This window comes from Agrobacterium sp. P15N1-A (genome assembly GCF_044626815.1).
Lineage (GTDB): Bacteria > Pseudomonadota > Alphaproteobacteria > Rhizobiales > Rhizobiaceae > Agrobacterium > Agrobacterium leguminum.
Genome location: NZ_JBIUPF010000001.1, coordinates 226,058 through 281,952, shown reverse-complemented (window position 1 = coordinate 281,952; position 55,895 = coordinate 226,058). Strand labels below are relative to the sequence as shown.

The 55,895-nt window shown below is 60.4% G+C and carries 52 protein-coding genes (2 of these 52 running past the window's edge); 30 read left to right on the top strand and 22 right to left on the bottom strand.

What is annotated here, in order from left to right; all coding sequences use genetic code 11:
* From ACIK7D_RS01355 to ACIK7D_RS01330, 6 genes are all read right to left on the bottom strand, one after another.
* On the bottom strand, nucleotides 1-242 hold the 5' portion of the coding sequence (locus ACIK7D_RS01355; protein WP_223215620.1) for a hypothetical protein. The gene continues 202 nt to the left of window position 1, outside the view; the window shows 242 of its 444 coding nt (coding positions 1-242); it begins with the start codon at nucleotides 240-242; the stop codon falls past the left edge of the window.
* A gap of 79 nt (nucleotides 243-321) precedes the next feature.
* A complete protein-coding gene (aat, locus tag ACIK7D_RS01350) occupies nucleotides 322-966 on the bottom strand; it encodes a leucyl/phenylalanyl-tRNA--protein transferase (protein ID WP_400155457.1) in 645 nt (214 codons plus the stop codon).
* Between the two features lie 6 nt (nucleotides 967-972).
* A complete protein-coding gene (accC, locus tag ACIK7D_RS01345; RefSeq protein ID WP_080817145.1) occupies nucleotides 973-2,319 on the bottom strand; it encodes an acetyl-CoA carboxylase biotin carboxylase subunit in 1,347 nt (448 codons plus the stop codon).
* A gap of 12 nt (nucleotides 2,320-2,331) precedes the next feature.
* The gene (gene accB, locus ACIK7D_RS01340) at nucleotides 2,332-2,823 is read right to left on the bottom strand and encodes an acetyl-CoA carboxylase biotin carboxyl carrier protein (RefSeq protein ID WP_137003401.1); all 492 of its coding nucleotides are present in this window, start codon (nucleotides 2,821-2,823) and stop codon (nucleotides 2,332-2,334) included.
* Nucleotides 2,824-2,848: 25 nt separating this feature from the next.
* Nucleotides 2,849-3,286, bottom strand: coding sequence for a type II 3-dehydroquinate dehydratase (gene aroQ / locus ACIK7D_RS01335; protein WP_077982408.1), 438 nt, complete (start codon nucleotides 3,284-3,286; stop codon nucleotides 2,849-2,851).
* Between the two features lie 125 nt (nucleotides 3,287-3,411).
* Complete coding sequence (locus ACIK7D_RS01330) at nucleotides 3,412-4,179, bottom strand: DsbA family protein (protein ID WP_003521455.1); 768 nt, start codon at nucleotides 4,177-4,179, stop codon at nucleotides 3,412-3,414.
* A gap of 173 nt (nucleotides 4,180-4,352) precedes the next feature.
* On the opposite strand from ACIK7D_RS01330, the gene ACIK7D_RS01325 reads away from it, so the two are divergent.
* Nucleotides 4,353-5,510: a pyridoxal phosphate-dependent aminotransferase gene (locus tag ACIK7D_RS01325; protein ID WP_003521454.1), complete on the top strand. Its 1,158-nt coding sequence runs from the start codon at nucleotides 4,353-4,355 to the stop codon at nucleotides 5,508-5,510.
* A gap of 24 nt (nucleotides 5,511-5,534) precedes the next feature.
* On the opposite strand, the gene ACIK7D_RS01320 is transcribed toward ACIK7D_RS01325, so the two are convergent.
* Nucleotides 5,535-6,218: an ArsR/SmtB family transcription factor gene (locus ACIK7D_RS01320; RefSeq protein ID WP_400155456.1), complete on the bottom strand. Its 684-nt coding sequence runs from the start codon at nucleotides 6,216-6,218 to the stop codon at nucleotides 5,535-5,537.
* Between the two features lie 74 nt (nucleotides 6,219-6,292).
* On the opposite strand from ACIK7D_RS01320, the gene ACIK7D_RS01315 reads away from it, so the two are divergent.
* The 3 genes from ACIK7D_RS01315 to ACIK7D_RS01305 all read left to right on the top strand — a co-directional run bounded on the left by ACIK7D_RS01315 (nucleotide 6,293) and on the right by ACIK7D_RS01305 (nucleotide 7,807).
* The gene (locus ACIK7D_RS01315; protein ID WP_400155455.1) at nucleotides 6,293-6,616 is read left to right on the top strand and encodes an NIPSNAP family protein; all 324 of its coding nucleotides are present in this window, start codon (nucleotides 6,293-6,295) and stop codon (nucleotides 6,614-6,616) included.
* Nucleotides 6,616-6,975 (top strand): antibiotic biosynthesis monooxygenase family protein, encoded by a 360-nt coding sequence (locus ACIK7D_RS01310; protein ID WP_400155454.1) that lies wholly within the window; start codon nucleotides 6,616-6,618, stop codon nucleotides 6,973-6,975. Before ACIK7D_RS01315 ends, ACIK7D_RS01310 begins: the two co-directional genes overlap by 1 nt.
* Nucleotides 6,976-7,102: 127 nt before the next feature.
* The gene (locus ACIK7D_RS01305) at nucleotides 7,103-7,807 is read left to right on the top strand and encodes an SDR family oxidoreductase (protein WP_003521448.1); all 705 of its coding nucleotides are present in this window, start codon (nucleotides 7,103-7,105) and stop codon (nucleotides 7,805-7,807) included.
* Between the two features lie 150 nt (nucleotides 7,808-7,957).
* Here ACIK7D_RS01305 and ACIK7D_RS01300 read toward each other — a convergent pair whose 3' ends face one another.
* Complete coding sequence (locus tag ACIK7D_RS01300) at nucleotides 7,958-10,852, bottom strand: Rne/Rng family ribonuclease (RefSeq protein ID WP_400155453.1); 2,895 nt, start codon at nucleotides 10,850-10,852, stop codon at nucleotides 7,958-7,960.
* A gap of 645 nt (nucleotides 10,853-11,497) precedes the next feature.
* Between ACIK7D_RS01300 and ACIK7D_RS01295 the strand changes: the two genes are divergently transcribed.
* The 4 genes from ACIK7D_RS01295 to ACIK7D_RS01280 all read left to right on the top strand — a co-directional run bounded on the left by ACIK7D_RS01295 (nucleotide 11,498) and on the right by ACIK7D_RS01280 (nucleotide 17,309).
* The gene (locus ACIK7D_RS01295) at nucleotides 11,498-12,757 is read left to right on the top strand and encodes an N-acetylmuramoyl-L-alanine amidase (RefSeq protein ID WP_174024935.1); all 1,260 of its coding nucleotides are present in this window, start codon (nucleotides 11,498-11,500) and stop codon (nucleotides 12,755-12,757) included.
* Nucleotides 12,758-13,085: 328 nt separating this feature from the next.
* Nucleotides 13,086-15,533 (top strand): penicillin-binding protein 1A, encoded by a 2,448-nt coding sequence (locus tag ACIK7D_RS01290; protein WP_080817138.1) that lies wholly within the window; start codon nucleotides 13,086-13,088, stop codon nucleotides 15,531-15,533.
* 98 nt (nucleotides 15,534-15,631) lie between these two features.
* A protein-coding gene (prfB, locus tag ACIK7D_RS01285; protein ID WP_161987956.1) for a peptide chain release factor 2 occupies nucleotides 15,632-16,763 on the top strand; the annotation gives its coding sequence in 2 pieces (ribosomal slippage) (nucleotides 15,632-15,700 and nucleotides 15,702-16,763; 1,131 coding nt in all).
* A gap of 75 nt (nucleotides 16,764-16,838) precedes the next feature.
* Nucleotides 16,839-17,309, top strand: coding sequence for a hydrolase (locus ACIK7D_RS01280; RefSeq protein WP_400155452.1), 471 nt, complete (start codon nucleotides 16,839-16,841; stop codon nucleotides 17,307-17,309).
* A 27-nt stretch (nucleotides 17,310-17,336) separates the two neighbouring features.
* Here the strand turns inward: ACIK7D_RS01280 and ACIK7D_RS01275 are convergent, their stop codons facing one another.
* Both ACIK7D_RS01275 and ACIK7D_RS01270 read right to left on the bottom strand, forming a co-directional pair.
* A complete protein-coding gene (locus tag ACIK7D_RS01275) occupies nucleotides 17,337-17,837 on the bottom strand; it encodes a hypothetical protein (RefSeq protein ID WP_400155451.1) in 501 nt (166 codons plus the stop codon).
* 21 nt (nucleotides 17,838-17,858) lie between these two features.
* Complete coding sequence (locus tag ACIK7D_RS01270; protein ID WP_020810264.1) at nucleotides 17,859-18,632, bottom strand: NAD kinase; 774 nt, start codon at nucleotides 18,630-18,632, stop codon at nucleotides 17,859-17,861.
* A 303-nt stretch (nucleotides 18,633-18,935) separates the two neighbouring features.
* Here ACIK7D_RS01270 and ACIK7D_RS01265 point away from each other — a divergent pair, with 303 nt between their 5' ends.
* Entirely contained in the window at nucleotides 18,936-19,853 is a 918-nt protein-coding gene (locus ACIK7D_RS01265; protein ID WP_080817136.1) for a PhzF family phenazine biosynthesis protein, read from the top strand.
* Between the two features lie 92 nt (nucleotides 19,854-19,945).
* Here ACIK7D_RS01265 and ACIK7D_RS01260 read toward each other — a convergent pair whose 3' ends face one another.
* Entirely contained in the window at nucleotides 19,946-26,299 is a 6,354-nt protein-coding gene (locus ACIK7D_RS01260; protein ID WP_400155450.1) for a hypothetical protein, read from the bottom strand.
* A gap of 479 nt (nucleotides 26,300-26,778) precedes the next feature.
* Here ACIK7D_RS01260 and ACIK7D_RS01255 point away from each other — a divergent pair, with 479 nt between their 5' ends.
* Nucleotides 26,779-27,147 carry an Hpt domain-containing protein gene (locus ACIK7D_RS01255; RefSeq protein ID WP_137452025.1) on the top strand — a complete coding sequence of 123 codons (369 nt, stop codon included), beginning with the start codon at nucleotides 26,779-26,781 and terminating at the stop codon, nucleotides 27,145-27,147.
* A 130-nt stretch (nucleotides 27,148-27,277) separates the two neighbouring features.
* The gene (locus tag ACIK7D_RS01250; protein ID WP_003502527.1) at nucleotides 27,278-27,598 is read left to right on the top strand and encodes a 2Fe-2S iron-sulfur cluster-binding protein; all 321 of its coding nucleotides are present in this window, start codon (nucleotides 27,278-27,280) and stop codon (nucleotides 27,596-27,598) included.
* 302 nt (nucleotides 27,599-27,900) lie between these two features.
* On the opposite strand, the gene ACIK7D_RS01245 is transcribed toward ACIK7D_RS01250, so the two are convergent.
* Nucleotides 27,901-28,527 (bottom strand): DUF922 domain-containing Zn-dependent protease, encoded by a 627-nt coding sequence (locus tag ACIK7D_RS01245; RefSeq protein ID WP_080817134.1) that lies wholly within the window; start codon nucleotides 28,525-28,527, stop codon nucleotides 27,901-27,903.
* Between the two features lie 179 nt (nucleotides 28,528-28,706).
* Between ACIK7D_RS01245 and folP the strand changes: the two genes are divergently transcribed.
* The 3 genes from folP to folK all read left to right on the top strand — a co-directional run bounded on the left by folP (nucleotide 28,707) and on the right by folK (nucleotide 30,456).
* Entirely contained in the window at nucleotides 28,707-29,492 is a 786-nt protein-coding gene (gene folP, locus ACIK7D_RS01240; RefSeq protein ID WP_127756103.1) for a dihydropteroate synthase, read from the top strand.
* Nucleotides 29,493-29,570: 78 nt separating this feature from the next.
* A complete protein-coding gene (folB, locus tag ACIK7D_RS01235; RefSeq protein WP_003502532.1) occupies nucleotides 29,571-29,936 on the top strand; it encodes a dihydroneopterin aldolase in 366 nt (121 codons plus the stop codon).
* Nucleotides 29,937-29,940: 4 nt separating this feature from the next.
* Complete coding sequence (gene folK, locus ACIK7D_RS01230; RefSeq protein WP_400155997.1) at nucleotides 29,941-30,456, top strand: 2-amino-4-hydroxy-6-hydroxymethyldihydropteridine diphosphokinase; 516 nt, start codon at nucleotides 29,941-29,943, stop codon at nucleotides 30,454-30,456.
* Nucleotides 30,457-30,470: 14 nt separating this feature from the next.
* Here folK and ACIK7D_RS01225 read toward each other — a convergent pair whose 3' ends face one another.
* The 4 genes from ACIK7D_RS01225 to ACIK7D_RS01210 all read right to left on the bottom strand — a co-directional run bounded on the left by ACIK7D_RS01225 (nucleotide 30,471) and on the right by ACIK7D_RS01210 (nucleotide 34,320).
* Nucleotides 30,471-31,031: a hypothetical protein gene (locus ACIK7D_RS01225; RefSeq protein ID WP_003521427.1), complete on the bottom strand. Its 561-nt coding sequence runs from the start codon at nucleotides 31,029-31,031 to the stop codon at nucleotides 30,471-30,473.
* Nucleotides 31,032-31,160: 129 nt separating this feature from the next.
* Nucleotides 31,161-32,240 carry a YcjF family protein gene (locus tag ACIK7D_RS01220; RefSeq protein WP_020810822.1) on the bottom strand — a complete coding sequence of 360 codons (1,080 nt, stop codon included), beginning with the start codon at nucleotides 32,238-32,240 and terminating at the stop codon, nucleotides 31,161-31,163.
* Nucleotides 32,237-33,715, bottom strand: coding sequence for a YcjX family protein (locus tag ACIK7D_RS01215; RefSeq protein ID WP_059752773.1), 1,479 nt, complete (start codon nucleotides 33,713-33,715; stop codon nucleotides 32,237-32,239). The genes ACIK7D_RS01220 and ACIK7D_RS01215 overlap by 4 nt, the downstream gene beginning before the upstream one ends.
* A gap of 128 nt (nucleotides 33,716-33,843) precedes the next feature.
* Complete coding sequence (locus ACIK7D_RS01210; protein WP_052025757.1) at nucleotides 33,844-34,320, bottom strand: histidine phosphatase family protein; 477 nt, start codon at nucleotides 34,318-34,320, stop codon at nucleotides 33,844-33,846.
* A gap of 302 nt (nucleotides 34,321-34,622) precedes the next feature.
* Between ACIK7D_RS01210 and dksA the strand changes: the two genes are divergently transcribed.
* A complete protein-coding gene (gene dksA, locus ACIK7D_RS01205) occupies nucleotides 34,623-35,042 on the top strand; it encodes an RNA polymerase-binding protein DksA (RefSeq protein WP_003496274.1) in 420 nt (139 codons plus the stop codon).
* Between the two features lie 109 nt (nucleotides 35,043-35,151).
* Here the strand turns inward: dksA and ACIK7D_RS01200 are convergent, their stop codons facing one another.
* Complete coding sequence (locus ACIK7D_RS01200) at nucleotides 35,152-36,408, bottom strand: flagellar biosynthetic protein FliO (RefSeq protein ID WP_400155449.1); 1,257 nt, start codon at nucleotides 36,406-36,408, stop codon at nucleotides 35,152-35,154.
* A 235-nt stretch (nucleotides 36,409-36,643) separates the two neighbouring features.
* Here ACIK7D_RS01200 and ACIK7D_RS01195 point away from each other — a divergent pair, with 235 nt between their 5' ends.
* The 7 genes from ACIK7D_RS01195 to ACIK7D_RS01165 all read left to right on the top strand — a co-directional run bounded on the left by ACIK7D_RS01195 (nucleotide 36,644) and on the right by ACIK7D_RS01165 (nucleotide 45,133).
* A complete protein-coding gene (locus tag ACIK7D_RS01195) occupies nucleotides 36,644-36,922 on the top strand; it encodes a hypothetical protein (protein ID WP_080818739.1) in 279 nt (92 codons plus the stop codon).
* Between the two features lie 174 nt (nucleotides 36,923-37,096).
* Nucleotides 37,097-39,682, top strand: coding sequence for a cell cycle histidine kinase CckA (gene cckA, locus ACIK7D_RS01190; RefSeq protein WP_400155448.1), 2,586 nt, complete (start codon nucleotides 37,097-37,099; stop codon nucleotides 39,680-39,682).
* Between the two features lie 283 nt (nucleotides 39,683-39,965).
* Nucleotides 39,966-40,322, top strand: a complete 357-nt coding sequence (gene clpS / locus ACIK7D_RS01185; protein WP_003502541.1) for an ATP-dependent Clp protease adapter ClpS — start codon at nucleotides 39,966-39,968, stop codon at nucleotides 40,320-40,322.
* A gap of 10 nt (nucleotides 40,323-40,332) precedes the next feature.
* Nucleotides 40,333-42,846, top strand: a complete 2,514-nt coding sequence (gene clpA / locus ACIK7D_RS01180) for an ATP-dependent Clp protease ATP-binding subunit ClpA (protein ID WP_080817129.1) — start codon at nucleotides 40,333-40,335, stop codon at nucleotides 42,844-42,846.
* A 169-nt stretch (nucleotides 42,847-43,015) separates the two neighbouring features.
* Nucleotides 43,016-43,774: an AzlC family ABC transporter permease gene (locus ACIK7D_RS01175; RefSeq protein ID WP_400155447.1), complete on the top strand. Its 759-nt coding sequence runs from the start codon at nucleotides 43,016-43,018 to the stop codon at nucleotides 43,772-43,774.
* Nucleotides 43,771-44,115, top strand: coding sequence for an AzlD domain-containing protein (locus ACIK7D_RS01170; RefSeq protein WP_162936664.1), 345 nt, complete (start codon nucleotides 43,771-43,773; stop codon nucleotides 44,113-44,115). Before ACIK7D_RS01175 ends, ACIK7D_RS01170 begins: the two co-directional genes overlap by 4 nt.
* A 67-nt stretch (nucleotides 44,116-44,182) precedes the next feature.
* Entirely contained in the window at nucleotides 44,183-45,133 is a 951-nt protein-coding gene (locus ACIK7D_RS01165) for a phosphatase PAP2 family protein (protein ID WP_400155446.1), read from the top strand.
* Here the strand turns inward: ACIK7D_RS01165 and ACIK7D_RS01160 are convergent.
* On the bottom strand, nucleotides 45,112-46,002 hold the full coding sequence (locus ACIK7D_RS01160) for a LysR substrate-binding domain-containing protein (protein WP_400155445.1): 891 nt from the start codon (nucleotides 46,000-46,002) through the stop codon (nucleotides 45,112-45,114). The genes ACIK7D_RS01165 and ACIK7D_RS01160 overlap by 22 nt on opposite strands.
* A 110-nt stretch (nucleotides 46,003-46,112) precedes the next feature.
* On the opposite strand from ACIK7D_RS01160, the gene ACIK7D_RS01155 reads away from it, so the two are divergent.
* A complete protein-coding gene (locus ACIK7D_RS01155; protein WP_400155444.1) occupies nucleotides 46,113-46,964 on the top strand; it encodes an urea carboxylase-associated family protein in 852 nt (283 codons plus the stop codon).
* 170 nt (nucleotides 46,965-47,134) lie between these two features.
* On the opposite strand, the gene ACIK7D_RS01150 is transcribed toward ACIK7D_RS01155, so the two are convergent.
* The 4 genes from ACIK7D_RS01150 to ACIK7D_RS01135 are packed head-to-tail and all read right to left on the bottom strand — an operon-like array spanning nucleotide 47,135 to nucleotide 49,986.
* Nucleotides 47,135-47,566 carry an HIT family protein gene (locus tag ACIK7D_RS01150; protein WP_400155443.1) on the bottom strand — a complete coding sequence of 144 codons (432 nt, stop codon included), beginning with the start codon at nucleotides 47,564-47,566 and terminating at the stop codon, nucleotides 47,135-47,137.
* A gap of 22 nt (nucleotides 47,567-47,588) precedes the next feature.
* A complete protein-coding gene (locus tag ACIK7D_RS01145; protein ID WP_400155442.1) occupies nucleotides 47,589-48,782 on the bottom strand; it encodes a GNAT family N-acetyltransferase in 1,194 nt (397 codons plus the stop codon).
* Nucleotides 48,779-49,519 (bottom strand): glycerophosphodiester phosphodiesterase, encoded by a 741-nt coding sequence (locus tag ACIK7D_RS01140; RefSeq protein ID WP_400155441.1) that lies wholly within the window; start codon nucleotides 49,517-49,519, stop codon nucleotides 48,779-48,781. The genes ACIK7D_RS01145 and ACIK7D_RS01140 overlap by 4 nt, the downstream gene beginning before the upstream one ends.
* Nucleotides 49,516-49,986, bottom strand: a complete 471-nt coding sequence (locus ACIK7D_RS01135; protein ID WP_269314633.1) for a RidA family protein — start codon at nucleotides 49,984-49,986, stop codon at nucleotides 49,516-49,518. The genes ACIK7D_RS01140 and ACIK7D_RS01135 overlap by 4 nt, the downstream gene beginning before the upstream one ends.
* Before the next feature lie 116 nt (nucleotides 49,987-50,102).
* Here ACIK7D_RS01135 and ACIK7D_RS01130 point away from each other — a divergent pair, with 116 nt between their 5' ends.
* From ACIK7D_RS01130 to ACIK7D_RS01100, 7 genes are all read left to right on the top strand, one after another.
* Nucleotides 50,103-50,945, top strand: a complete 843-nt coding sequence (locus tag ACIK7D_RS01130; protein WP_080817122.1) for a cell envelope integrity EipB family protein — start codon at nucleotides 50,103-50,105, stop codon at nucleotides 50,943-50,945.
* Nucleotides 50,946-51,137: 192 nt separating this feature from the next.
* On the top strand, nucleotides 51,138-51,905 hold the full coding sequence (rpsB, locus tag ACIK7D_RS01125; protein ID WP_003496241.1) for a 30S ribosomal protein S2: 768 nt from the start codon (nucleotides 51,138-51,140) through the stop codon (nucleotides 51,903-51,905).
* 359 nt (nucleotides 51,906-52,264) lie between these two features.
* Nucleotides 52,265-53,191 carry a translation elongation factor Ts gene (gene tsf, locus ACIK7D_RS01120; RefSeq protein ID WP_003521408.1) on the top strand — a complete coding sequence of 309 codons (927 nt, stop codon included), beginning with the start codon at nucleotides 52,265-52,267 and terminating at the stop codon, nucleotides 53,189-53,191.
* A gap of 97 nt (nucleotides 53,192-53,288) precedes the next feature.
* Nucleotides 53,289-54,011 carry a UMP kinase gene (gene pyrH / locus ACIK7D_RS01115; protein WP_003502561.1) on the top strand — a complete coding sequence of 241 codons (723 nt, stop codon included), beginning with the start codon at nucleotides 53,289-53,291 and terminating at the stop codon, nucleotides 54,009-54,011.
* A gap of 63 nt (nucleotides 54,012-54,074) precedes the next feature.
* A complete protein-coding gene (gene frr / locus ACIK7D_RS01110) occupies nucleotides 54,075-54,632 on the top strand; it encodes a ribosome recycling factor (RefSeq protein WP_003521407.1) in 558 nt (185 codons plus the stop codon).
* A gap of 65 nt (nucleotides 54,633-54,697) precedes the next feature.
* On the top strand, nucleotides 54,698-55,441 hold the full coding sequence (locus tag ACIK7D_RS01105) for an isoprenyl transferase (protein ID WP_127756093.1): 744 nt from the start codon (nucleotides 54,698-54,700) through the stop codon (nucleotides 55,439-55,441).
* On the top strand, nucleotides 55,441-55,895 hold the 5' portion of the coding sequence (locus ACIK7D_RS01100; protein WP_003521405.1) for a phosphatidate cytidylyltransferase. 379 nt of this gene lie beyond the right edge of the window; the window shows 455 of its 834 coding nt (coding positions 1-455); it begins with the start codon at nucleotides 55,441-55,443; its stop codon lies beyond the right edge, outside the window. Before ACIK7D_RS01105 ends, ACIK7D_RS01100 begins: the two co-directional genes overlap by 1 nt.

Here is a 55,895-nt window from a genome sequence, read left to right as displayed (position 1 = left end):
CTATCCCTTATGTTTTTGACCTGAACGGCCTGCATCTTTCCCGCCGGGTCAACGCGGAAAGTAACAAGGAGCACCTGCTTCTTGTTCGTCCGCACGACCTTGAATTCCGGGCGGCCGGTTACGCCCGTCAAGGCTCGGGAAATTTCGCTTCGCCAGGCGGCCTGCGGGTTCGGGCGCTGTTCGGCAGCGGTGACATTCGCCGCCGGCGTCAACATCAGTAACAAGGCCGCAATCCAGCGCATGACAATCCCCCGGTGAACCATATATCATGATCGGATAAGTCATGTTTTTGAGGGTTGCAAGCAAAATCTCAGGTTGTTTTCAGTGTGGATTTTCTTGCGCCGACAATTTTTCGAAGGGCACATCCGGCCTGTCGACAGCCGCTTCAAGTATCGTGGCATATTCCGACTTTGGAATATCGATTGCCCCGAATGTCTTCAGATGTTCGGTCGTAAACTGCGTGTCGAGCAGCGTAAATCCCTGCTGCCGTAAACGCTCGACAAGATGCACGAGGCAAATCTTCGATGCATTGGTGCGGCGGGAAAACATGCTCTCGCCGAAGAAGGCAGCGCCCAACGAGACGCCGTAGAGCCCACCGACAAGCTCCTCGCCCTCCCACGCCTCGACGCTATGGGCGTGGCCGATCTGGTGCAACTCGGTATAGAGCCTGCGGATGGTGGCGTTGATCCAGGTGCTCGGCCTGTCCGGCGCTTCCGCCGCGCATCCGGCCATCACCGCTTCGAAGGCGGTGTTGAAGTGAATCTCGAAGGGCTTCCTGCGCATCGCCTTGGCGAGGCTTTTAGAAACGTGAAAACCATTGAGTGGGATGATTCCCCGAATTTCCGGCTCGACCCAGAAAAGCTCGGGATCGTCAGCTGAATCGGCCATTGGGAACAGGCCAGCGGAATAGGCGCGCAGCAGGATATCGACCGTTATGCCGTTATTTCTGCTGCGCCGCCCAACCATATCGTCTTAGTGAGACGCGTCACCGGCCAGATATTTTTCCAGCCAGTGAATGTCGTAATCGCCGTTCAGAATATCCTCGTTTTCGAGGAGGTCCTGGAAAAGCGGCAGCGTGGTCTTGATGCCGTCGACGACGAACTCGTCCAGCGCACGACGCAGGCGGCGAATGCACTCGTCACGGTCGCGGCCGTGAACGATCAGCTTGCCGATCATGCTGTCGTAATAGGGCGGGATCTTGTAGCCCTGATAGGCGCCCGAATCGACGCGCACGCCAAGGCCGCCCGGCGTATGGAAATAGGTCAGCGTGCCAGGCGAGGGAACGAAGGTGCGCGGGTCCTCGGCATTGATACGGCATTCGATGGCATGGCCATGGAATTCGATATCCGCCTGCGTGACCGACAGGCCCTGGCCGGAGGCAACCCTGATCTGTTCCTGCACGAGATCCATGCCGGTGATGGCTTCCGTGACCGGATGCTCCACCTGCAGACGGGTGTTCATTTCGATGAAATAGAACTCGCCGTTTTCATAGAGGAACTCGATGGTGCCGGCGCCGCGATATTTCAGCTTGCGCATGGCGCTCGCGCAGATTTCGCCGATCTTCATGCGCTGTTCGACGGTCAGAGCCGGCGAATTGGCTTCTTCCAGCACCTTCTGGTGACGGCGCTGCAACGAGCAATCGCGTTCGCCGAGGTGAACGGCATTGCCTTCGCCATCGCCGAAAACCTGCACTTCGATATGGCGCGGCTTGCCGAGGTATTTTTCCATGTAGACCGCGTCGTTGCCGAAGGCTGCCGCCGCTTCGGAGCGGGCCGTCGCAACGGCCTCTTCCAGATCGGCTTCGGTCTTCGCCACCTTCATGCCGCGGCCGCCGCCGCCCGCCGTCGCCTTGATGAGGACCGGGAAGCCGATCGTCCGGGCGATTTCAAGCGCGTTTTCAGGCTTCACTTCGCCATCGGAACCGGGAACCACGGGAATGCCGAGTTCCTGCGCCGTCTGCTTGGCGGTGATCTTGTCGCCCATGATGCGGATATGTTCGGCGGTCGGTCCAATGAAGGTGATGCCGTGCGCGTCGAGAATATCGGCGAACTTGGCGTTTTCCGACAGGAAGCCGTAACCGGGATGAACGGCGTCCGCACCGGTGATTTCGCAGGCCGCAACGATCTGGTGGATGTTGAGGTAGCTGTCACGCGAAGGCGGCGGGCCGATGCAGACGCTCTCGTCGGCAAGGCGCACATGCATGGCGTCCGCGTCGGCCGTGGAATGCACGGCCACCGTCGGAATGCCAAGCTCCTTGGCGGCACGCAGGACGCGTAGCGCGATCTCGCCGCGGTTGGCTATGAGGATCTTCGAAACCATGCTGAACCGCCTTTATTCGATGACCACGAGGGCTTCGCCATACTCCACGGGCTGAGCGTCGTTGACGACGATTTCCACGACCTTGCCGGACTTGGGAGCCGGGATCTGGTTCATGGTCTTCATGGCTTCGACGATGAGGATGGTCTGGCCTTCCTTGACGGTCGCGCCCACTTCGATGAAGGGACGTGCGCCCGGGGCAGGCGAAAGATAGACCGTGCCGACCATCGGCGAGGACACGGTGTTGGCCGGGTTACGGGCGGGTGCTGCGGCGGCTGCAGGGGCGGCCGGTGCTGCGATTGCCGGAGCGGCAGCGGGAGCTGCCGGCGCGGGCGCATAAGCGGCGGGCGCCGCAGCATAGACCGTGGCGGGAGCGGGAGCGGCGCGGGAGACGCGGATGCGCAGGTCTTCCTGCTCCACTTCGATTTCCGAAAGGTCGGTATCGTTGAGGATATTCGCGAGTTCGCGGATCAGTTCCTTGTCGATACCCTGTTTCTTTTCAGACATGACAAACCCTATTCTTTGTTTCTTTTTATGCCGTGATGTTTTTCAGCGCGTGAAGCGCCATGATGTATCCATATGGTCCGAAACCGCAGACCATGCCCTTTGCCGCGGGTGATACCATCGATTTGTGACGGAACTCTTCGCGGGCGTGGATGTTGGAAATGTGCACTTCCACGACGGGCGTGGAAATCGCGCGAATGGCGTCATGCAACGCGATGGATGTGTGGCTGTAGGCGCCGGGATTGATGACGACGCCTGCCGCCCGCTCGCCCGCCTCCTGCAACCAGTCCACCAGCACGCCTTCGTGGTTGGACTGGCGGAATTCCACTGCGAAACCGAGATCGGCACCGGCTTGAAGGCAATCATTCTCGATGTCCTTCAGCGTCTTGCCACCATAGATACCCGGTTCCCTTTTTCCCAGCATGTTGAGATTGGGGCCGTTGATGACGATGATGATGTTGCTCATTCACGTTTCCATAAGAAAATCAGCGACACCTATAGACTGCGCAGCGGTCAAGGAAAAGCCCCCGCAAGCCCGAAACCGGCCGCTTGGCAGGCATCTCACAGGGAATGCAGTGGCTTTTTTAGCAATCAGGAGCAGGTGGCTTTTCCACAGCTGCGCATATTGGCGATTTTTTCCTTCAGCGGGTCGGCGCCGACCGCACCGAAAACCGCCTCGTCGCCGACGATATAGGACGGCGTTCCGGTGATGCCGAGGCTGGTTGCCAGCTTGTAAGTTTCCTGCACCTGCTCGTCATTGGGGTTCTCCGCCATCGATTTGCGGATATCGGCTTCCTTGAGACCGAGCGAGGTCGCGACTTCCATGGCGCTGTCCTCATTCGCCCGTCCGCGGCCGCCGAGCAGCGTGCGCTGGAATTCGGGATACTTGGCCGGCGCAAGCAATTTCACGGCGTTGGAGACACGGTGGGCCGCAACCGATTCCGGTCCGAGGATAGGGAATTCCTTGAGGACGACACGCACCTTCTTGTCGCTCTTCAGAATATTGTCCATGTCGCCCATGGCGCGTTTGCAATAACCGCAATTGTAGTCGAAGAACTCGACCAGTGTGACATCGCCATCCGGGTTGCCGAGCGCCAGATCGAATTTCGATTCGAAGATGGCCTTCTTGTTGTCGGCGACGGCTTCCGCCGCCTTGGCGTTGCGCGCCGCATATTGCTTGCGCTCAAGCGCATCCTGAACCTCGAGCATGATTTCCGGGTTCTCGATCAGATATTGCTTGATGAACTCGCCCATTTCCTTCTTCTGCTGCTCGTCGAGCGCATGGGCGGGCAGGGAGGCGAATACCGTCGAAAGGGCCGTCACGCTGGCGAGAAGGGTGGAACGGAGAAAATGCGCCATATCGGTCCTCATTCTGTTCGGCCGGAGCCTCTTGAAATCTTATGAAGGCAATTACCTTACTTTAAGCCAAATGCCATACGGCAAAAATACTTGTCCGCATTATGATCGCATGATTGTGAAGATTGTGATTCTGCGGCAAGTCTCTGAAATACGGTTCAGGAAAGAGCATGCCCTTGATTACGATGTCGAAGCGGAGCGCAGTCGAACCCTTTCACGCCATGGACATCCTGGCGGAAGCGAATCGGCGCAGGCAGGCGGGCCGCCCCGTCATTTCCATGGCGGTCGGCCAGCCCTCCCATCCCGCACCCAAAGCCTCGCTTGCGGCGGCTGAGGCGGCGCTAAAGCATGGGCGGATCGGTTACACAGACGCGCTCGGCCTGCGTGAGCTGCGGGAGGCGATTGCCGGCCATTACCGGCTGCGCCACCAGGTCGCCATCGATCCGGCCCGCATCGCCGTGACGACGGGCTCGTCTGCGGCCTTCAATCTCGCTTTCCTCAGCCTTTTCGATGCGGGCGATTATGTCGCCATCGCAAGGCCCGGCTATCCGGCCTATCGCAATATTCTGAAGGCTCTCGGCCTCAATGTCGTGGAAGTGCCGGTCACCGCCGAAACCGGCTATACGCTGACGCCGGCAAGTCTGGAGCGGGCAGAAACGAAAGCCGGCTGCAAGCTGAAGGGCGTGCTTCTGGCAAGCCCGGCCAATCCAACCGGCACGGTTACCGGCCGCGAGGCGCTGAAGCGGCTCGCCAGCTATTGCGAAAGCCGCGACATGGCTTTCATTTCCGACGAGATCTATCACGGCCTTACCTTTGTCGGTGAAGAGACGAGCGCGCTCGAAATCACCGACAATGCCGTGATCATCAATTCCTTCTCCAAATATTATTGCATGACCGGCTGGCGCATCGGCTGGATGGTGCTGCCCGAAAATCTGGTCCGTCCCGTCGAGTGTCTGGCCCAGAGCCTTTATATTTCCGCGCCCGAACTGTCGCAGCTTGCGGCGACCGCAGCCTTTTCGGCGGCGGAGGAGCTGGATGTCTACCGGGAAAGCTATCGCACCAACCGCGATTTCCTGATGGCGCGCCTGCCGGAGATCGGCCTGCCGCTGGCATCCCCGATGGATGGCGCTTTTTACGCCTATGTCGATACCAGCCGCTTTTCCAATGACAGCATGGATTTTGCGAAACGCATGCTGGCGGAAATCGATGTGGCGGCGACGCCCGGCATGGATTTTGACCCCGAGGAAGGCCACAGGGCGCTGCGCATTTCCTATGCGGGTTCCGTGTCGGATATCGCCGAGGCCGTTGGACGTATCGCCGGCTGGCTGAAATAAGCCGGGATCATCCGATTAGGGAGATCAGGCGGGCGTGCAGCCGAAGGTGCTGTTGAACGCCTTTTCGCCCTTTGCAGTGAAGATGAGCACACGGCCGTTTCCGCGCCGCAGCCAGTCCCGCTGCTGCATGGCTTCGAGAAGCGATGCGCCAAGCCCGCCGCCGAGGTGATGACGGCGTTCGCTCCAGTCCAGGCAATGCAGGCAGACCGGGCGACGGGCCTTTTCGAGCGGCGAAAGGTCGATGCCGAAGCTTGAGAAGAAGTCGCGTCCGCTCTCCGTAAGGGCAGGATCATCACCTAACGTCACGAGCCCTTTCGCGGTGATGGCGGCAAGCAGCGCCACGCCGCTTTCCCCGGCCAGATGATCGTAGCAGATGCGCGCTTCCCGCAGCGCCTTGTCCTTCGGTCCCGTGCGGACGCGGACTGCGCCCGTGCGCTGGGCAAGACCCATCAACGCTTCCAGAACATGCGCCACATCCTCATCGGAAAGGCGGAAATAGCGGTGACGTCCCTGTTTTTCCGCTTTCAGGAGTTGCGCCTCGGAGAGCTTCGACAGATGCCCGCTCGCGGTCTGGAGGGTCACGCCGGCGGCTTCGGCAAGCTCGCTTGCGGTCAGCGCACGTCCGTCCATCAGCGCCGTCAGGATGTTGGCGCGGGCAGGGTCGCCGATCAGCGCGGCGACATTGGCGATCAGAGGTCCGTCTTTCATGCTTCGATGATAGCCGAAGCGTTGATGCAAGGCAATGGCGTAGAAGGGAGAGGCAAACCACGAGGAGACAAACGATGCTGACCTGTTTCATCCGCTACGAGATCGATCCTTTCAAGGTCGACGCCTTTGAACGATATGCCCGCACATGGGGTGAGGCGATACCGCGCTGCGGGGCTGATCTGATCGGCTATTACGCGCCGAAGGAAGGATCGAGCACCATTGCTTACGGTGTCTACAACATCGAAAATCTTGCCGCCTACGAAGCCTACAGGGCACGGCTCGCCGCCGATCCTGCGGGGCGGGAAAATTATGAATTCGCCCGCCGCGAACAGTTCATTCGCCGAGAGGACCGGCTTTTCCTGCGTCTCGCCTCCGCTCCGCATGCCGGGGGCGGATAATGATCGCCGTTATCTTCGAGGTCTGGCCTGCTGAAGGCGAGAAGCAGCATTATCTCGACATCGCGGCAGGCCTGCGGGCAGAACTGGAAACCATCGACGGCTTCCTGTCCGTCGAGCGGTTTCAAAGCATCGGCAATCCGGACAAGATGCTCTCTCTGTCCTTTTTCCGGGATGAAGAGGCGGTGAGGGCATGGCGCAACACCCTGCCGCATCGCGCCGCACAGTCGCTGGGCCGGTCCGGTGTTTTTTCCGATTACCGGCTGCGTATCGCGCAGGTGATCCGCGACTATGGCCTGGAGGAGAGGGAGGAAGCGCCGGCCGATAGCCGGAAAGCCCATCCGGCAGAGGGAACAGCTTAGGCTGACATTTCCAGCATCAGTTTTTCTGCATGCCGCTGCAAGGCTTTCTGGTTCGAACTCGCCTTTGAAACCCGTTATAGATGGGCAATGTGGTGCGAACACTTAGGATTGGACAAGGAGAAAAGCGATGTCGACGGAAAAAGTAGCGATTGTAACGGCAGGCGGCAGCGGCATGGGGGCTGCCGTGGCGAAACGTCTGGCCGCGGATGGCTACAAACTCGCAATCCTGTCCTCTTCTGGCAAGGGAGAGGCGCTGGCGCAGGAGCTGGGCGGAATCGGCGTCACCGGCTCCAACCAGTCCAATGACGATCTCCAGCGGCTCACGGATTTGACGCTCGAAAAATTCGGCCGCATCGATGTGCTGGTCAACAGCGCCGGCCATGGCCCGCGTGCCTCCATTCTCGATATTACCGACGAGCAATGGCACACCGGCCTCGATGTCTACCTCATGAACGTCATCCGCCCGACACGGATCGTCGCCCCTATCATGGTGAAACAGAAGGCGGGCGCCATCGTCAACATCTCTACCGCCTGGGCTTTCGAGCCGAGCAGCATGTTCCCGACATCCGCCGTGTTCCGCGCCGGCCTTGCCTCCTACACCAAGATTTTCGCCGATACCTATGCGGCCGACAATGTGCGCATGAACAATGTTCTGCCCGGCTGGATCGACAGCCTGCCGGCGACGGAGGAACGCCGAGAGAGCGTGCCGATGCAGCGTTACGGCAAGAGCGAGGAGATCGCCGCCACCGTGGCATTTCTCGCATCTGAGGGGGCAGGGTATATTACCGGTCAGAATATCCGCGTTGATGGCGGGCTGACGCGGTCTGTTTGACGGGTGGGCCTTTCCCACTCCTCATCCCTCTGACAAGCACAGGGATGAGGAAATGTCAGCGGCTCAAAAAAACGCCCTGTTCTTTGCGCCGATAAAAGAAAACGCCCGCAACATCGTTGCGGGCGTCTTTTATTGAGGATGTGGCTTCTCTCAGAAGAAGCCCTTGCGCTGCCACCAGCCGCCCTTGCGGGGCTTCGGCTCGTCGCCATCGGCGGGGGTGGAGGAACCGGAAGAGGTGACCACCGGCTCCGAGCTCGAAACATTGCTGCCCCGGTTCGCGCGGACCTTTTCTTCCGTTGCCGGTGCTTCCGCTTCCGAAGCCAGATCGACCGATGCCTCACCTGCTTCTTCAATCGCGACGTCGACGACGGTTTCCTCGACGATCACCGGCTCCACCGTTTCAACGGCTTCCGCCTTCGGCGCTTCCTCGGTTTCAGTCTTGGCCTTTGCCTTGCGGGTGCGCCTCGGCTTTTTCGGCACTTCGTCTTCCGCGACCTCGGCAACCGCACCTTCCACCACCTCGGCGGCGGTCGGCTCTTCGGTTACGGATGCTTCGGCGGAAGCCTCTTCGCTTTCACCTTCGGCTTCCGAGTCGGCAGCATCGAGCGCCTCGTCTTCCGCACGGTTGCGACGTCCGCCGCGCTTGCCGCGACGGCGGCGCTTGCGCTTGCCGTCCTCTTCGGAGGTTACCGCTTCCGCTGCACCGTTTTCGGTTTCAGCATCGGCCTCATCGGTTTCGACGCCATCGTCGTCACCTTCGGCATCATCGCCTTCCGCATCGCCGGACTGGGCGTCGAGCGCGCCGTTCTGCTCGCCCTGACCGCCCTTGCCGCGACGGCGGCGGCGACGCTTGCGCTTGCGCTTGCCTTCCTCGCCATTGTCGCCCTGCTGCTGCTGGCGTGGCTCGGTGCTCTGGGCCTTGACGATTTCTTCCTCGTCTTCGTCCTCTTCCACCTCGGCGACGAAATCGTCTTCCTCTTCCACGAAGTTCGGCAGCATCTGGATGAGGCTTTCGATCTTCACCGGATTTTCGACGGCTTCACCGCGATCTATGGCGAAATGCTGCGCACCGACGCCGGCGTCAGCAGCGATGATGATCGACACGCCGAAGCGGCCTTCATAATCGACGATCGTGCCGCGCTTGTGGTTGAGCAGGTAGAGCGCCGTTTCCGGCGTGCAGCGCACCGTGATGTTGTGGGTGGTGTTGCGCAGCAGATATTCCTCGACGCCGCGCAGCACATGCAGCGCGATGGAGGATTCCGAGCGAACATGGCCCGTGCCACCGCAGTGCTGGCAGACCTGCGTGGTCGATTCCAGCACCGAAGCGCGAATGCGCTGGCGCGACATTTCCAGGAGGCCGAAATGCGAGATGCGGCCGACCTGGATGCGGGCGCGGTCGTTCTTCAGGCAATCCTTGAGCTTCTTCTCGACAGCGCGGTTGTTGCGCTTTTCTTCCATGTCGATGAAGTCGATGACGACAAGACCGGCAAGGTCGCGCAGGCGCAGCTGGCGCGCCACTTCTTCCGCCGCCTCCAGGTTCGTCGTCAACGCGGTTTCCTCAATGGAATGCTCGCGGGTCGAACGGCCGGAGTTGACGTCGATGGAAACCAGCGCTTCCGTCTGGTTGATGATGAGATAACCGCCGGACTTCAGCGTCACCTGCGGCTGCAGCATGCGGTCGAGCTGGGCTTCGATACCGGAGCGCGAGAAGATCGGGTGAATGTCGCGGTAAGGCTGAACCACCTTGGCATGGCTCGGCATCAGCATCTTCATGAAGTCTTTCGCTTCACGGTAGCCGTCTTCGCCCGAAACGATGATCTCGCCGATATCCTTGTTGTAGAGGTCGCGGATCGAACGCTTGATGAGCGAACCTTCCTCGTAAACGAGGCATGGAGCTGTGGAATTCAGCGTCAGCGTGCGGACGTTTTCCCACAGGCGCATCAGATATTCGAAGTCGCGCTTGATTTCGACGCGGGTGCGGTTTGCGCCAGCGGTGCGCAGGATCACGCCCATGCCCTGCGGAACTTCCAGATCGCGCGCGATTTCCTTCAGGCGCTTGCGGTCGGTCGGCTGGGTGATCTTGCGGGAAATACCGCCGCCACGCGCCGTATTCGGCATCAGAACGGAATAACGGCCGGCGAGTGACAGGTAAGTGGTCAGCGCCGCACCCTTGTTGCCGCGCTCTTCCTTGGCCACCTGCACCAGAAGGATCTGGCGGCGCTTGATGACTTCCTGAATGCGATACTGCTTGCGCGGCTTGCGGGCGACGCGGTCCGGAACCTCTTCCATGGCGTCTTCGGCGCCGACGGATTCGATCACTTCCTTTTCGTGGTGATCGTCATCGTCGTCGTCATCATCGTCATTGCCGCGGCGAAGACCCTCGACTTCCTCGGAAATCGTATCGGTATCGACCATGGCGGCCATTTCGCCGCCGGTGCTGCCATCGTCTTCGGAAGACGCTTCGGCGGCCTCGGCCGCTGCGGCTTCTTCTTCCGCTGTCTTCTTCTTGGCGCGGGGGCGACGGGTGCGCTTCTTCGGCTTTTCTTCCTCTGCGGGCGCTTCTTCGGCTACGGCCTCGACGGCCGCTTCCCCGGAACCCTCTTCTGCGACAGGCGCAATCTCTTCCACGACGACCGTTTCAGTGGTTTCGCTGGCGGAAACAATGCCGACATCCGGCTGATCCACCTGCGAAAGGTCGATCATGGGGGCGCCGGGCTCGGGTGCATCAGCGGATTCGAAATCGTCGCTGCGGCGATGATCCTCGGCTTCCGCTTTCAGGAGGGCCTGACGGTCGGCAAGCGGAATCTGATAATAATCCGGATGGATTTCTGCAAAAGCGAGAAAGCCGTGGCGGTTTCCACCGTAATCCACGAAGGCCGCCTGAAGGGAAGGCTCAACGCGGGTGACCTTGGCAAGATAGATATTGCCGCGGATCTGTTTCTTGTGCTCCGATTCGAAATCGAATTCTTCGATCCGGTTCCCACGGACAACGACTACGCGTGTCTCCTCTTCGTGGGAGGCGTCGATAAGCATTTTGTCTGCCATGTAAGCTGTGCTCCTCGGCGCAGCCTTGTTTTATACGAGAACAGGCCCGCCACACGGACGAGCCTTTCATATGAGTGCAAGGATGTGCCGGAAATGAAGTCTCCTGCCGGGCGTCTGTAAACTGGCAGCATCCGGACCGACGGCGAGGCGCTTGGCCTGCTCCTGGTATCCGGTTCATGTGAAAACTGCTGCGACATCATTGGCCAGGCGGAACGACAATAATATATAGACCCCTTGGGATCCGATGAATTTGCTCTCCTCAGAGCGGCGGTGGCAGCGCCACCGGGTAGGTCTCCGGCCACGGCCGGAATTGATCGAGTTTCAGGATAAATGTAACGACGGCAGATGATTGCCCGATTTGCAGCGCCAGCGTCTTTTTCGATTGGCAGCCGGCGGGCATCTATCCCGTCAACACTTTTAACCCTCATCCGTGTTGTATGTTTTCTCTGTCATAATAGCAATAGGCTGGCTAAATATGCCATATTATTGGTGGAATTTCCGGGTTAACAATTGGTTCACCAAGGCCTGCGATTGTGGGGCGCAAACGCGCAAACTATCGTACGGCGTGGTTGAAACGGCACTGTTGCCGGCGTTTTTCCTCGCCGTTTATCGAAAATGACTGAAATACGGAATTTCTTGAAGACCATGAATTTCACGCGCAACGCAGCGATATTCGGTGGGAGAGGGCGGCTTGGCGCGCGAATCGCGCGGCTTGCGGCGGCCCTGGCATTTTCCGTCGCCGCCTCTGTTTCCGCCGCGCCGGCAGCCCATGCCGTGGAGCCGCTCGTCGTTCATCAGGCGCGGATCATCGGCGATGAGGCGCGCACGCGCATCGTTCTCGATTTCGCCGAAGAGCCGGAATTCGACGTTCACTATCTCGATTCGCCCGCCCGCATCGTCGTGGATTTTCCGGCGGTGAATTTCAGCTTTCCCGCATCCGACCTGAAGCCGACCGGTCTTTTTTCGGATATACGTTTCGGCAGCATGGGGCAGAACAGCGCTCGCATCGTGCTGACGGCGAAAAAACCGGTTCAGGTGGCGGTTGCCGAAACCAAAAAGACCGATAATGGCCAATCTTTCCATTTTGTGCTCGATACGGAAATCACCACCAAGGGCAAGTTCGCGGAACTGGTAAAGGATCAGCAGTGGCAGGCGCCGGCACCGGTGACGACTGCCGCGATCACGCCGGATGACAAGACGTCGCGGCCAGCGGAATTCGTCATCGCGGTCGATGCCGGCCATGGCGGCATCGACGCCGGCGCCACCGGCGGCACCACCGGCACCGAGGAAAAGGTCATCACGCTGACTTTCGCCAGGGAACTCGCCGAGCGGCTGAACCGCGAACCCGGTATCAAGGCTTTCCTGACGCGCGATTCAGATACCTTTCTCGCCTTGTCGGAACGGGTGACCATCGCCCGCCAGAACAATGCCAATCTCTTTATTTCCCTTCATGCGGATACGTTGAAGCAAAAGGGCATCCGGGGCGCGACCGTCTATACATTGTCGGACCGGGCATCGGACCGGCAGGCGCAGGAACTGGCGGAGCGCGAAAACAAGTCCGATCAGATCGCGGGTGTTGCCGCCTCCAGCGAGCCGCCGGAGGTCGCCGATATTCTTCTCGATTTCACCCGCCGTGAAACGCAGGCCTTTTCGGTGACGCTGGCTGAAAACATCGTCTCCTCCTTTGAGGGGCAGGTGGGGCTCATCAACAATCCGCACCGTTACGCCGGTTTCATGGTGCTGCGCGCCCATGATGTGCCGTCGGTGCTGCTGGAACTCGGTTTCCTCTCCAATCCGGAAGACGAAAAGCTGCTTCTCGATGGGGAATGGCGCAAGAAGGTGGCCGATACGCTGGCGACCGCCGTTGGGCGATACCGCGCCAAGGCCATGGCAAATGGCGGCTGAGAGGCCGGCCGGCGGAGCGGCAATGCTGTTGCCGCCCTGCCATTGACCGCCGAAAAGCTGTTCAATTCTTTGGTCTTGCGGACGATTACGAAGACGAAGCCCTATTTTACTCACATTCGCCGCGTTACTCGGGAAGCGGATTCGGTGGCGATCCGCAAAGCGTCCGCAGCGCGATTGCGGGCCTGCCGCCCGGTAACATATCAGCGAATGCTGCCGTATCCGGCTTGTCATCGAAGGTATGGTGTGCAAAACGGCACGCGATATGCAAGGATGCGCCCGTATATCGTCGGGCGTTGATGGTTACGATTCGAATTATCGGTAGCTTGGTATGATCAGACTGATTGGATATTTTTTCGGCTTGGCCAGCGTGCTCTTCCTGTGCGCCGCCGCCGCCGGTGCGATTTATTTGCACGGCGTGACGAAGGACCTGCCGGATTACGCAGTTCTGAGCACCTATGAGCCGCCGGTAACGACCCGCGTGCATGCCGGTAACGGTGCGCTGATGGCGGAATATGCCCATGAAAAGCGCCTGTTCCTGCCGATCCAGGCCATACCCGACCGTGTGAAGGCGGCCTTCCTTTCGGCGGAAGACAAGAATTTCTACAACCATCCGGGTGTGGATGTCTTCGGCCTTGGCCGCGCCATTCTCGTCAATATCCAAAATCTCGGCTCTGGCCGCCGTCCGGTCGGCGCCTCCACCATCACCCAGCAGGTGGCGAAGAACTTCCTTCTGACCAACGACCAGACCATTGACCGCAAGCTCAAGGAAGCCATTCTGTCCTTCCGTATCGAGCAGACCTATTCCAAGGACAAGATTCTCGAGCTTTATCTCAACGAGATTTTCTTCGGCCTGAATTCCTACGGCATTGCCGGCGCGGCGCTCACCTATTTCAACAAATCGGTGACGGAACTGACGATTGCGGAAACCGCCTATCTCGCATCGCTGCCGAAGGGGCCCGCCAATTACCATCCCATCCGCCGCGAAAAGGCGGCTCTTGAGCGCCGTGACTGGGTGATCGACCGCATGGCCGAAAACGGCTACATCACGGTCGCCGACGCCACGGACGCCAAAAAGCAGCCGCTTGGCGTCAATCTGCGTCGCGGTGGCGCGCATATCTTCGCATCCGATTATTTCGCCGAGGAAGTCCGTCGTCAGATCGTCGAGAAATATGGCGAGGAAGCGCTTCTCGAAGGCGGGCTCTCGGTCCGCACCTCTTTCGATCCGCAGATCCAGATGGAAGCACGCAAGGCGCTTCAGGACGGTCTGGTGCAATATGATGAGCGTCGCGGTTTCCGCGGACCCGTCGAAAAGATCGAGACTGCGGGTGACTGGACGGCGGCGCTCGCCAAGGTCAAGGGCCTGCGCGACGTTCCGGAATGGAAGGTCGCTGTGGTGCTTGCCGTCGCTGCCGATGGCGTCGATATCGGCGTGCAGCCGGATACGGAAACGGAAGATGGCGACAAGCGCACGCGCGGCCATATTTCCGCTGAAAATATGCGCTGGGCTTTCCGCGATGCGACCGGCAAGAAGGCCACCGCCAAGTCGCCGGTCGGTGTCCTCTCGGCCGGTGACGTGGTTTATGCGCAGCCGCTTGCCAATTCCGGCAATGAATACCGCCTGCGCCAGCCGCCGAAAGTGCAGGGCGGCATGGTGGTGATGGACCCGCATACCGGCCGTGTTCTGGCCATGGTCGGCGGCTTCTCCTATGCGCAGTCGGAATTCAACCGCTCGACGCAGGCGATGCGCCAGCCGGGTTCCTCATTCAAGCCGTTCATCTATGCGGCCGCGCTCGACAATGGTTATACCCCGGCATCGGTCATTCTCGATGCGCCGATTGAGGTCGTTTCCGGCAATCAGGTTTGGAAGCCGCAGAATTACGGCGGCGGTTCCGCCGGTCCGTCGACCTTGCGTCTCGGTATCGAGAAATCCCGTAACCTCATGACGGTGCGTCTGGCGCAGGACATGGGCATGAATCTGGTCGCGGAATATGCCGAACGCTTCGGCATCTACGACAAGATGCCGCCGCTTCTGTCCATGTCGCTCGGTTCGGGTGAAACGACCGTGATGCGTATGGTCTCGGCCTATTCGGTCATCGCCAATGGCGGCAAGCAGATCAAGCCGACGCTGATCGACCGCATTCAGGACCGCTACGGCAAGACGATCTTCCGGCATGAGGAGCGCGCCTGCGAAGGCTGCAACGCCACAAGCTGGCAGAACCAGGACGAGCCTGTCATCGTCGACAATCGCGAACAGGTTCTCGACCCGATGACCGCCTATCAGACGACTTCGATGCTGGAAGGCGTCGTGCAGCGCGGCACGGCGGCGGGCAAGATCAAGGTCGATCTGCCGGTTGCCGGCAAGACGGGCACCACCAACGATGAAAAGGATGCCTGGTTCGTCGGTTACACACCGGACATGGTCGCCGGCCTCTATATCGGTTTCGATTCGCCCGCACCTCTCGGCCGCGGCGGCACCGGCGGGTCGCTGTCCGCGCCGATCTTCGGCGAGTTCATCTCCGATGCGGCCAAGCACATGGAGCCGAGCAAGTTCATCGTGCCTGCCGGCATGAACTTCGTCGCCGTCAACCGCAAGACGGGCATGGCGGCGGTCGAGGGCGAGCCGGACACCATCATGGAAGCCTTCAAGCCCGGCACGGGTCCTGCTTCCACCTTCTCTGTCATCGGCGATGACGGATACATGTCGCAGGAAGACATTCTGAAGACCTCGCCGCAGGCGCAGCAGGCCATCACCGGCGGTGGCGGCGGTCTTTATTGATATCACTCCTGACGTTTGGCGGGCGCGCGGGTCTTTACATCCGCGCCCCCCGCATTTATTTGAGCAACGAGTTTCAATGAAGGTGAAGAACCAGCGAAATGCGCAATGAAATCGTGAACGTAGTCGACGAAATCAAGCAGGCCATAAGCCTGCTGAGGAGGCATCTTTGACTGGGACCAGGCGATAAGACGACTGGACTGGTTGAATAACAAGGCAGAGGACCCGACCCTCTGGAACGATGCCACTGAAGCCCAGAAGCTGATGCGCGAACGCCAGCAGCTGGATGACAGCATCAACGGCGTCAAGGCGCTGGAGCAGCAGCTCAAGGACAATATCGAGCTGATCGAACTCGGCGAAATGGAAGGCGATGACGAGATCGTCAAGGACGCCGAAGACGCATTGAAAGCATTGAAGAGCGAGGCGAACCGCCGTCAGGTGGAAGCCATGCTGTCAGGCGAAGCCGACACCAACGATACTTATCTCGAAGTGCATTCCGGCGCCGGCGGCACCGAAAGCCAGGACTGGGCGAACATGCTTCTGCGCATGTATACCCGCTGGGCCGACCGCGAAGGTTTCAAGGTCGAGGTGCTCGAAGTTCACGACGGCGAAGAAGCCGGCATCAAGTCCGCGACGATCCTCGTCAAGGGCCACAATGCCTTCGGCTGGCTGAAGACGGAATCGGGCGTGCATCGCCTCGTTCGTATTTCGCCCTATGACAGCAATGCGCGTCGCCACACATCGTTCTCTTCCGTCTGGGTTTACCCCGTCGTCGACGATTCGATCCAGATCGACATCAATGAGAGCGATTGCCGCATCGATACCTATCGTTCGTCCGGCGCGGGCGGCCAGCACGTCAACACCACCGACTCGGCCGTGCGTATCACGCATATTCCGACCGGTATTGCCGTCGCCTGCCAGCAGGAGCGTTCCCAGCACAAGAACCGCGCCAAGGCGTGGGACATGCTGCGCGCCCGCCTCTACGAGGTGGAACTGCAGAAGCGGGAAGAGGCGGCAAACGCCCAGGCTGCCTCCAAGACCGATATCGGCTGGGGTCACCAGATCCGCTCCTACGTTCTGCAGCCTTACCAGCTGGTCAAGGACCTGCGCACCGGCGTGGAAAGCACGGCACCCGGCAACGTGCTGGACGGCGACCTGAACGAATTCATGGAAGCCGCTCTTGCCCATCGCATCAGCGGTGGCGCGGATGTGGAAGTCGCGGATATCGACTGACGCGCCAAGTGCGTCGATTGAAAAAGATTACCCCTCGCAAACCCATCGCGAGGGGTTTTTCGTTGGAGGACAAGCATGAAACAGGCGCTCTATATCGTCGACGTCCAGCCAAGCTTCAATCCGCCGGCTGCGCTGGTGGCGGAAATATCCGCTCTCGCCCTGACAATGCCCAGCATCGCTACCGTCGAGCGTCATGATGAAAGCGTGACACCCTTTGAGCGGCAACTCGGCTGGAAACCGGGCAGGGACGACGAGTCGCTTGTTGCGGCAGATCGCGTTTTCATCAAACACGGTTATGCGCCACCCCGGGAGGTCATCGACCATCTTCTGTCGCTGAAACTCGACAGGGTGCTGGTCTGCGGCATTCAGGCCGATACCTGCGTGCTGGCCGCCGGTTTTGCCCTCTTCGATGCGGGGCTGCATCCCACGCTGTTGCCGTGGCTTACAGTGGGCTCCAGTCTCGACCGCAGCGGTGAACTCGGGGCGAGATTGTGGAAACATCATTTCGGTGCGGTTCTTGCCGGACCGGAGGCACTGCGAGCGTAACCTTGCCCGGCCCGCGCATCGGGCCGATCAGTTCGACGCTTTCTCGATCTTCATCTCGCCCAGCTCGTCGATCAGGATCGTCCAGCTTTCCGCTTCCTTGCTCATCGGGTCCGTCTTCAGGTAGACGGTCACGAACAGGCCGGGCGAGGCGGGTGCGCCATTCGAGCTTTCGGGACGAATATCCGTGACATAGGACTTCATCTGGCTGAATTCTTCCAGCTCGATATTGTCCAGGAGATTCGGCCCGTCGGCGGTAAAGACGATGCGCTGCAGGTAGATTTTCGCCGTGCCGTCGCTCTGGCGGATGGCGATGACCTTGTAATAGCCGCGTGTGGGCGAGGCAGGCGGCGGCCGCAGCTGTCCGTCCGGGCCTTTCACCGGCTCAAGATTGCGATCTTCCCACATGCCGCTGCTGACGACGAAGATTGCCGAGACCGGCAGCGCGTCAATCGCTTCCGTCTGCGCCCGCACGGGAAGCGCGGCGGCGGCGAAAAGAAAGGCAGCGAGGATAGGTCTTGTCAGTTGCATGGCCATTGTCGATTGTGGACGTCAATTGTTGAACTGTTCGGCGAGAACCCGGTCCGACCATGAACGATCCGGATCCGAGAGAATTCTGGCCGTCCTGTCCTGCGATTGTGCGATCCGAACGTGACGAACGGATTTCACCTCGGTGTGGTCGGCCACCGCATTCACCGGGCGCTTGTCGCGTTCGAGAACATGAATATCGACCGTTACCTTATTCGGCAAAAGCGCGCCGCGCCAGCGCCGCGGACGGAAAGCGCTGACGGGGGTGAGCGCAAGCAGCGGCGATTCCAGCGGCAGGATGGGTCCATGGGCGGAGAAATTGTAGGCTGTCGACCCTGCCGGGGTCGCCACCATCATGCCGTCGCAGATCAATTCTTCAAGCCGCACCTTGCCGTCCACCTCAACGCGAAGCTTGGCGGCCTGATGCGACTGGCGAAACAGGCTGACCTCGTTCATGGCAAGTGCCGTAAACTCGTCGCCGTCGGAATCCGTCGTCGTCATGCGCAGGGGATGGAAATCATTGCCGCTCGCCACCGCGATGCGCTCCAGCAGGCCGTCCACCCGGTAGTCATTCATCAGGAAGCCGACGGACCCACGGTTCATGCCATAGACCCGCTTGCCGGAATTCATCGTCTCGTTGAGAATCTGCAGCATGAAGCCATCGCCGCCGAGCGCGACGATCACCTCCGCCTCTTCGAACGGCGTATCGCCGTAAATGCCTTTCAGCTCTTTCAGCGCCGTCTGCGCCTCCTCGGTTGCGGAGGCGACGAAGGACAGTGAATAGGTAGAATGCGACATCCGCTTCCCTCAACAACGCGCGGACCGGAAACCGTCCACGCAAGGCGCTGTAACCCGTTGAAGCGGCTCGAAATCTTGAAACCTCGACAGGGAGGTCGATAACAAGCCGCCAGACGCATCCTTGGTACATGAAGACGGCGGCTGGCGACAAGGCCTTTCGAAGACGCAGGCGTTCCCTGACGGCGGACCGCACCGCTCCGGTCCACAGCTTCTTGATTTGCGCTCGCCGACAAGGGTTGCGATGCGGCACGGCCTGATGCAGTTTGCCAGGGCAGTCGGAATGACGAGTGGCAGGAGACGGATGTGGCGCTGAACTACGATATCTACGATGTCTTTACCGAGACGAAAATGGCGGGAAACCCGCTGGCGGTCATGTATGACGCCGATGATCTTCCCCAGGCCACGATGCAGGCAATCGCGCGGGAAATGAACCTCTCCGAGACGGTTTTCGTCAACCGATCCACCAACCCGGCGCATGCGGCCTCGCTGCGCATCTTCACGCCGTCGGGTGAATTGCCCTTCGCCGGCCATCCGACAGTCGGCGCGGCGGTGGCCATCGCCGAGCGAAATCGCGGCGAGGGCGATGACGATATCGATATGGTCTGCGTGCTGGAAGAGCAGGTGGGTCCGGTGCGTTGCGCGGTGAAGATGCGTGCCGGCGCGGTCAGCTTCGCGGAATTCGACCTGCCGCGCAAATCATCCCGCGTGGAACTACCGCTCGATCACACCGCGCTTGCCGATGCGTTGGGCGTCAGCGAAGGACATCTCGGCTTTGAAAACCATGTGCCGTCGATCTGGACGGCCGGGGTGCCGTTCCTGCTCGTACCCCTGCACAATATCGCCGCCATCAGGGATATGGATTTCGATGCCAATCTTTGGCTGCGCACCGCACCGCTGGTCGAAGGACGTCTGACGGCGGCCTATATCTACTGTCGCGGCGGCGTCAACCACGCTGCGAAGTTCCACGCCCGCATGTTCTCTCCGGATATGGGCATTTCGGAAGACCCTGCGACCGGTTCCGCCGCCGCCGCCCTTTCCGGCGCGATCCACCATTTCGACGGCCTGACCGACGGCCATTATCCGCTGCTCATCGAGCAGGGCGTGGAGATGGAACGACCGTCCCATATCCACCTGCGCATGGACATCAAGGACGGCGAAATCGCCCGCGCCCGCATCGGCGGCCACGCGGTGCGTGTTGCTTCGGGCACGTTCGAGATTTGATTTCAGCGTTACCCGCTCAGTTCGACGCCATCGAAGAGCGATAAAAGAAAAACCCCGGTCTTGACCGGGGTTTTGTCATTTCAGCGTCCGGCTCAGTTGAACCGGCCCGCCGCATGGGCAAGCATCGTATAGACCTTGCCGGTATCGGAGGTGAGGTAGGACTGTGTCACGGTCCGGTCGCGGTCGGTGCGGGCCACATCAGCGAGCAGCTTCTCGAAATCGGTGATGTAGCGATCCACGGCGGTGCGGAATTCCGCTTCCCGCTCATATTTGCGCTTGATTTCGTCGAAGGTCGTCTGACCCTTCAGCGTATAGAGGCGACGGGTGAAGACATCGCGCTCGCCGCGCTGGTAGCGCCGCCACAGCTCCACGGAAGCGTCGTGATCGATGGCGCGGGCGATGTCGACCGAGAGAGAGTTCAGCGATTCCACCATGTGGCGCGGATTGCGGGTGTCGGCCGCACGGGTCGGCTGCTGTTCCGCGCCGGCGCGTGGTGCGGACGCCGCTGGCGTTTCCTGTGATGCGCCGCGCAGCAAATCGCTGATCCAGCCGCCGCCTTCTTCGCGGCGTCCGGCCGGAGCACCCGGCTGGGCCGGGGCAGGCGCCTGACGGTTCTCGACCTGACGGTTTTCAAGCGGCAGGGTGCCGCGCAATGCGGCCGGTGCGGGAGCAGGCTGCGGCTGGGCCGGGCGCTGCTGCTGAACCGGAGCCGGGGCTGCCGGCTGCGGACGCGTCTCGACACGGCGCTCGGCCGCCGGTTGAGTTGCGGCGATGGCGCGGGCAACCGGCTCGGAGACTTCCATCTGGTGGGTCGAACGACCGACGAGCTGGGAAATATCCTGCAGAGCCTTGATTTGTTCGGAAACGGCGCGACGCATGGCGGCAGCGCTTTCCTTGGCTTCTTCCGGCAGGTCGAAGGCGCCGCGCTTCAGTTCCGCACGCGTCGCATCCAGTTCGCGGCGGATATCGTGGCTGGAGCGGCGGATTTCGTCCGTCGCGCCGGCGAAGCGGCTGACCGCTTCTTCCACGGCCTGACGCAGCGTCTCCTTGAGGCTGGCTGCGGCGGCATTCGATTTTTCCGAGGCGCTGCCGAGAAGATTGTCGACTTCCGAAAGCGAGGATTCGACACCGCCGCGCAGGCGGTTGACCAGCTCGTCGGAATATTTCTGCGCGTCGGACAGCGTGCTTTCAATCGAGCGGCTGGCATCCTGACCGGCCGACAGCAGGGCGCCCCGCATGGTCTGTGCCGCCGAGCGGGCGCGCTGTTCGGTCTCATCGAGCGAACGGCCGATATCGGAGAAGGAGGCCTGCAGATTGTCGCGCAGATTGCCGGCGACGTTCTGCGAACGCTCCTCGGCCTCGTTGAGCGTGGTTTCCACCACGCCGATGACGTTGCGCATGGCGCTTTCGATTTCCTCGGAACGCTTGACGAGGCCGACCGACAGGCTGCGCAGCGCGTCCTGGCGCTCCTCCAGCGTGCCGACGAGGCTCGACTGTGCGGCATTGAGGAGCTCGGAAGCCTGGCTCAGCACCTTCGAATGTTCCTCGAAACGGCCGACGATGCCGGCAACCTGCGCCAGCGTCTGGCCGGAAATATTCGACAGGCGGTCGATCTTTCCTTCTAGCAGACGGCTGGAGCTGGACACCATGTCGGCGGCCTGCGAGGCGGATTCGGAGAAGCGGGTCGCCGAGGCGTTCAATGCCTCGTCTGCCGCGCCGAAGCCCTGTGCGGCGCGCTCGACGGCGGAGTTGAAGTTGGTTGCCGACTGTTCGACGATTTCCGCCATGCTGTTATGGGTCTGCGACAGCATATCCGTGCTCTGGCGGGTGGCGGCCACCAGCTTGTTGGCCGCATCGCTGCCAGCGCGGGCATATTTGTCGATGCCCTGTTCGACGGCGTCCGCCATGGCCGTATGCGTCTCCGACAGCATGTCGGTGCTCTGGCGGGTGGCGGCGACGAGCTTGCTTGCCGCATCCGTTCCGGCAGCGGCGTAATCGCTGATCGCCTGTTCCACCATACCGACCATGCCGCTGTTGCTCTGCGACAGAAGATCCGCGCTTTGCTGGGCTGCGGAAACGATCTTTTCGGCGGCTTCGCGACCGATGGTGGCATATTCATCGACCACCGGCTTGGCTTTCTCCTCGATCAGGCGCGAAAGCTCGGCGGAGCGGCTGGCCAGCATCGAATTGAGTTCGCGGGTGCGGTTGTCCAGCGCCGAGCGGATGGATTCGCCGCGAGCATCGAGGGCGGATTCGACACCGGTGAGCGTCTCGGAAATGACGCCGACCTGAGAGCGGACGACGGCTTCAGCCTCGGCAACCTTGTTGACGATGATGTTGCCTGCCTCGGAGAAGGTTTGGGCCACGGCGGCGGCCTGACCGGAAAGACGCGTCTGGGCATCCGAAATGCGGTTGACGATCTCGCCGGAGCGTTCCTCGATGGCCTTGGTGAAGGCCTCGTTCTGCGCCTGCACCTGTTCGGCGAATTCCGAACCGGATTTGGCGAGAAGGGAGGTGGAGCGCACGGCTTCTTCGCCGATGCTCTGGGTGGCGGAGGTGACCGCGCCGCGCAGGCTGACGGCGAGATCGCTCGCCTTGCCTTCAATGGTGCGGTTAACGTTTTCAAGACCGATGGTCAATGCCCGGTCCATGGTGCCGAGGCGTTCATCGATACGGGCCGTGCCGGTATCGATGGTCTCTGCCAGACGGCTGGTCCGGTTTTCGAACGTGTCCGCGACACGCGTGGTCTGTTCGTCCAGAATACCGGTGATGCGCTCGGCTGCCTCGTCGCTGGTGCGGGCGAAGACGGCCGTCTTGTCTTCCAGCGCTTCAGCGAAGCGGCGGCCGGCATCTTCGATCGAGGTGTTTACATTGGCGAGATCGCCGCCGACGCGTGCCTGCAGCATATCGAGGGAGGTCTCGATACGGGCGCCGGTCTCATCGAGACGGGTGGTGACATTGCCGATGGAGGTCTCGATTTTCGAGGACAGGGCATCCGTCGCACCGCCGATTTCGCGGGCAGCCTCGCCGATCTTGACGGCGATGTCGCCGGCGCTGTTGCGCAGGCGCTCTTCCAGCGTCTGCGCGCTGCCGTCGATCGCTTTCTGCAGCGTTTCCTGCTGGGTTTCGAGCGACAGTTCGAGCATGCTGGCGCTGGAGGCGACCGTGGTGCCGATCATCATCGCCTGCTCGGAGAGCATGTCGCCCATCTGGGTCGTGGCGGAGCTGAGCGTCGCGGCAAGATCCGCCTGGCGCTGATCGAGCGCGGTGCGAATATCCTCATGCGATTGCGACAGATTGCTTTCGAGGCGGGACACGCCCTCTTCCACCGTCTGGGCAAAACGGGTGCTGCCGTCTTCGACAACGCTTTCGATGCGGTTGGCCGCGCCCGAGACGCTCTGCTCGATCAGGCCGCTATTGCGCTCCAGCGATCCGGCAATGCGTTCAGCCTGCGAACCGAGCATGGTTTCGAGCCGTTCGTGGCCGCTGGCAAGCGCGTTTTCAAGCGTGAATGCGGTGGCTTCGAGACGCTGGCCGACGCCGGCTGCGGCAAGCGAAAGCGACGATGCTCTGGCATCCATGGCCTCGGCGATACGCTCCTCGACGCCGGAAATCGCCATGTCGAGCGCCATGGTGCGGCTGTCGAGCGCGTCTGCGATGCGCTCCTCCGCACCGGAGACGATGCCCGAGAGGGCCGCAGTACGGCTGTCGAGCGCGCCGGCAATGCGGTCTTCGACGCCTGAAACGGCATTCTGCAGGGCTGTGGTGCGACCGTCGAGAATATCGGCGATCTTTTCCTCGACGCCGGAGAAGCTCATGTCGAGCGCCATGGTGCGGCTGTCGAGCACATCGGTGATCCGCTCTTCGGCGCCGGAAACGACGGTTTTCAGCGACTCGGTTCGGCTGTCGAGCGCCCCTGCGATGCGGGTCTCGGCGCCGGCCACCAGCTCGCCAAGGGCTGCGGTGCGGGTGTCGAGCGCTTCGGTGATTTTTTCTTCCGCGCCGGAGAATGCCATGTCGAGCGCCATGGTACGGCTGTCGAGCGCATCGGCGATGCGTTCTTCAGCACCGGAGACAACGGCGTTGAGGGCTGCGGTGCGGCCATCCAGCGTTTCCGCGATGCGGGTTTCAGCACCGGCGACCACGTCTCCGAAGGTTGCCGTGCGGCTGTCGAGCGCGCCGGCAATCTTTTCCTCAGCACTTGCGACAATGCCGGTAAGGGCAGAGGTGCGGTTGTCGAGCGTCTCGGAAAGTCTTTCCTCGACATTGGCAAAGGTCATGTCGAGCGACAGCGTGCGGCTGTCCATCGTGTCGGCGATGCGTTCCTCGACGCCGGAAATGGCGCTGGAAAGCGCGGCCGTGCGGCCGTCAAGCGTATCGGCAATACGGCTCTCCGCGCCGGAGACGACGTCATGCAGGGCGGCCGTGCGGCTTTCCAGCGTGTCGGAGATGCGGTCTTCGATGCCGGAAACCGCGCCGGTGATGGCTGCTGCCCTGGTTTCGAGCGTTTCGGCAAGACGGCGCTCGACATCGGCGACGACGTTGTTGATCGCGGCGGCACGTTCGTCGAGCATGGCGGCGAGACGTTCGGCCGTGCCGGAGACAGAGCCGGTAATCGCCATCGAACGGCTGGCGAGCGCTTCGTCGAAACGGTTCTGGCTGGCCGAAAGTGCGCCGAACAGGGCGTTGCTGCGTTCCGCCAGCACGGCGTCGATCTTCTCGTGCGAACTGGTGAAGGCATCGGTGATTTCGGCGGTACGCTGGCCGATTGCGTCACTGAAGGCCTGCGTCCGGCTTTCAAGGGCGCTTTCCAGCATTTCCTGACCCGTGCCGAGCGCGGTTGCGAGCGCCAGCGATTGATCGGTCATGGTGGTGCCGATGCGCTCCAGACCGGCGCTCAGCATGGTGTCTAGCGCTTCGGAGCCGCCGGCAACGGTCTCGTTGATCCGGGCGAGGCTTTCCATCAGCTTGCTGTCGAGGCTGCCGGCGCGCTGGTCGAAGGCGCTGGCGAACTGCGCCACATGCTCGTCGAAGGCAGAGTTGACCTGGCCGACCGTCGCCTGCATGCGCTCTTCATAGAGGCCGGAGCGAAGATCGAGATCCATGATCGCGTCGTCCGCCGTGCTCTGCAGGCTCTGGCGGAAGGAGAGACCCTTTTCTTCAAGTGTCGTGGACAGCTTGTCGAGAACGGTATCCAGCGAACCGCCGATGATCTGCTGGCCGCGATCGATATTGCGGTTGAGTTCGAGCGTGCGCGTGGACAGCGTTTCGTTGAGCTGGCGGGTGCGCTCTTCAAGCGCGCTGTTGAGGCTTTCCGCACCGCTATCCAGCGTCGATGCATGGATCGCGAAACGCTCGAGCAGGACTTCACCGCGCTCATCCAGCGTCGAGGTGAGGTTGTGCAGGCGCATGTCGAATTCGTTGGACAGCGTCGCGCCGGAGGAATTCAGCGCCTGAAGCAGGTTTTCGGTCTTGGCGGCGATCAGGCTGCCCATCGCTTCGGTCGAGGCGCGCGATTTTTCCAAGAGCGCGGCCGAGCGGGTGTCGATCATCGAGGCGAAAGCCTCGCCGGTCGTGGCGATCCGCATCGAAAGCTCTTCACCGACGATGGAAAGCTCTTCCTTGATCTGTTCCTGCGCACCGACGATGGAGGAGCGGATACGCTCGGCATGATTGACGATGGCGTCGCGCTCGGCGGTCAGTTCCTGCACGAGGCTGCGCACGCGCAGTTCATTGTCGGCATAGCTGCGCTCAAGCGCGTTGACCTCGGAATGAACGAGGGTTTCGAGTTCCGTCGCGCGGGCGATTGTGCGCTCGATGCCGTCATTCATGGCCGAGACTTCACGGCGAACCGCCTGGCCGACGGACATGATGCGGTCGGACGCGACCGTTTCCGGCTCGGCAAGGCGAAGGGCGACTTCGGCCATGGAGCGGGCGGCGTTGCGCAGATCGCGAGCGCGCGCCATCATGATCGCAAAGGCGAAGAACAGCATGATGGGAACGAGGATACCGACGACGATCGCCATCAGGCCGGGGATCGCGGTGAGATCGGCCAGCGAGGCGATGTTCCACAGCGCGTTGCCATAAAGAAGATGTGCGATGCCAAGACCGCCGAGCGCCCAGATGACCGACATGATCGTGGCGTTGCGAAGCGCGCCGCCGATGGAGCCGCCTTCCAGCGATTTCAGGATCATGGCCGGGCTGCGCTTGGAACCGTCATTGGCCGCTTCGAGATTGGGCGATCTGGGCGTCTGTTCGGCGGGCGCGCGGGCGGCCTCGGGAGCAGGGGTCTGTCTGCTTGCTTCCTTCAATCTGGCCTCCGGCTGCTTCGGCGCTGCAGTTTTCCGCGTCTCCGGCTTTTCTTCGAAAGCGCCAAGCTGCAGGGCGTCTTCCAACGCCTGAAATGCAGTCTCGTCGACAGAGTCGCTGATCTTGTTATTCGCCATGCGGTTACGCCTCGTTACACATACGCCCGGCTTCATGCCGTTGACCACTTGCGTTCCGCAAGCGGACTGCCGCCATCATGCCAGCGGAACATTATCCCTTGAAGAGAGAACAATTCCGCCATTTACCAAATCCCGAAATGCTGGTGGTCCAGCTTTCGGGCGAAATTACATCACTGTGCCGCAATAACAAAGCTTGAGCTTAAGCCTCGTGGGAACGGCAGTACCGTAGTGACACATTTAGGTGTTCGAAACAATTAATGCGGATTTGCGGCGGTGGCGAAGTGTCGGCTTTTTAACAGTTTTTAAACCTGAGTTTCACGCTGAACGCCTTGTTTCGCATAAGTTTAACATAAATTAACCATAGCAGAAGATTTTCGCCCGCGTCACGCCGTAATTTAAGCCGATAGCAGCGGCCCGGATGCGTGAATACGACACAGATGTGACACGAAACAGGAAACGGCGAGACAGGAATTTCAGCCATGGCAGCGGTCAGTATTGCTTTCGAAGCTCCCGACAATTGCGGCGGTGCGCCCGCCGCCGGTAAAAAACCGATCGATTTCGATCATCTCGCCCGGCAGACGATGGGCGACAAGGATCTGGAGATCGAAGTGCTGCAACTCTTCAGCCGCAACGCCCGCGCCGCGCTGCATGAAATGGCAGGTGCCGACGACAAGGCGGTCATCGCGACGGCCCATCGTTTGAAGGGGTCTGCGCAGGCCGTCGGCGCCTCGGCCGTTTCCGCGGCCGCAGCCGTGGTGGAGGACAAGGGCAATGACAGCGCGGCGATTGCAAAACTCGCGGCAACCATTGTCGAGGCCGAAAATTTCATCCTCAAGCTCTGCCGCTGAGGCGTAATTCATCAAATCTGGCATTTTGCAAGGCCGGTTGCGTCTGTGCGCCCTTGAAGCGGGTTGCCAAGGCGGACCGGCCTTTCTATGTGTTTAGAACAGTTCTTAGATCACATTTTGGATTTCCGGCATGACAAAACTGACCATCGTTGCCTTTGACGGCACGCCCCATGAACTCGACGTGAGCAACGGCTCCACCGTCATGGAGAATGCGGTGCGCAACTCCATTCCCGGTATCGATGCGGAATGCGGCGGCGCCTGTGCTTGCGCGACCTGTCATGTCTATGTCGACGACGCCTGGGCGGAGCGCGTGGGCGGACCGGAGCCGATGGAAGAGGATATGCTGGACTTCGCTTTCGACGTTCGCCCAACCTCGCGCCTTTCCTGTCAGATCAAGATGAACGACGAGCTTGATGGTCTCGTGGTCCATGTTCCCGAGCGTCAGGGCTGAAATTCCCGTATTGCCTCACGCAGAAAAAGCCCCGCTCACCTTGTAGTGGGGAGCGGGGCGAGGCGGGTACGCAGCATGCAGGCGAGGGAGGAAACACCTGCGAGCCCTCAAGTGCGCACCGGGAGAACCGGAGACGGCTGGAGCCCTCAAGCCGCTTGGCCGAATGGTCCGATACCGTACGAAGAACGTACAATGAGTCTTGGCGACGGCACCATCACGAGAATTCACGGGTGATATCGGACATGACGTAACGTCATGTCCGTGCTTGATGTTAAGGGAATGAGATGGGGGTGTAAGACCGCTCAGCGGCGGTTCTGGCCCTGCTCGAGCCGGTTTTTCAAAAGCCGTGTCATCCGGGCATCGAAATTTTTCGATTCCACGACGTCGAAGCGCATCTGATCCCGGTCGTGCTCGTCCATCACCGTCTGGGTGATCTTGCCGACCATTTCCTGCAGCGTCTCGCAGCTCTTCTGCGGGCGAAGCGACGTCAGCTGTCTTTCAAGCGAGCGCGCGTGGGTGCGGGCGATTTCCGCGTGGCGTTCCTCATGGCGCTTGATATCGGCAAGCAGCGTATCCCAGATGAAGGCCAGTTCCGCCGTGGTGCGACGGCGGTTTTTCCATTGCGGCAGGAGAATGCGGGTATTCAGCACCACTTTGGCCGTTCCGACGCTGCAAAGGCCGTTTTTCTCGACATAGGTGAGCTCGCCGCCGAATTTGATTTCGGTGGCGCCGGGATGGCGCGCGCCGGTATTGCGCGTCAGCGGGCCGTGTCTGGAAAGCTGCTGGTCGAGGTCGGCGGCGGTTTTGCCGCTGATCGAAAAATAGGAATAGGTCTTGCGGACGATGGTTTCGGAAAAAGCCGATCCGGGTAGGGAAAGTGCCACTGCGGCCGCTAAAGCGGCGCAAAGAGCACGCGATGATTTGGTCATGACCCGGCCTTCCGGTTGAACTTGAAAAAGGTTTGCTGCATAGGCGGAGCGGAACTTATAAGAATTGGCATAACACTCCGTTATTCCCGAAAGGCGCGTGTTACGTGATAACAGCCGGCAGCAACGCGTGGCAAGCGGCCCATGGCCGCTCCCTGAAACTTGATGGGCGTGGCCGTATTATGGCCATCGTCAATGCAACGCCCGATTCCTTTTCCGATGGCGGCCGTTTTCTCGCCGTCGATGCGGCTTTTTCTCATGCGCTGACCTGTGTGGAAGAAGGGGCGGATATCATCGATATCGGCGGCGAATCGACCCGTCCGGGTGCCGCAGAGGTAACGGAGGCGCAGGAACAGGACCGGGTGCTGCCGGTGATCGAGAAACTGCGCCGCGAAACCGACGTGCTGATTTCCGTCGATACCTATCGCGCCTCGACGGCAAGGCTGGCAATCGGGGCCGGCGCTCATATCGTCAACGACGTCTTTGGTCTGCAGAAGGATGCGGAGATGGCGGGCGTGGTCGCCGCCAGCCGCGCCGGCATCTGTATCATGCATACCGGCCGCGACCGGCAAAAACGGGCCGATGTCATCGAGGACCAGTTCGAATTCCTCAATCGCTCGCTTGAGATCGCCGGGGATGCGGGTATTGCCCGCGACGCCGTCGTGCTCGATCCCGGTTTCGGTTTTGCCAAGGACGAGAGTGAAAATGTCGAGCTGATGGCGCGCTTTCGCGAACTTGCCGCTTTCGGCCTGCCGGTTCTGGCCGGTACGTCGCGCAAGCGTTTCATCGGGTCGCTGACGGGCCGGGATGCGGCCCATGAACGCGATATCGGAACGGCGGCGACCACCGCGATCCTGAGACTTGCCGGCGCTTCGATTTTTCGCGTGCACAATGTCGCCGCAACCCGCGATGCGCTGGCAATCGCCGATGCGGTTCTTGCCAAAGCGTCGGCAAAGGCCGATGCGTAGATCAACGAGTGCCCGAATGCCGTGTCCCGAAGATGGCGCGGCTTTTGGGAGAAACAGTCCTGCCATGGAGGCGATGCGATGAGCCGCTATACCATCATCCTGAAAAACTGTTCTTTTTTCGCCCGTCATGGCCTTCTCGAGCAGGAGGAAGTGCTGGGCCAGCGCTTTTTCGTCGATGCCGAGATGGAAGTCGAGGCGGGTGATGCGCTGGAAACCGATGATATCGAAAACACCGTCGATTATGGCGTGGCTTTCGCCGTCATCGAAAAAATCGTCGTCGGCCAGCGCCGTTATCTCATCGAGGCGCTGGCGAACGACATCGCCAAGGCGCTTCGCGCCCGTTATCCGCAGATCGTCTGGCTCAGGATCACGGTACGCAAACCCTCTGCGCCGGTTCCCGGCATTCTCGATTATGCGCAGGTGAGCGTTGAACACCGTGCCTGAAAAGATGACCGTCGCCGCCTTGGGGCTCGGCGGCAATATAGGCGATCCTACCGCAGCCATGGCAAGGGCGCTGCGCGAACTCGATGCGCGTGACGATTGCCGACTGCTGGCCGTCTCGAACCTTTACTGCACGCCGCCCTGGGGCAAGACGGATCAGGCGGATTTCTTCAATTGCTGCGCCTTGGTCGAAACCTCGCTTTCCGCGCCCGCGCTGCTGCAATTATGCCTCGACATCGAAAAGGGCATGAAGCGGGTGCGCACGGAACGCTGGGGTCCGCGCACCATCGATATCGATGTGCTGACCTATGGGAATGAGTCTCTCGTAACGGAAAGCATCGAAGTGCCGCATCCGCGCATGACGGAGCGCGCATTCGTGCTGATGCCGCTTGCCGATATCGCGCCAGACCTTGAGGTAAAAGGCAAGCCCGTGCGGGAATGGCTTCAGCAGGCGGACAAGACCGGCATTGTCAGCGCAAACGAAAAACGGGAGTGGTGGACACTCCCGCTTGGCGATGGCTGAGAAGAGTATGGCTTTTACGGCTTGATCGAACCGACAGCGAGCTGGTCGATATCGCGCGCCAGCGTCACGCCGATGACCGGGATCATCTGGTCGGCGACCTTGACCGAAATGGTGATGTTCATCGAATTGTCGTTCGAGACGCGGGCGACCATCGCACCGTTGAGCTTGGCGCGGTTGATGCCGACGACGACCTTGTCGCCGCTGACCTGTCCGGAGGTGATGTCCAGTCCCTTGCCTTCAGCGCCGTCGAGGAATTTGCCCTCGTAAGAGTTGCCCTTCTGGCTGATGACGGCAGACATGGGCTGGCTGAAGACGCCGACGCGGCAGGTGCCGCCGAGCTTGATGCCGGTCTGCTTGTCGTCGAGCGGTTCGCCCGTCAGATCGCAGGTGAACTTCGTGCCCTTGTATTTGCCGGCGACGATTTCGCCCGGGCCTTTCCAGACACCGGCCACGGAGCGGAAGAACACGTCGTCGCGATCGCGCGATGCGGCATGGACGTCAGACATGCCGAAACCGCCGCTGACGGACAATATGGCGGCAAGCCCGCCCACAAGCGAAAAGAAGCGCGAATACATGATACTTTCCCCGGCGAAGATGCCTGTTCGATAGGCTGCAATCTACCGGCGGAATGGTTAATGCTTGGTTTATTTCGCTCTCATTTGCGGCTTCGTTCGTAACCTTTTGAACCGCCCAGGCCCGAGCAATCAGGCTTTTTCACCGGTTTTTCCACCGCTTAAATCGGGGGTGAGGTCGGACATGAAATCGCCGATCCCCGGCCGCTTCACCGCTCTGAACGGCAGCGGACGGCACAAATCCATCGCGGCAATGCCGATTCGCGCCGTCATCAGGCCGTTGATGACGCCTTCGCCGAGTCGCGCCGAGAGTTTCGAGGCAAGACCGTGGCCGAGAACCTGCTGGGCGAGCCCGTCGCCAACCGCGATCGAGCCCGTGACGGCAAGATGGGCGACGACATCGCGCAGGAGCTTCAGCATGCCGAGCGTGCCGGGGCGGCCGCCATAAAGCTCCGCCATGGCGCGCACCAGCCGCGTCACTTCAAACAGCACATAAGCGAGATCGACCACCGCGCGGGGGCTGACGGCGGTGACAACGGAGACGCGCTTGGACGAATTGAGAATGAGGGCGCGGGCCTGCCTGTCGAGCGGAACGAGCAACTCGCGTTCGGCAAGCTCGATCAGATGCGGGCCGTCGATCACATCGTTTTCAGTTTCCTTCAGCGCCGCACGCCCCTTGGCCGTTTCGGCCCGGTGGGAGAGAACGGCATTCAGGCGGGTGACGATGGCGCGTGCGGGTTTCGGGCTCTTGTCTAGGCTCGCCGTCTCGGCATCGGCCTTCAAGGATTGCACCGCGTTAAGCCGCATGATGCCGAAGACTTCGCGGCCGACGAGAACGAGAACGGCGAAAAGCGCCACAATAAGCGCGGTAGTGGCCGTGTAACCCAGCCAGTCGGAACGGGAGAACAGGTTGCGGATGAGTTGATCCGCCCAGAGCCCGAAGGCGAGGGAGAACAAGACACCAAGCGCGCCGAGCGCAAGCTTGCCGAAGGAGAAGCGGCTTTTCTTCGGAGACGCCACCGGCAGCGCGGCGGCATCGATCTCCTCAGGCGCCAGAAACGGATCGTCCTCGTCGGGCGTCAGCGAAATCTCGGCGTCGAAGCTGCGCGGCGCGCGTTTCTGTGCGGCGGACGGTCGTGCCGTCTCTTCGGTTTCGAGCGTGAAAGCGGCCGGGCGGCGCGCCTGCGGATCGTTTTGTGTGGGAAGCTTCATGCGAGCTTGTCTCCGAACAGGAACTGCATGGCGCGGTCGAGCCTGATATGGGGAACGGAAAGCCTGATGCCGCCGCTGCCCGGCTCATCTATGTTCGGCGGGCGGAAGCGCACGACATTGACGTCCGGCAGCGACGCCTTGTCGCCATCCCTGTCGATGCTGCGGAACAGCGGCTCGGGATCTTCAGGCAGATCGCCGGGAAAGATCGCCGTCTTGCGATTGCCGTCAAAGGTCTCGCCATTGATGGTTTCACCGGCCATGGGCGTGCCGACGATGACGGGCAGCTCGTGGCCATCCTGTCGCACGCTTGCCTCTCTGGTGGCGCGCACGGAAGCGAGCGCCATGACCTCGATGCCGGCGCCATTCATGCCGATGGTGGTAATGGCGCGGTCCACCAGACGGCGGGTCAGGCGCTCCAGCCGGTCGTGGCTTTCGTGATGCAGGTGATCGGCCTTGGTGGCGGCGATCAGCACCTTGTCGATTCGCCTGCCGATCAGCGACGACAGCAGGCTGTTGGTGCCGGGGCGGAAACAGGCAAGCACATCGCCCAGCGCGCGCTCCAGATCCTGCACGGCTTCCGGGCCGCGATTGACCGCCTGCAGCGTGTCGATCAGAACGATCTGCCGGTCGAGGCGGGCGAAATGCTCGCGGAAGAAGGGTTTGACCACGATCGACTTGTAGGCGTCATAGCGCCGTTCCATCATGGCGCGCAGCGAGCCCTTGGGCGCTTTCTCATCCGTCAGGCCGGGAAGCGGTGCGAAGGTCAGCGCGGGCGATCCTTCCAGATCGCCGGGCATCAGGAAACGGCCGGGCGGCAGGGTCGAGAGTGATCTTTCATCGGATTTGCAGGCCTTCAGATAGGCCGCGAAACTTTCGGCCAGACGTCGAGCCGTCATCTCGTCGGCCGGTGCGTTGATATCGAGCGAAGAGGCGATCGCCAGCCATTCCTGCGCCAGTTCGGCGCGGATGCCGCTTCCGGCAAGGGCGACGGTCGCGTCGCTGAACTGTTTGTAATCCTGCGACAGAAGCGGCAGGTCGAGCAGCCATTCGCCGGGATAATCGACGATATCGATGGAAAGCTTGCCGGCCGAAAACCATCGGCCCCAGCCGCTGGCGCTCTGATAATCCAGCGTTATCCTGAGTTCCGAGATCGCCCGTGTCGAATCCGGCCACAGCCGGTCGCGCACCAGCGCCTGAATATGATCCTCATATTGAAAACGCGGAATGGCGTCATCCGGCTGCGGCTCCAGCCGCACATTAGAGACGCGTCCGGAGCGCATGGCCTCGAACAGCGGCAGCCGGCCGCCATTCAGAAGATTGTGGACGAGGGAAGAGATGAAAACCGTCTTGCCCGCCCGCGAAAGACCGGTGACGCCAAGCCGTAGTGTCGGGTGGGTGAGGTTGCTCGCACGGTCGGCCAGATTATCGAATGCGATAAGCGCGCTGTCTGTCAGGGACGTAAGAGAAGGCGGCAATGGCAGTTTCCTGGCTGTGTTTAACGGTCACGGCTGCAATATAGGAAGGTATGGCTGCCCAAAAAAGAAGCGCTCCAGCGGATTTTCAGCGGGGCTTCTCTCCAGAATTTTTTGGCACGCCGCAGCGCTTACTTGCCCGGTGCGAGAAAATCGACCAGCCGCCAGCTATTTTTGCCGTTCGCGGCGCTCTCATCGTGATCAAGCACGGCAAGACCAGAGGTGGGAAAGCCCGAGGGCAGGGCGGCATGCAGCAGATCCTCGCCGATCATTGCTTCCAGCGTCGCCTCCATGGTGGGGTTGTGGCCCACCAGCATCACCGACTGCGCCTGCGCCTGCGCGGCGATGAGGGAAAGGTAGGTTTCGCTGCGCGCATTATACATCTCATCGACGTAGAAGATGTCTATGCCTTCGTTGAACGCCCGCTGCCAGGCCTGCGTGGTCTGTCGGCAGCGCGCGGCCGTGGATGACAGAAGCAGATCGGGGCGGTAATGCCGGTCGGCGGCAAGGTCGGCGATGACTTCCGCCTCGGCAAAACCGGCTTCGTTCAATCCCCGGTCGAAATCCCGTTCTCCCGGCGCCGCCCAGGCGGCCTTGGCGTGGCGCAGAAGATAAACTCGGCTCGGGGAAGATGCTGTCAAGGGCGGGGACCGGCGTTCGAATGTGAGGGCACGGTCTGAATGCTACAGGATAGGGTTGCAGGACCGCAAGTCCTCTTTCCTGTTGGTAAGTCGCGTTGAAGTGATTGAAGAAGAGTTCGCTTCAATACGAATAAAGGATAAAAATTAGTCATTTAGATGATTTTTGTGTCAGTTTTAAAAATGCCTGAAAACTGATCTGCAGACTTGAATCGGCCACTATCATTGGAGTATACACCGCCGCATTGAGATGTTCTTCGAGGAGAATCGCGTTGAGTGAGAAGATCGATCTTAGCAAATATGTGCTCTCGGAAGACGATGAGTTCATGAATGCCAGCCAGCGGGCTTACTTCCGCGCGAAGCTGGTCGCCTGGAAAAATGACATCCTGAGAGAAGCGCGCGAGACCCTCGGACATCTCGCCGAAGAAAGCGCCAACCACCCCGATCTCGCCGATCGGGCTTCTTCCGAAACGGACCGGGCGATCGAACTTCGCGCCCGCGACCGTCAGCGCAAGCTGATTTCAAAGATCGATGCGGCTCTTCAGCGGATCGAAGACGGCACTTACGGTTACTGTGAGGAAACGGGCGAGCCTATCGGCCTCAAGCGTCTGGACGCCCGCCCGATTGCAACGCTTTCCATCGAGGCGCAGGAGCGTCACGAGCGTCGCGAAAAAGTCTATCGCGACGAATAAGGCGCTGCGGCCGAGAGGTCGGCAAATCGCATGACAAATAATAAGGGCACGGAAATCGCTTCCGTGCCCTTTTTCAATTTCGAATTTCTGGTCGGAAGACCCGCGCGCGTCAGCGGTCGCGGGTCACGGAAAGCTCTCCGAAGATACGCGCCATTTCCTTCTGCATGTCTCCATCCGGTGAAGCGCCGGTGACAGGCGGGGAAGCGGGCTGTGTCTTGACCTGCTTTTCCGCGACAGGGGCGATGGACGGCTCATTATCCGCCTCCTTGCTTTTGGCGATTTCCGCCTCGAGGAAGCTTTCGAAATCGCTGGCGAGCTCATCGGAAAATTTCGGCTCGGCGTCGTTCGAAGCCACAGCCGGATTTTCAGGCTTGGGCGGGAAAGGTGCGGGTGGCGTTGTCTGTCCCGGCTTCAGGTCGGGAAGGACGCGCTCCCGTGCAGCGTCGAGAAAATCGGCGGCGATGGATTGATCGATCACTGGCTCGCGCGCGGCAAAGACCGGCGGGGCGAATTCCGCAGTCCGTTCCTCCGCCTTTGCCTCTACTGGCGCCTGTGCAGGGATCGGCGGTGCGACCGGTGCCGGAGCCGGAGCCGGCACGACGGGCTCGGCACGCCTCGGTTCCGTTCGGGCCGCAGCCATGTCGAGCGATGCCGCCGCCATGGGCAAGACGGCAGCGACCGGAGCCGTTGCAACCGGTATCGGCGGCGGCGTGGGGCGCGCTGTCTCCCGCTCGGGGGCCGCCTGTCTTGCCGGCGGCGCGGTTTCGCGCGCCGTTACAGGCGTGGGTACGGGTTGCGGCGGGGTCGATGGCCGTGGCGGCACCTGAGCGGCGGCTGCCGCGACGGGTGCTGGACGCGGGGACGGGACAGGTGCCGGCGGCTCTGGCCGCTGTGCTTGCTTCACGGGTTCTTCAGGCGCGGAAACGGGAGCCGCAGCCACAACGGGCTGCTGTTGCGGCAGGGCGGGGCGACGCTCCTGCTGGATCGCCGGCTCGGCTCTCTTCGGCTCGCTTTCCTGGCGCGGTAGCGCCTTCAATTCCGGCTCCTGTACGTCCCTGACAATGGGGATCGCGCCTATACCGCTTTCGATGACGATATCCGTCGGACCGCCGATCATGACGAGATGCTCGACATTGTCACGGCGCACCAGCACCAGACGGCGGCGTGCGTCCACGGCCGTTGCATCGAGAACCTGCAGGCGCGGCTGCCGGTTGCGCCCGCCCCGGATGAAAGGGGCAGAGCCGCTCCTCCTGCGCAGAAGCCACAGCGCAATCGCCAGAACAAGCAGGGCCACACCAACACCGACGACCGCGACGATGAGACGGTTTCCATAAGCGCCGATAAAATCTTCCATCATGGAGATCATCCCTTCAGATTTTTTGGCTTTTTCGTTTCTTGGGCAATTAATATTGCCGTGGTTCTTATAAAGTGAACATCAAGCAGGAAAAGACGATTTTTTTGGGCACGATACAAGGTTTATTCATTTCGCCCCACAGGATTGCCGCCTCAACCGCAACGACGCCACCAAAGCGCCATACCTCGTCCTTCAATGCTGAAAGACAGTGAAAGTTGCAATTCTTTTGCCGAAGGAGCGTTCCGGAATGCCCCAGTCATTGCGCATTGACTGCTTCCTCGCACGGCATGTGATGCGTGTTGTTTTGCTGTTGCCACCGTTTTTCGCGCTTCCACATTCAATCGCGTGGGCCGAAGACAAGGTGCCGGATAACGCAGCGACCATGGCGGAATTCGTGCGCGACCATCCTTCCTGCATCGACTTCACGGATGGATGCTCGGTTTGTACCGTGGCTGACGGCAAGATCGTCTGTTCCGCGCCGCGCATTCAATGTCAGGTGAAGGAGCTGACCTGTACAAGGCCGTAGTCTTTTAAGGCTTATATACACCTTTCAGGCCGTTTTCGCTGTGCGTTTTTAAGCCTTTGTGTCCTGGCGGAGCTTTTTGCCGGTCAAGCGAGTTGCTACAAGAAATTTTACTGCCCGATTCCGTCAAGGGAGTAGGGCTGACCGAATGACGACCTGCACGACTGCGAGGCCAAGATGACACGGGTGCGCGAGACAAGCGACAACGACCTTCCGCTGGTGGACAGGCGCGCCCGTTCCGGCACGGTCTTGCGCATTCTGCTTCTGGCGCTGGTTCTGATCGCCGCCGCCGCCGCCTTCGTCTATTTCAAGGATTCGCTCGAAAACGAAATCGTGCTCGGCATTCTTGGCGTGCTGGCCATGATGGGCATCTTCTTTCTGGTCTCGTCGATTATCGGTTTCATCGAGGTCATGCCGCAGTCGCAATCCGACGGGCTTGCCCGCCGCTTTCTCTCGGCCCATCCCGAAGGCACGCTGATTACCGACGCCAAGGGGCATATGGTCTATGCCAACGCCACCTATTGCCGGATGAGCGGCACCACCAGGGCGAGCGATATCCAGAGTCTCGAAACGCTCCTGTCGCGCAGCCGGGAATCGACCGAAGCGCTTTACCGGCTCATCAACGTGCTGCGCGAAGGTCGCGACGGCTACGAAGAGTTCCGCTTGCTCAAACCGCTGGGTGAGGACGCTAACACCGGGCCGCACTGGTACAGGCTGAAGGGCCGGGTCCTGAAGGATGCGGGCGGCGAGGGGCTGCATGTCTTCCAGATCGCCGATATCACACCCGAACGCGAGGATCAGGAGCGCTTCTTCCGCGAATTGCAGAATGCCATCGATTACCTCGATCACGCCCCGGCCGGTTTCTTTTCCGCCGGGCGCAAGGGCGAGATCGTTTATCTGAACGCTACTTTGTCGGAATGGCTCGGCATCGATCTCGCGCAGTTTTCACCCGGTTCGATGACGGTTTCCGATATCGTCGCCGGCGAGGGCATGGCGCTGATCGAATCGGTGCATCCGCAGGGCACGGCGAAGCGCACTGAAATCCTCGATCTCGACATGCGAAGGGTGAACGGCCAGAGCATGCCGGCCCGCCTCGTGCATCAGGTCACCTCGAAAGATGGCGCGCCTGGCGAGAGCCGCACCATCGTCCTGATGCGCCCAAAGGGGCAGGAGGATACGGAATCCTCCTCCGCCATGCGTTTCACCCGCTTTTTCAACAACACGCCGATGGCGATTGCCTCGCTCGATGGCGAAGGCCGCATCCTGCGCATCAACGCGCCCTTCCTGAAATTGTTCTCCGGCGTTGTCGGACGCGACGATATCGATCGCGGCGTGGCGCTTGAGACGGTCATCCATGACAATGAAAAACCACGGCTCGAGCAGGCGCTGGCCGAGGCCAAGGACCGTCAGGGCGACATCGCACCCTTCGATTCCCGCCACCCGAGCGACGAGGGCAGGCATTTCCGTTTCTACGTCAATGCCGTGATCGATCAGGATGATGAAGCCCCGGAAGAGGTGGCGATCGTTTACGCTATAGAGGTGACCGAGCAGAAGGCGCTCGAGACCCAGATGGCGCAGACCCAGAAGATGAATGCCGTTGGCACGCTCGCCGGCGGCATCGCCCACGATTTCAATAACGTTCTCACCGCCATCCTGCTGTCTTCGGACCATCTGCTGCTACAGGCGCGGCCCGCCGATCCGAGTTTTGCCGATCTCATGGAGATCAAGCGCAACGCCAACCGCGCGGCCGTGCTGGTGCGCCAGCTTCTGGCGTTCTCGCGCAAGCAGACCATGCGTCCGGCCATCCTCAACCTGACGGATGTGATCGGCGATCTGCGCATGCTGGTGGACAGGCTTATTTCCGGTACCAATGTCAAGCTGGAGGTCGATTATGGCCGCGATCTGTGGCCGGTGAAGACGGATCTGTCGCAATTCGAGCAGGTGCTCATCAATCTCTGCGTCAATGCACGCGACGCCATGCCCGACGGCGGCAAGATCACCATCAGGACGCGCAACGTCGACGCGAAGGAAATCGCAGCGCTTGGCCGTCCGGAATTCCCGGCCGAGGACATGGTGATGGTGGAAGTTGCCGATAACGGCACGGGCATTCCGCCGGAGATCATGGACAAGATTTTCGAGCCCTTCTTCACCACCAAGGAAGTCGGCAAGGGCACCGGCCTTGGCCTGTCGATGGTCTATGGCATCGTCAAACAGTCGGGCGGTTATATCTATCCCGAATCGGAAGTGGGCAAGGGAACCGCCTTCCGCATTTACCTGCCGCGCCATGTGGTGGAGGCCGCTCAGAGCAACGGGCAGCCCGGCGAGGCGGCGCTTGCTCCGGTCATCGCAGCCGAGCCGGTGAAGGAAGAGCCGCTGGACCTCACCGGCAAATCCGCCGTCGTGCTTCTGGTGGAGGACGAGGAGGCGGTGCGGCGCGGCGGCAAGCGCATGCTGGAAACCCGAGGCTACACCGTGCACGAAGCCGGCTCCGGCACCGAAGCCCTGGAGGTGATGGAGGAACTGGAAGGCAAGGTCGACATCGTCGTTTCCGACGTCGTGATGCCGGAAATGGACGGTCCGTCGCTGCTGAGAGAACTGCGCAAATCCTATCCGGACCTGAAATTCATCTTCGTTTCGGGTTATGCCGAGGATGCTTTCGCAAAGAACCTGCCGGCGGACGCCAAGTTCGGTTTCCTGCCGAAACCCTTCTCGCTCAAGCAGCTCGCCATCGCCGTGCGCGAAATGCTCGACGACAAGGAATAAGGCCGGCGGCGGCGAACCGGATTCGGCTGCGCCGCGACCTGTCGCATCCATTTGCATCCGGCCTGAAAAATGCGGCGCTACTGCGGGTCCGTGTCTTCCGGCACCCTGGCTGCCCTCATATCCGCACTTTTCCCGAGGTTTGCCTCTTCGCAAACGCAATAGTGATTGCACCGTTTCGCAAGGGGCTTAAAATCGCGTCTTAACGACCTAGATATGAAGAGGCGAAGTTCTCCCTCCTGGCAAAGAACTGTCGGTTTGAGAACAGTTTGGAGAATGATGAAAGATGATCGCTAAGCCGATCTACATGCAGGGCGAGGGCGAAGGGGAAGACGGCGGCGGCACCAACCGCGGGACGTCTGTTATCACCCGCGTCAAGCCAAAAACAAAAAGACCGAATTTGTACCGTGTTCTTTTACTGAATGACGACTACACTCCCATGGAGTTCGTCATCCACATTCTGGAGCGTTTTTTCCAGAAGGATCGCGAAGCGGCAACCCGCATCATGCTGCACGTGCACCAGCACGGTGTGGGCGAATGCGGGGTGTTTACATATGAGGTCGCAGAGACGAAAGTAAGCCAGGTCATGGATTTCGCCCGACAGCACCAGCATCCGCTGCAATGCGTCATGGAAAAGAAATGAGGATCGCAACGTGCCAACTTTTTCCCCAAGTCTCGAGAAGGCGCTGCACCAGGCACTGACCTTTGCAAATGAGCGTCACCACGAATATGCGACGCTGGAACATCTCCTTCTGGCGCTGATCGACGACGCGGATGCCGCAGCTGTCATGGGCGCCTGCAATGTCGATCTCGATGCGCTTCGCAAGACTGTCAGCGATTACGTCGACAATGAACTGACGAACCTCGTCACGGGTTACGACGAGGATTCCAAACCCACATCCGGCTTCCAGCGGGTTATCCAGCGGGCCGTCATCCATGTTCAATCGTCCGGCCGCGAGGAAGTGACCGGCGCGAACGTGCTTGTGGCCATTTTCGCCGAGCGCGAAAGCCACGCTGCCTATTTCCTGCAGGAGCAGGAGATGACCCGTTACGACGCGGTCAACTACATCTCCCACGGCATCGGCAAGCGCCCCGGCACGTCGCAGACGCGCACGCCGCGCGGTGCCGATGAACCGGAAAGCGAAAACAAGGCGAGCCGTAGCAATCCCGAGGAAGATGGATCCTCCGCCAAGAAGCAGCAGGATGCGCTGAAGGCCTATTGCATCAACCTCAATGAAAAGGCGAAAAACGGCAAGATCGACCCGCTGATCGGCCGTCACGACGAGGTCAACCGCACGATCCAGATTCTCTGCCGCCGCTCCAAGAACAATCCGCTTTATGTGGGCGATCCGGGCGTGGGCAAGACGGCGATTGCCGAAGGTCTCGCCAAGCGCATCGTTGAAGGCAAGGTGCCGGAAGCGCTCGCCAATGACACCATCTTCTCGCTCGACATGGGCACGCTTTTGGCGGGGACCCGCTATCGCGGCGATTTCGAAGAGCGTTTGAAGCAGGTCGTCAAGGAACTTGAGGAATATCCGGGCGCGGTTCTGTTCATCGATGAAATCCACACCGTCATCGGCGCCGGCGCAACGTCCGGCGGCGCGATGGATGCATCGAACCTGCTGAAACCGGCCCTGTCTTCGGGTGCGATCCGCTGCATCGGCTCGACTACCTATAAGGAATATCGGCAATTCTTCGAAAAGGATCGCGCGCTGGTGCGCCGTTTCCAGAAGATCGACGTCAACGAGCCGTCCATCGATGACGCCATCGCGATCATGAAGGGGCTGAAGCCCTATTTCGAGGATTACCACCACCTCAGATATTCCAATGAGGCGATCAAGGCTGCCGTGGAACTGTCGGCCCGCTACATTTCCGACCGCAAGCTGCCGGACAAGGCGATCGATGTGATCGACGAGACCGGTGCGGCGCAGATGTTGCTGCCGGCCTCCAAGCGCCGCAAGCTGATCACCGAACGGGAAATCGAGGCGACCATCGCGACCATGGCCCGCATTCCCCCGAAGACGGTCTCCAAGGACGACGAGATGGTTCTCGCCAATCTTGAAAAGGAACTGCGTTCCGTCGTTTACGGTCAGGATATCGCCATCGAGGCGCTTGCCACGGCCATCAAGCTGGCGCGTGCGGGCCTGCGCGAACCGAACAAGCCGATCGGCTCCTATGTCTTCTCCGGCCCGACGGGCGTCGGCAAGACGGAAGTGGCCAAGCAGCTTGCCGCCTCGCTCGGCGTCGAGATGCTGCGCTTCGACATGTCGGAATACATGGAACGCCATACCGTGTCGCGTCTGCTCGGCGCACCTCCCGGTTATGTCGGCTTCGATCAGGGCGGTCTTTTGACTGACGGTGTCGACCAGCATCCGCATTCCGTGGTGCTGCTGGACGAAATCGAAAAGGCGCATCCCGACATCTACAACATTCTGTTGCAGGTGATGGACCATGGCTCGCTGACCGACCATAACGGCAAGAAGATCGACTTCCGCAACGTCATCCTCATCATGACGACCAATGCGGGTGCATCCGAAATGGCGAAATCCGCCATCGGTTTCGGTTCTTCGCGGCGCACGGGCGAGGATGAAGAGGCGATCAACCGTCTGTTCACCCCGGAATTCCGCAACCGTCTGGATGCGATCATTCCGTTCTCGCCGCTGCCGACCGCCGTTATCCACAAGGTGGTGCAGAAGTTCGTCATGCAGCTGGAAACCCAGCTGTCCGAGCGCAACGTCACCTTCGATCTGCATGAAGATGCGATATCCTGGCTGGCGGAGAAGGGTTACGACGAAAAGATGGGCGCCCGCCCGCTGTCGCGCGTGATCCAGGAAAACATCAAGAAGCCGCTCGCCAACGAAATCCTCTTTGGCAAGCTCAAGAAGGGCGGCGTCGTCAGCGTCACCGTCGGCAAGAAGGATGACGGATCCGACGGCCTTGTACTCGAGGTTCTGCCGGAGACCGCGCCCGTGAAGCCGCAGCCGGAGGCCGAACTGAAGGCGGCCAAATCGCCCGGCAAGGCAAAGGCCAAGACAAAACCCGCCTCCAAGGCGGCGAAGGCCAATGAAGAGGCGGATGTCCTTGTTGCCGAGGCCGACAAGTCGGACGAGGACAGCAAGCCGCGGCGCAAGACCAATGCGGTGCCGAAAGTGCCGAAGAAGAAATGATCGAGGTCTTCTACCGATAAATCGATGCCGGGCGAAAGCCCGGCATTTTCATGTATGAAGCGCGTCGCGTTTTTCCCGATACCTGCGGCGTGTTTCATTTTTTGTTTTATGCGTGACGTTATCCCGAAGCGCGGCACAGTTTCGGGTGACATGCACAAGTGGGTCAGCAATGCAGACTGCCGACAGCGATACCATCCCCCTGAGCGGCTGGTTTTTCCGGGGAATGCGGGGCATATTTTCGCTGCCCTCGCTCATTCTGATGACATCTTTCGTCGGTTTCAGCGCTTTCGCGCTGGAATCGGGTGTCGCGCGGGGTGAAGCCGTGTTCATGACGCTGATGATCTGGGCCCTGCCGGCCAAGATGATCCTGATCGGCTCGATGGTCGGCGGCGCCAATCTTGCCGCCTGCTTTCTGGCGGTGACGCTGTCGTCGGTCCGGATGATGCCGATGGTCGCCTCCATCGTTCCGGAAATGCGCGGCGCGAAGACCCCGACATGGATTTTGCTGTTCCTCTCGCATTTCGTCGCAATCACCGCCTGGGTCTTTGCCACGCAGAATCTCTCCAGGGTGCCGCGTGAAGCCCGCGCCGCCTGGTTTGCCGGTTTTGGCATGACGCTTACCGTGGTCAATGCCACCATCGTCGGCCTGTGTTACGGCGTTGTCGCTGCCTTTCCGCCGCTCGTCGCCGGCGTGCTGTTTTTTCTCACACCGGTCTACTTCGTGGCATCGATCTGGGCTTCGGCCCGCCATTCCGTCGTCAAGGTCGCCTTCGTCATCGGCGTCATCGCCGGGCCTGCCTTCGCGGTCATCGCACCAGAATTCGATATTCTCTATGCCGGGATCGGCGGAGGCACGGCAGCCTATCTCATCGACCGCCTCGTGTTCCGCCGCCGGATAAAACCCGTTTCACCGGAGAGCGAACCATGATGACCGAAAACTGGTGGGCGCCCTATCTCTTCATCGCGATTGCCGGCTGGCTCGCGACCGATCTCTGGCGCTGGCTCGGCGTTCTTGCCGGTAACCGGCTGAAGGAGGAGTCCGAGGCACTCCACTGGGTGAGGGCGGTCGCCACCGCACTTGTCATGGCCGTTACCGCCAAGCTGATCGTCTTCCCGACCGGGTCGCTCGAAGCATCGCCTTTATGGCTGCGCATCGGAGCGGCGGCACTCGGCTTTGCCGCATTCCTGTTGGCCGGCCAGCGCGTCATCGTCGGCGTCGCCGTCCCGATCCTGCTTTTGGCCGGAGGATTGTTGGTGCTCGGTTTTTAATACTCTCCTTATCCGAATATTAAGTCCGTTGCCCTAGTTTGCCATTGACTAGACAGGGGCCAATTCCATGCGGCTATTCGCGGCAGAACGCTTTGTACTTGGCTTTATAGCCATATTATTCGCCGTCGATGCGGCTCTGATCGCTGTCAAAGGCATCGGGGTCGATTACGCCGGATATTTTTTATGCGCGCTGGCGGGTGCTGGTGTTTTCATCCTCGGTCAATTCTATCGCAAAAGCGCGCGTGATCTTCGCATCGCCGCTGCCCTGATTGCGGGCGGCCTGTTCATCCTCTTCACGCTTGTCGCCTCCGTGTTTAACTACATGTTCCTGCCCGTCGCTTTCCCGACGATTGATCATGTGCTCTTCCGCGTGGATGCGGCCTTTGGCTATAGCTGGGCGGGCATCGTCCTCTGGGCAGCGACACATCCGTGGATCGGGACAGTCCTGTTCGTGGTCTATGCAACGTCACTGCCGCAGCTTCTGGTGATCGTGATCACGCTCGGTTTTACCGGCAAGGAACAGAGACTGCACCACTTCCTTGTCACGGGCGTGCTGGGTGCATTTGCAAGCATCGTCTTCTGGATATTCTTCCCGACATTCGGACCTTCGGCCTATGTGCAACTGCCGGAATGGATCTCGCAGGCAATTCCCTTGGCTGTTGATAATACCTACGGGCAGGAGTTGAACCGGCTTACATCGGAGGGCGTGGTCTATATTTCGCCTAAGAACGTGCTGGGGCTGATCGGTTTTCCGTCGTTTCACATATTCATGGCAGCAATGTCCGTCTGGTTTGTGCCGCGTCACTGGGCGGTGATGGCGGTGATTCTGCCGGTGAATCTTTTGATGCCGCTGGCTGTTCTCGTTCAGGGCGGACATCATCTTTCTGATGTTTTCGGCGGTTTAATCGCTTTTGTCATCATCTGCGCCGTCTCTGCCCGCCTGCTGAATTGGATTTCCGAAAGGGAGCGGGCAGGGCAGATAATAGGCGCTCCCGCTCAGATCGTCGCGGCGGAATAATTGCCGCGCATTCCACTCTCTCGGGCTTCCGCAACAAGCCAATCCGCAAGAAGTCTAGCCGGTGCGCTCATCTCTTCGGCTTCCATCAGCCAGTAATATTTCTCAGTATCGGCCGCCCGATCGAAGAGCACGGTCAGTTGGCCTTCGGCGATCTCGTCGTGAAGCAGCGCTGTCGGGCAGAGGCCGATGCCTTGACCGGCTTTGAGAGCGGTCACGAGCAGATTGAAATCCGCGAAAACCGGACCGGCGCTATCGGGCAGGGATATTCCCCCGGCTGCGAACCAGTGCTGCCAGGCCGCCTCGGTGTCGTCATGCAGCAATTCCGCTCGTAACAGGCTGTCAACATCGTCAAAAGGACCGAATTTGGCGACATAGTCCGGCGCGCATGTCGGCCGCGTCTCCGCGCTGAAAAGCGCTACCGCATTTTCCCCGGAGGCGATGCCATGTCCTATGGTGAGATCGGCCGGTATTGCGTGATGCGCGCCGGAATAGCTGATGGATACCTGTATATCGGGGTAAAGCGCCCGAAAGCGGGGCAGGCGGGGCGTCAGAAAATGCGCCACGACCGAGGGCAGGCTGGCAAGACGGACGGCGATGCGGTCATGGCCCTGGCGGATTCGGGCGGCGCCAGAAGCGATCTGGCGTAGGGCGGTCGAAACCGTCGTGCCGAATTCCTTTCCGGCCGGGGTAAGCCTCACACCCCTCGCATGCCGCTCGAACAACGCCACACCGAGCCAGGCCTCCAGATTGCGCACATGCTGGCTGACGGCAGTCGCCGTCATGCCGAGTTCCTGCGCAGCCAGAGAAAAACTCGTTCTTCTGGCTGCGGCTTCGAATGAGCGGAGGGTGGTGAGCGGCGGTAATTTCATGGTGTCTCAAGGGTAAGTAAGACTTGGGCTGAGCGCAAGAAAAACCCGTCTTGTCAGGCGGGCACACATGGCGCAATTTCGCCTCGAGATTTTGATTGCCCGAGGATTTCATGACCCCCATGCCCGCCGCTGAACCCGTCGACGCCGCCGCACGCCGCGCCGTCCGTCCTGTTGTCGTTTATCCGAACGGGACGCTTGAAATGCCGGACCTCGCGCGTCTGGAAGAAGCCAAACGAAGCATGGAAAAGATCGATGAGGTCATCGTGCCGCCGCGTGACGGTCGCAGCTTTTATGTGCCGAAGGGGCATTTCTTTCGCATCGTAAGCGTTGAAGGTCCGCAGGTCGGAGACCTGAACCTCTGGAACGCCCATGATCTGACCGAGCGGTTTTTCAGCGGCAAGACCCGCGCCCTGCATGCCACCCATGTTTCGGTTGGCAACCGGCTGTGGAGCAACCTGCCATCCCTGCGGCCGATGGCGACGATCACGCATGATACGCTATCATGGTATGGCTTCGACGAAGACGGCGGCGGCGTGCATGACGTGATCGGCACACGCTGCGATCCCTATACCAACAAGCTGCTCAGCGGCGGCGATTACCACCATTGCTGCCATTCCAATCTCACCAATGCGCTCGCCTCTGCCAGGGGGCTGTCGTTCCGGCAGGCGGAGCCGCATGTGCATGACGTCCTCAATGTCTTCATGTGTACGGGTTTCACCCGCGACACACACCAGTATTTCATGAAGGCGAGCCCGGTGCGGCCGGGTGATTATCTGGAATTCTTTGCGGAGATCGATCTTATCGGGGCGCTTTCCGCCTGCCCGGGCGGTGATTGCAGCGCCACGCATTCGAGCGATACTGCGGCCTGTTATCCGCTGAAGGTGGAAATATTCAGGCCAGATATGGCGGTGCTTGAGGGCTGGCCATGGCCGGAGAGGAATGCATATCTGCCTGTGGAATGATGAGAAACGACACAGTCGGACACGATCTGGCATCCAATCAATGCGCGTCTGCGCCGTAAGAAGACTCTCTCGCGATCAAGGACTTGATCGCACTGGACCCCGGACCAAGTCCGGGGTGACGGCGTGGGTATGTGCTACGCTTTGCAGGATACGCGCCTGCTAGGCAACCATCACGAAGCAAGCGCGGCCTTTATCTTCTCCGCATGGGCCTTCAACACCTCGCCATCGGCCATCACACCGGAATGCGGCTTCAGCGGCTCGCCTTCCTTGCGCGGAATGACGTGGAAATGCAGGTGGAACACGGTCTGGCCAGCCGCCGGCTCGTTGAACTGGGCGATGAAGACACCATCCGCATCGAAGGCTTCCTTCGCAGCGACGGCGAGTTTCTGCACCACGGGAATGGTTTTGGCCAGCACTTCCGGGTCGGCATCGAGCAGGTTGCGCGAACCGGTCTTCGGAACGACCAGCAGATGGCCGGGGGCCTGCGGCATCACATCCATGAAGGCCAGCGTGTGTTCGTCTTCGTAAAGCCTGTGGCTTGGAATTTCGCCACGCAGGATTTTAGCGAAGATATTGTTGTCGTCATAGGCGCTGGCCGTCATCGTGGTCTCTCCTCATGGCGGACTATACGTCCGGTTCCTGTCTCTCGCCCTTGCGGAAGGGCGTGTGTTCATCAAGATAATCGCCGATATGCTCGACTTCTTCGCGCTCGCGCTGAAGATAGTCGGCAATGGCACGGCGCAGGCCCGGATGTACGATGAAATGCGCCGAATGGGTGGTGACCGGCACATAACCGCGCGCCAGCTTGTGTTCGCCCTGGGCGCCGGCTTCCACCCGTTTCAATCCCCTGGAAAGCGCGAAATCGATCGCCTGATGATAGCAGACCTCGAAATGCAGAAAGGGATGGTCCTCGATGCAACCCCAGTGGCGGCCATAAAGCGCGTCCGAGCCGATGAAATTGATCGCACCGGCAATATAGCGCCCCTCACGTTTCGCCATCACCAGCAGCACGTCATCGGCCATGCGCTCGCCGATCAGCGAATAAAATTCCCGCGTCAGATAAGGCCGGCCCCATTTGCGGCTGCCGGTATCCATGTAGAAGGCGAAGAACTGGTCCCAGATATCCTCGGTCAGGTCGCTGCCCGTCAGCCAGTCGATCTCGATGCCGTTTTCCAGCGCCGCGCGGCGTTCCTTTTTTAGCCCCTTGCGCTTGCGCGAGGAAAGGGCGTCAAGAAAATCGTCGTGGTCACGATAACCGTCATTGATGAAGTGGAACTGCTGGTCGGTCCTGTGCAGGAAATCGCGGGGCAGAAGGGCGGAGAGATCGTTCTCTTCCAGAAATGTGACATGTGCCGACGAGACGCCGATCTTTTCCGTCACCTGCGCGAGACCGGAGGCCAGGAGCGTTTTGAAACGTGTCTCATCCTCGTTTTCGCAGACGAGTAACCGTGGTCCGGTTGCCGGCGTGAAAGGGACCGAGCATTGCAGTTTCGGATAATAATGACCGCCGGCCCGTTCGAAAGCATCCGCCCAGCCGTGGTCGAAGACATATTCGCCCTTGCTGTGGTTCTTCAGATAGGCCGGCACCGCGCCGATGAGAGCACCGGAGGCGTTTTCGAGAAGCAGATGGTGCCCGAGCCACCCGGTTTTGGCTGTCGCCGACCCCGATTCTTCCATTGATGATAAAAATTCATGGGAAATAAAGGGGTTGTAGATTTTTCCTGATGTATTGCGCGAGGTTCCGGAAAGCCGTTTCCAGCTTTCCGGATCGATATCCCTGAAGGATTGCGCAATGCTGATGGAATAGTCTTCTGTCATGCCGTGGCGGACGGGTTCTCTCTCGGGTCGAAACCTTCGAATGTCATCTGGTCCGCATATTTATAGGTAGTCTCGCGCGCATTTTCATCCCTGACTGTCCAGGTAATCACCGGAAGCCCGAGTTTTCTTTGCGCCTCGATGAAGCTGTTGGGCAGATGACCCCAATGATAGGAGATAAAATCGAGACCCATCTGCATCGCTTCGTCATGTTTGAAGAAGTCTTCCGGCTTGTCGCCCTCGGCGGTGAGACCCAGCGGCCAGGGCGAGCCGGCCGCCTTCAGATCTTTCAGCAGATGGTGGTCGAAGCTCATCAGCGCCACATGGCCCTTATAGCCCTCGAGGTCTTCCAGCACCGCCTCGGCAAAACCGTCGTCGACGCCTTCATCGGCGCGGCCTTTCAGCTCGATGACCAGCGGCACCTTGCCGGCGCAGAGCGTGAGAAGCTGCTTGAGGGTAGGGACCCGGTCCCCGGTCTGGCCGACGGCAAGAAGCGACAGTTCGGCCGATGTGCGTTCGCGCACATCGCCCTTGATGCCGGTCAGGCGGGCCATGTCGTCGTCGTGAAAGATCACCGGCACGCTGTCGGCGGCCAGCTGCACGTCGCATTCGATGGCGAAACCGGCCTCGATGGCGCGGGAAAAGGCGGAAAGCGTGTTTTCCCAGATCGCTTTATTGAGATCGTGATAACCGCGATGGGCGACGGGCTCAGCCGTCAGCCAGGAGAGTTTCAGCGTCATACGTCGATTTCCACAATGGCGTCGATTTCAACGGCGGCATTGAAGGGCAGGCAGGCCATGCCGACGGCGGCGCGGGCATGTTTGCCGGCATCACCGAGAACATTGGCGAGAAGATTGGAGGCGCCGTTGATGACGAGGTGCTGTTCCACAAACTCCGGAACGGAGGCAACAAAGCCATTCAGCTTGATGACACGGCGGATTTTCGAGAGATCGCCATTCAAAGCGGCCTTGACCTGTGCGAGAATGTTGACGGCGCAAAGTTCGGCCGCGCGCTGGGCGCCTGGCACGTCGACATCGCGGCCAACGAGGCCCGTCACCGCAATCTTGCCCGATTCCATCGGCAGTTGACCCGATACATAAAGCAGATTGCCGCTGATGGTGAATGGAACGTAGTTTGCGGCTGGTGCTGCGGCTACGGGGAGCGTAAAGCCAAGTTCCTTGAGGCGGCCTTCGATGACGTCCGACATTTTCGTCTCCGGTTTTGTTGTAAATCCTTCAAGAATCCGGCATTCAGAAGATGTTGATCCAAAAGCCGGGCGGTTGCTTGTACAATATGAGCGGCGAGTCCAACAGGAGATATTGCATGTTTGTCAGGACGCTTGGTTTCGTTGCCGCAACAGGGCTTATGACCGGCCTGTCAAACGCTGCCAATGCCTTGCCGGTCACGGTTCCCGATCTCGTCGCCCACCGCGCCGTCTACGATCTCGAACTCAAGGATGCGTCCGATCGATCCGGCATCGAGGGCATGACGGGCCGCATGGTCTATGAGTTCACCGGCTCGGCCTGTCAGGGCTACAAGACGGATTTCCGTTTCGTGACGCAGATCAACACCGGCGATGCCGTGCGCATGACCGACCAGCAGACCACGACCTTCGAGGATCTGACGGCCAAAAAATTCACCTTCGAAACCAAGTCCTACACCGACGACAAGCTGGACAAGGAAGTGCAGGGCGCTGCGACCGACGGCACCGATGGCGTGAAGGTCGATCTGACCCGCCCGGATGCCCGCCAGGTCAGTCTCGTCGCCAGCGAATTCCCGACGCAGCACATGTTCCAGGTCATCGAACATGCGAAACAGGGAAAGCGCATCTTCGAATCCCGGATATTCGACGGTTCGGACGATGGCGATGAAAGCCTGATCACCTCCACCCTGGTCGGCAAGTCGCAGATGCCGAAGGATGGCGATGCCGACGCCGGCAAGGCGGGTGATTTCGCCAAGGCGGCATTCTGGCCGGTAACGATCGCCTATTACAACGACAAGACCGGCACGGACGCGCTGCCGATCTACCGCATGTCGTTCAAGCTCTATGAAAACGGAATCACCCGCGATCTGACGATGGATTACGGCGATTTCGTCCTGACGGGAAAGCTTGCGAAGCTTGATATTCTCAAGCCCGAAACCTGCGAAAACAAGCCAGTCCGCTGAAACGCGGCGGTTTCTGCGGTTTTTTCGCATAATCGCTTGCATTTTTGCGCAGGCGACTGTATGCGGCTCACCATTCCACACGCGAAGCTTGGGATGTTCCGGGAGAAATCCGGTCCGTTCCGCCCGGTGGTATCGATGAAAATCGGTGCTGTTCGCTTCGCGGGGGTTAAACCGGAAAAGGAGTAACAAGGCATGGCATTGCCCGATTTTTCTATGCGCCAGCTTCTGGAAGCTGGTGTTCACTTCGGCCACCAGACGCACCGCTGGAACCCGAAGATGAAGCCGTACATCTTCGGCGACCGTAACAACATCCACATCATCGACCTCGCTCAGACCGTTCCGATGCTGTCGCGCGCCCTTCAGGTCGTGTCCGACACCGTTGCTCGCGGCGGCCGCGTTCTGTTCGTCGGCACCAAGCGCCAGGCGTCCGAAATCATCGCCGATAGCGCAAAGCGTTCGGCCCAGTACTACGTCAACTCCCGCTGGCTCGGCGGCATGATGACCAACTGGAAGACCATCTCCAACTCGATCCAGCGCCTGCGCAAGGTCGACGAGATTCTGAACTCGGAAGCTTCCGGCTACTCCAAGAAGGAACGCCTGAACCTCGAGCGCGAACGCGAAAAGCTTGAAAAGGCTCTCGGCGGTATCCGCGATATGGGCGGCGTTCCGGACCTGATGTTCATCATCGACACCAACAAGGAAAAGATCGCGATCGAAGAAGCCAAGCGCCTTGGCATTCCGGTCGTTGCGATCATCGACAGCAACTGCGACCCGGACCACATCGACTACCCGATCCCGGGTAACGACGATGCTTCGCGCGCCATCTCGCTTTACTGCGACCTGATCGCCCGCGCTGCCATCGACGGTATCGCCCGTCAGCAGGGCGCTTCCGGCCGCGACATCGGCGCTTCGGAAGAAGCTCCGATCGAGCCCGCTCTCGAAGACGAGGCTGGCGCCTGATTTAGGCCCTGTCTGGCGGCGATTTCTTGTCGCCGTCTCCTCGACCAGGATATGACAAGGCCGTCAAAGACCTTCAATGGGTTGACGGCCTTGTTCGTTTCAAGCGCTCCGCCACGTTTTTAGGAAATCGCTGGCGTCCGATGTGGTTGAAACGGAAGGCAGTCTTCATAACGCTGTCACACTTCGGCGGCACCCATCATCTCGATGCATGGAGACGCCGCAGCACTTGGGAATGCGCATGCCCCTTTCCTGAAATCCTCTCCGGTTTCAAAGGGTGTGCGGCCGGGTACAGTCATCACCCAGAACTTCGGCACGGCAAATTCCGCCGGCTGACCGATCGAACCGATAAGAGGCAAACAATGACCGAAATCACAGCCGCAATGGTGAAGGAACTGCGCGAAAAGTCTGGCGCAGGCATGATGGACTGCAAGAAGGCTCTTGCTGAGACCAATGGCGACATGGAAGCGGCGATCGACTGGCTGCGCGCCAAGGGCATCGCAAAGGCCGACAAGAAGTCCGGCCGCACGGCTGCCGAAGGTCTGGTCGGCGTTGCCACCATGGGTCACAAGGCTGTCGTCGTTGAGCTGAACTCCGAAACCGACTTCGTTGCTCGTAACGATGCGTTCCAGGACCTCATCCGCGGTATCGCCCAGGTTGCCCTCACCACCAACGGCACCGTTGACGCTGTTTCCGCTGCCACCTATCCGGCAACCGGCAAGTCCGTTGCCGACAGCATCAAGGACGCAATTGCCACCATCGGTGAGAACATGACGCTCCGCCGCTCGGCAGCGCTCGAAGTTCCGCACGGCGTTGTTGCGACCTACATCCACAACGCCGCCGGCGACGGCATCGGCAAGCTCGGCGTTCTCGTTGCCCTGAAGTCGGAAGGCGACAAGGCCGTTCTGAACTCCATCGGCCGCCAGGTTGCCATGCACATCGCTGCGACCAACCCGCTCGCCATCCGCGCTGAAGAAGTCGACGCCGCCGTTGCCGAGCGCGAGCGCAACGTCTTCATCGAACAGGCCCGCGAATCCGGCAAGCCGGAAGCCATCATCGAAAAGATGGTTGATGGCCGTATGCGCAAGTTCTTCGAAGAAGTCGCCCTTCTGTCGCAGGCTTTCGTCATCAACCCGGACCTGACCGTCGGCGCTGCCGTCAAGGAAGCCGAAAAGGAAGCCGGCGCTTCCATCGAAGTGACGGGCATGGTTCGCCTGCTGCTCGGCGATGGCGTCGAGAAGGAAGAAAGCGATTTCGCAGCCGAAGTCGCAGCTGTCGCCAAGGGCTGATTATATTTACCCAATCTTGGGAAAACGGGAGGGCATCGCGTGACAACGCGGTGCCCTTCGTGTATCCGCGTTTCGGTTACATTTCCGAGGAGTCATGATGTCTTCCAAGCCGATCTACAAACGCGTTCTTCTCAAGGCTTCCGGCGAAGCCCTCATGGGCGATCAGGGTTTCGGTATCGATGTGGCGGTGGCTGACCGCATTGCCTCCGATATCGCCGAGGCGAGGGCGATGGGCGTCGAAGTCGGCGTTGTCGTCGGCGGCGGCAATATTTTCCGCGGCGTTGCCGTGGCCTCCAAGGGCGGCGACCGCGTTACCGGCGACCATATGGGCATGCTGGCGACCGTCATCAACGCGCTGGCGCTCGCAACCTCGCTGCGCAAGCTCAGCATCGATACCGTCGTTCTCTCCGCAATCGCCATGCCTGAAATCTGTGAGAGCTTCTCGCAGCGTGCGGCGCTCCATCATCTCGCGCAGGGGCGTGTGGTGATTTTCGCCGGCGGCACCGGCAACCCCTTCTTCACCACTGATTCTGCCGCGGCCTTGCGCGCTGCGGAAATGGGCGCAGAAGCGATCTTCAAGGGCACGCAGGTGGACGGCATCTATTCCGCCGACCCGAAGAAGGATCCGACGGCGACCCGTTTCGACGAATTGACCCACAGCGAAGTGCTCGGCAAGGGACTGGCGGTCATGGATATCGCCGCCGTTGCGCTTGCCCGCGAAAACCACATTCCGATCATTGTTTTCTCGATCCACGAGAAGGGCGGTTTTGCGCAGATATTGACCGGCGGCGGCCGCAAGACCATCGTGCACGACAAATAATCAAAACGATGCCGCCTCAAGGGGCGATTACGGCCGGCTTGGCCGACAAGATGGAGTATCAAGATGAGTGGTGTTGACCTCAACGATATCAAGCGCCGTATGGACGGCGCCATCAATGCATTCAAGAGCGATATCGCATCGCTGCGCACCGGCCGCGCTTCGGCCAATATTCTCGATCCGGTGACCATCGAGGCTTATGGCTCGCGCGTTCCGCTGAACCAGGTTGCGAATATCACCGTTCCGGAGCCGCGCATGCTCGGCGTCAACATCTGGGACAAGTCGATGGTCAACGCCGTCGACCGTGCGATCCGCGAATCCAATCTCGGCCTCAACCCCATCGTCGACGGCCAGAACCTGCGTATCCCGCTGCCTGAACTCAACGAGGAGCGCCGCAAATCGCTCGTCAAGGTCGCCCATGATTATGCCGAAAAGTCCAAGGTGGCGATTCGCCATGTGCGTCGCGATGGCATGGATGGTCTGAAAAAAGCCGAAAAGGACGGTGACATCGGTCAGGACGAAAGCCGTGGACAGTCGGAAAAGGTTCAGAAAATGACCGATGACACGATTTCGGAAATTGACCGCTTGCTTGCCGAGAAGGAAAAGGAAATCATGCAGGTCTGATATCGTTCGCGATAGACCTGTATTTTATTCGTTTTAATTCCGCGCTGCCCTGTTACTGGATCGATATGCCGACGACGACACGTTCCTCCATACCCGAGCACGTCGCCATCATCATGGATGGCAATGGACGCTGGGCAAAGCAGCGCGGTCTTCCGCGCGTGATGGGGCATCGCCGCGGTGTGGAGGCCGTGCGCGAGACCGTGCGCGCGGCCGGCGATTGCGGAATACGCTATCTCACGCTCTTTGCCTTCTCGTCGGAAAACTGGCGCAGGCCCGAATCCGAGGTGAGCGATCTGATGGGGCTTTTGAAAGCCTTCATCCGGCGCGATCTTGCGGAACTGCACCGCGAAAATGTCCGCGTGCGGATCATCGGCGACCGGCAGGGGTTGAAGCATGACATACGCTCTCTCCTCGAAGAGGCGGAGCAGATGACGGCGGACAATACCAAGCTGACGCTGGTGATCGCCTTCAACTACGGAAGCCGCGACGAGATTGCGCGTGCGACAGCGGCGATTGCGCGCGATGTCGCCGACGGCAGGATTAATGCCGAATCCATTACGCCGGAGATGATTTCGGCCAGACTCGACACGTCGGGTATGCCCGATCCGGATCTCATCATCCGCACCAGCGGCGAAGAGCGCCTGTCAAACTTCCTGCTCTGGCAGGCCGCTTATTCCGAGTTCCTGTTCGTTCCCGAATATTGGCCGGACTTCGACCGCCAGCGATTCTTCTCCGCAATCGAGCAATATGCAACGCGTGACCGCCGTTTCGGTGCACTCACCGAGCAGGTTGCCGTGGCAGGCGCCTGATGAGCCGTGAACTCAGACTGCGGATCGTGTCCGCAATCGTCATGGCGGCGGTCATTCTGGCCGCGACCTGGTATGGCGGCATTCTGTTCCGCATCGTCGCGGGCCTTCTGGCGATCCTTATCTATTATGAATGGTCGACGATTACCCGGCTGTCGGAGACCAATTCGACCGGCAATGCCTGGGGCTGGTTCGCGGTCGCCGTCATCGCCGGCAACACGATATTCGGCGAATCCTCGCTCGATCTGCCGCTCTTATCCGGCTTTACGCTGACGGCGGCGCTGTTTCCGATTTTGCGCGGCAGGAACTGGTGGCTGGTGGGCGGCATTTTTTATGCGGGCCTGAGCGGCATATCGCTGGCGGCCATCCGTGGCGACGAGCTGACGGGCTTCGTGTCCATCCTGTTTATCTTCGCCGTCGTCTGGTCGACGGATATTCTCGCCTATTTCGTCGGACG

Coding starts and splice junctions, on each gene's coding strand:
- aat (WP_400155457.1), bottom strand. CDS start 966: ATGGTTGGGCGGCGCAGCAGAAATAACGGCATAACGGTCGATATCCTG.
- accC (WP_080817145.1), bottom strand. CDS start 2,319: ATGGTTTCGAAGATCCTCATAGCCAACCGCGGCGAGATCGCGCTACGC.
- accB (WP_137003401.1), bottom strand. CDS start 2,823: ATGTCTGAAAAGAAACAGGGTATCGACAAGGAACTGATCCGCGAACTC.
- aroQ (WP_077982408.1), bottom strand. CDS start 3,286: ATGAGCAACATCATCATCGTCATCAACGGCCCCAATCTCAACATGCTG.
- ACIK7D_RS01330 (WP_003521455.1), bottom strand. CDS start 4,179: ATGGCGCATTTTCTCCGTTCCACCCTTCTCGCCAGCGTGACGGCCCTT.
- ACIK7D_RS01320 (WP_400155456.1), bottom strand. CDS start 6,218: ATGAAAGACGGACCTCTGATCGCCAATGTCGCCGCGCTGATCGGCGAC.
- ACIK7D_RS01315 (WP_400155455.1), top strand. CDS start 6,293: ATGCTGACCTGTTTCATCCGCTACGAGATCGATCCTTTCAAGGTCGAC.
- ACIK7D_RS01310 (WP_400155454.1), top strand. CDS start 6,616: ATGATCGCCGTTATCTTCGAGGTCTGGCCTGCTGAAGGCGAGAAGCAG.
- ACIK7D_RS01305 (WP_003521448.1), top strand. CDS start 7,103: ATGTCGACGGAAAAAGTAGCGATTGTAACGGCAGGCGGCAGCGGCATG.
- ACIK7D_RS01300 (WP_400155453.1), bottom strand. CDS start 10,852: ATGGCAGACAAAATGCTTATCGACGCCTCCCACGAAGAGGAGACACGC.
- ACIK7D_RS01295 (WP_174024935.1), top strand. CDS start 11,498: ATGAATTTCACGCGCAACGCAGCGATATTCGGTGGGAGAGGGCGGCTT.
- ACIK7D_RS01290 (WP_080817138.1), top strand. CDS start 13,086: ATGATCAGACTGATTGGATATTTTTTCGGCTTGGCCAGCGTGCTCTTC.
- ACIK7D_RS01280 (WP_400155452.1), top strand. CDS start 16,839: ATGAAACAGGCGCTCTATATCGTCGACGTCCAGCCAAGCTTCAATCCG.
- ACIK7D_RS01275 (WP_400155451.1), bottom strand. CDS start 17,837: ATGCAACTGACAAGACCTATCCTCGCTGCCTTTCTTTTCGCCGCCGCC.
- ACIK7D_RS01270 (WP_020810264.1), bottom strand. CDS start 18,632: ATGTCGCATTCTACCTATTCACTGTCCTTCGTCGCCTCCGCAACCGAG.
- ACIK7D_RS01260 (WP_400155450.1), bottom strand. CDS start 26,299: ATGGCGAATAACAAGATCAGCGACTCTGTCGACGAGACTGCATTTCAG.
- ACIK7D_RS01255 (WP_137452025.1), top strand. CDS start 26,779: ATGGCAGCGGTCAGTATTGCTTTCGAAGCTCCCGACAATTGCGGCGGT.
- ACIK7D_RS01250 (WP_003502527.1), top strand. CDS start 27,278: ATGACAAAACTGACCATCGTTGCCTTTGACGGCACGCCCCATGAACTC.
- ACIK7D_RS01245 (WP_080817134.1), bottom strand. CDS start 28,527: ATGACCAAATCATCGCGTGCTCTTTGCGCCGCTTTAGCGGCCGCAGTG.
- folP (WP_127756103.1), top strand. CDS start 28,707: ATGGCCATCGTCAATGCAACGCCCGATTCCTTTTCCGATGGCGGCCGT.
- folB (WP_003502532.1), top strand. CDS start 29,571: ATGAGCCGCTATACCATCATCCTGAAAAACTGTTCTTTTTTCGCCCGT.
- folK (WP_400155997.1), top strand. CDS start 29,941: ATGACCGTCGCCGCCTTGGGGCTCGGCGGCAATATAGGCGATCCTACC.
- ACIK7D_RS01225 (WP_003521427.1), bottom strand. CDS start 31,031: ATGTATTCGCGCTTCTTTTCGCTTGTGGGCGGGCTTGCCGCCATATTG.
- ACIK7D_RS01220 (WP_020810822.1), bottom strand. CDS start 32,240: ATGAAGCTTCCCACACAAAACGATCCGCAGGCGCGCCGCCCGGCCGCT.
- ACIK7D_RS01200 (WP_400155449.1), bottom strand. CDS start 36,408: ATGATCTCCATGATGGAAGATTTTATCGGCGCTTATGGAAACCGTCTC.
- ACIK7D_RS01195 (WP_080818739.1), top strand. CDS start 36,644: ATGCCCCAGTCATTGCGCATTGACTGCTTCCTCGCACGGCATGTGATG.
- cckA (WP_400155448.1), top strand. CDS start 37,097: ATGACACGGGTGCGCGAGACAAGCGACAACGACCTTCCGCTGGTGGAC.
- clpS (WP_003502541.1), top strand. CDS start 39,966: ATGATCGCTAAGCCGATCTACATGCAGGGCGAGGGCGAAGGGGAAGAC.
- ACIK7D_RS01175 (WP_400155447.1), top strand. CDS start 43,016: ATGCAGACTGCCGACAGCGATACCATCCCCCTGAGCGGCTGGTTTTTC.
- ACIK7D_RS01170 (WP_162936664.1), top strand. CDS start 43,771: ATGATGACCGAAAACTGGTGGGCGCCCTATCTCTTCATCGCGATTGCC.
- ACIK7D_RS01165 (WP_400155446.1), top strand. CDS start 44,183: ATGCGGCTATTCGCGGCAGAACGCTTTGTACTTGGCTTTATAGCCATA.
- ACIK7D_RS01160 (WP_400155445.1), bottom strand. CDS start 46,002: ATGAAATTACCGCCGCTCACCACCCTCCGCTCATTCGAAGCCGCAGCC.
- ACIK7D_RS01155 (WP_400155444.1), top strand. CDS start 46,113: ATGACCCCCATGCCCGCCGCTGAACCCGTCGACGCCGCCGCACGCCGC.
- ACIK7D_RS01150 (WP_400155443.1), bottom strand. CDS start 47,566: ATGACGGCCAGCGCCTATGACGACAACAATATCTTCGCTAAAATCCTG.
- ACIK7D_RS01145 (WP_400155442.1), bottom strand. CDS start 48,782: ATGACAGAAGACTATTCCATCAGCATTGCGCAATCCTTCAGGGATATC.
- ACIK7D_RS01140 (WP_400155441.1), bottom strand. CDS start 49,519: ATGACGCTGAAACTCTCCTGGCTGACGGCTGAGCCCGTCGCCCATCGC.
- ACIK7D_RS01135 (WP_269314633.1), bottom strand. CDS start 49,986: ATGTCGGACGTCATCGAAGGCCGCCTCAAGGAACTTGGCTTTACGCTC.
- ACIK7D_RS01130 (WP_080817122.1), top strand. CDS start 50,103: ATGTTTGTCAGGACGCTTGGTTTCGTTGCCGCAACAGGGCTTATGACC.
- rpsB (WP_003496241.1), top strand. CDS start 51,138: ATGGCATTGCCCGATTTTTCTATGCGCCAGCTTCTGGAAGCTGGTGTT.
- tsf (WP_003521408.1), top strand. CDS start 52,265: ATGACCGAAATCACAGCCGCAATGGTGAAGGAACTGCGCGAAAAGTCT.
- pyrH (WP_003502561.1), top strand. CDS start 53,289: ATGTCTTCCAAGCCGATCTACAAACGCGTTCTTCTCAAGGCTTCCGGC.
- frr (WP_003521407.1), top strand. CDS start 54,075: ATGAGTGGTGTTGACCTCAACGATATCAAGCGCCGTATGGACGGCGCC.
- ACIK7D_RS01105 (WP_127756093.1), top strand. CDS start 54,698: ATGCCGACGACGACACGTTCCTCCATACCCGAGCACGTCGCCATCATC.